This is a genomic window from Streptomyces sp. NPDC054813 (assembly GCF_053611365.1).
The window spans coordinates 1-57671 of record NZ_JBSHAF010000023.1 but is presented as its reverse complement, the minus strand read 5'-3'; the positions used below and the strand labels follow the sequence as shown (position 1 = coordinate 57671).

The window sequence follows — 57671 nt, the reverse complement described above, 5'->3', positions numbered from 1 at the left end:
CCGCGTCACCCGCAGCGTTCGCGTAGTCGACGGTGCAGTCGGCACACAGCGACTTGACCTGCGCCTCGAAGTACGGGTGGTCGAACTTCTCGTAGCGCGCGGTCACGCTGTCGGGGAGCAGCAGACCGATGGTCTTGCCACCGGAGGAGCTGCTGCTGGACGAGTCGCTCTTCTTGTCGTCGCCGGCCTTGCCACAGGCGGCGACGGACAGCGCCATGGAAACCGCGGCGGTGCCGATCACGACTCTACGCATCGTTGCGTTCATTTGGGGGTGCCTCCCTGACAGGGCCGCAACGCTGCGGCCGAGGTGGCTGGAAGTCAACTCGGCCGTGACTTCGACGTCAAGAAGTAAATACTTAACGAGATGGCAACGGCGCCATTCGTTCTCTAAGTGAAGGCAGGTGCAACGGCAGGCAACGAGCCGTCCAAAAGGGTCGAATCGCCCATCTCGCTGAGCGCGAGAGCGAGCGCGCCGAGCACCTCCGCGCGGCCGCCAAGGGCCCCTGGAAGCACCGAGAGCTGCCGGGCGGCGCTGGGGATCGCGTAGCGCCCCACGGACTCCCTGATCGGCGCCAGGACCAGCTCTCCGGCCTCGGCGAGGTCGCCGCCGAGGACCACCCTGCTCGGGTTCAGCAGGTTGCAGAGATTGGCCACACCGCTGCCGATGTGCCGACCGACGTCGGCGATCACCCGACGGCAACCGGGGTCACCGTCCCGGGCCAGCCGTACGACGCCTTCCATGGTCAGGTCGGTGCCGTGACCGGGCTGGAGCAGTGGCAGCACATAGCGGGCTGCCGCGAAGGTCTCCAGGCAGCCGCGGTTGCCGCAGCGGCAGACCGGGCCGGATTCATCGAGTGTAATATGTCCGATTTCGCCTGCCGTGCCGCCGGGGCCCCGGTAGATCTTCCCGTTGATCACCAGACCGGCGCCGACACCGCTCGCGACCTTGATGTAAGCGAGATCACGCACGCCCTTGCCGCTGCCCCAGACCAGCTCGCCCAGGGCTCCGAGGTTGGCGTCGTTGTCCACGTGCACGGGGACGCCGAGACGGAGTCTGAGCTCCTCAGCGGGTCTCGCGCCGATCCAGCCGGGCAGGATGGCACTGGAGCCGAGGGTGCCGGACTCGACGTCGATCGGGCCGGGGACGCCGACGCCCACGCCTGCGATCTTCGAACGGTCCACGCCGGTCGCCGCGATCAGGCGGTTGACCAGCTCTTCCGCCCGGTCGAAGCCCTGGCTGGCCGACGAGTCCACGTCGAGGGGCTCGGACTCCTCGGCCAGCACCTGGTGGGCCAGGTTCCCGATCGCGACGCGCAGGTGGGTGTGGCCGAAGTCGACCCCGATGACGATGCCGGCGTCACCGCTCAGACTCACGCTGCGGGCCCTGCGGCCACCCGCCGACGTGGGCGTGACCTCGACGGTTCCGCCGTCCTTGAGCTCGCGCACGATGTTGGAGACCGTCGCCGCCGACAGGCCGGTCGTACGCGCGATCTCCGCCTGGGTGAGCGATCCGGCCAGACGTACGGCCCGTACGACACGTTCCAGGTTGGCTCGGTGCAGCGACGACTGCGACCCCGGAGTCTCCATCGACCCATCCACTCCCGCCATCGGAGGCGGCCACGGTGCCGCCAACGTGACCCAGGTCACCTCACTGAGACCGGGCCACTTACAAGTTATGAACTCCAAGCTCTGCTGAACGGGTTACCGCCGTCAAGTCCTTGAGAGAAATCGTTGGCGGTTCGGGGGTCGCCTGAGGGACATGCTTTCGACATGTCTAGGCCACTGGTGAGCAGGTGGGAGTGACGGCCGAGAAGTGAGCGCGGGGCGCGTCATGGCTGGTCGCGCAGCTCGTCGCGCCCCTTTGCATGGGCAACCTTGCCGTTACTTCAAAGCGCCGGCCGTGAGCCCCGCCACCACCTGACGCTGGAAGATGATGTACGCCGCCAGGACCGGGAGCATCGCCATCACCAGGCCGGCGAACAGGCCCGACCAGTCGCCCTTGTAGCCCTGGCTGACCGCCAGCTGGACCAGACCCTGGGTGAGGACGTGCTTGTCGGGGTCCGTGTTGAGAACCGTCGGGAGCATGTACTGGTTCCACTGCCCCAGGAAGTTGAAGATCCCCACACTGATCAGGCCGGGCTTCGCCATCGGCAGCATGATCTGGAAGAACGTGCGGGTGTGCGAGGCGCCGTCGACGAAGGCGGCTTCGGCCACTGAGGTGGGCAGGGTGCGGAAGAACGCCGTGAGGAAGAAGACCGTGAACGGCAGCGAATACGCGATGTAGACCAGGATCAGGCCGTGGATGGTGTTCAGCAGGCCCATGTTGTTCACGACGTAGAACAGCGGGACCAGCGCGAGCATGATCGGGAAGCTCATGCCGCCGATGAACAGGAAGTAGATGAAGCGGTTGCCCGGGAAGTCGAAGCGGGCCAGGACGTAGGCCGCCATCGAGCCGAGCACCAGCGTGCCGATCAGCGAACCGCCCACCACCAGGATGGTGTTCAGGAAGTAGTCGCTCATGTTGGCCTGGGTCCAGGCCCGCGCCCAGTTGTCGAAGTGCAGCTTGTCCGGCAGCGCCCACGGCGAGCTGAAGATGGACCGGTCGTCCTTGAAGGAGGTCATCACCGCCCAGACCAGCGGCATGACCACCATGATCGCCCAGAGGATCAGGACGCCATGGGAGAAGACGTTGAGGATGCCGCCCTCGCGCCTGCGCCGGGACGGCTTCGGCGCGGGCGCCTCGGTCTTGGCCACGGGCACGTCGGGGCCCGTCGGCATCGGGGCGTCGGTCTCGGTCGTGGTCATCGCTTCAGTACTCCAGCCGCTCGCGACGGCCCAGCCGCATCACGATCGCCGCGAAGGCGAGTGTGACGACCAGCAGGGCGACGCCGATGGTGGTGGCGTAGGCGGCCTGACCGTCGCGGAACGCCTTCTGGTACACGTACAGGACCATCACGGTCGTCGAGTAGTCGGGACCGCCCGGTCCGGTCGTCATGATCTGTACGACTGCGAACGACTCGGCGCCGAGCGCGAGGATGCCCATGTAGACCCAGCCGGACTGCACGGTGTCCCACAGCAGCGGCAGGGTGAGGCGGAAGAAGGTCGTCGCGCGGCCGGCGCCGTCGAGGAGGGCGGCCTCGTAGAGATCCGTGGGGATGGACGCCATGCCCGCCGAGAAGAGGACCACGAAGAAACCGACCGTGGACCAGACCAGTACGGCCATCACGCACCACAGCGCCAGGCTCGGGTCGCCGAGCCACAGCGGCTGGATATTGTCCAGCCCCATTCCGCGGAGCAGTGAATTGATCGCGCCGCTGTCCGGGTTGTACGCGAAGGCGAACAGCAGCGAGACGATCGCGATCGAAAGCACCTGCGGGAAGAAATAGACGATCTTGTAGAAGGAAGAGCCCCGGACACCGGTGACGACCGGTCCGCCCTTCCTTCTGCGACCGCCCACATTGATCATGAAGGCGAAGAACAGCGCCAGGCTGATCGTCACCAGCGGCAGCACGACCGCGAACATCAAGCTGTGCTGCAAGGACTTCCAGAAGATGTCGTCATGGATCATCCTCTTGTAGTTGTCCAGGCCGACCATCTTGAAATCGGGGCTCAGGCCGGTCCAGTCCGTGAACGAGTAGTAGATGGACTGGATGAACGGCCAGACCACGAAGAGCGCGTACAGTCCGAGGGGCAACGCCAAAAACCCCACAATGAACCGGTACTTGCCGTGCTGCATCGCCACTCCGGTGCCGTGAGGGTGGGTATTACTGGTGCTTGTAGTGCTTGATCGAGGTGTCCTTGGCCGCCTCGTCGGCATAACCCTGGATCTTCTTGATGGCCTCCGCCGGGGTCAGTCGGCCGGCCATCATCTCGCCGAGGCCGGCCACCCCGATCTTCTCCTTCTGAAGCTGCACATACCAGTCCTGGAGCCGCGGGTTGACCACGTTCGACCCGGCCAGCTTCAGGGCGGCGACGCCGGAGGTGAGGCCCGGGGTGAGGGTGATGCCGTCGGTGCCGCCGTTGTACGCGGTCAGCGACTTCACCTTCGACGTGAAGTTCTTGGAGGACGCCTCGCTGAGCATGATGCGCAGCTGCTCCATGCCGCCCTCGGCGTTCGCCGCCTTGGCCGGGACGATGAACGGCTCACCGCCGGAGGCCCAGATGGTGCCGAACGGCATCTTGTCGTTCTTGTCGATGCCGGTGGGCGCGGAGACGGCGAGGTTGAAGTCGGAGGGGATGACGTTCGCCGACTCGTTCTCCACCCAGGAGCCGTTGGGGATGAACAGCGCCTTGCCCTGGGCCCAGGCGGTCTGTGACTGGATGTGGTCCAGGCCGGGGGTGCCCTTGAGGATGTAGCCCTTCTTGTAGAGCTCGTAGTAGGCCTCGAAACACGCCTTGACGGCCGGGTGCTTCCAGGCGTTGGGCTCCAGGTTGTCGATCGCGTTCAGGACCTCGACGCCGCCGACCTTGCCGATCATCGGGTACAGCGAGAAGGGGATGTAGTACGGGTACTTGCCCGCGTAGGTCCAGCCGGCCATGCCCTTCTTCTTGGCCTTCTCGCAGACGGCGAGCATCTGGTCCCAGGTCTGCGGGTACTCCGCGTCGAGCGAGTCCAGGGCCTTCTGCGAGTACCACACGCCGTACACCGTGTAGGCGTAGTACATGATCCAGACCGGGTCGCCGTCGAACTGGCCCATCTCGACGATGCCGGGGCGCAGCGTGTCGCGGACCTTCTTGTTCGGGTCGTCGTACGACGGCGCGTCGAGGAGCGGGGTGAGGTCGGCCAGCTGCTTCTTGCCGACCAGCACGCCCATGTCCATCTGCTCGGCGCCGGAGTTGTCGATGAGGTCCGGCGGGGTGCCCTGGTTGAAGCGGGGCTGCAGGGTCGACTGGATCTTCTGGGTGGCCGAGAACTTGACCTTGGCCTTCGGGTAGTCCTTCTGGTAGATCTTCACCGCGTCCTCGGCGTACTCCTTGCCGAAACCGCCGTCGAAGAGGACGAATTCCATCTTGGCGGTGTCGTTGACGCCGAGCGGGTTCTTGGCCGTCTTCTTGCCGGCCTTGTCCTTGGACTGGCCGCCTCCGCCGCTGCTGGCACAGGCGGAGAGAAATCCGACGGTGGGGACCGAAATCAGGCCGAGTGCGGCTGATCGCTTGATCAGATCGCGGCGGCCGACGCCTTCGGAACCATGACTGGCTGCGGATGTGGATCCCATGCTCAAGTCCTCGCCCTCTCCAGGACTCAGGCGGTGAACCGGATCCTCCCCGGCACCGCGGTCGGGTAGTGCTGGGCCGTGCAGGAAGTCACTCAGGAAACGCCGACAGGTATAGTCCACTTCCCGCCAGTGGGGCAAGATCGAATGCAAGGTTGGCCAAGGGTCTTTTCCTAGTTGAGACCTGTCGGAAATCTGAGCGAGCTGTGTACGGCTTGCCGGAAAAAGAGCCGACATAGACCCCTGAATGCCGCAGCCAACACCCTTGACATCACGGACCACTTGACCACCTACTGGTTCCTGCGCCACGCATCTGACAACGTTGTCTCATGTGGCAGGGAGGGTACCCGTTGTGATGCAGCGGAGAACGCAGCGAAGAACAGGACACAGATCTGGTACGGCGGTCGTGATCGCGGCCGCCGTAGTCATGACCCTGGGCTCCCAGGGGGCCGCGGTCGCCCTGCCGGCCAAGGCACCGGCCGCCGCGACAGAGTTCGCATCCTCGTTCGAGTCTGGCGATCCGTCACCGGACTGGACCGACACGGTCGACACGGACCCCGGTGGCGCCCCGCGCGCCTCGGGTGTCGACGGCGGCTACAGCACCGGCATCCCCGGCAATGTCACCGACCATGTGACCGACATGCGGGCCAGCGGCGAGAACACCGGCGCGGGCGAGGTCAAGGAGAACCTCGTCGACGGTGAGCCGGGCACCAAGTGGCTCACCTTCGAGCCGACCGGCTGGGCGGAGTTCGACTTCGACAAGCCCATCAAGCTGGTGACGTACGCCGTCACCTCCGCGAACGACTACGCAGAGCGCGACCCCGCCGACTGGACCCTCCAGGGCTCGACGGACGGCAAGGACTGGAAGACCGTCGACACCCGCGCCGGCGAAGGCTTCACCGAGCGGTTCCAGACCAGGACGTACGACCTCTCGGCACCCGCCGAGTACCAGCACTTCCGGCTCGACGTAACGAAGAACAACGGCGCCCCGGACATCCTGCAGATCGCCGACGTCCAGTTCTCCACGGGCGGCAGCGGCGGCCCGGTGCCCCAGGACGTGCTCTCGCTGGTCGACAAGGGCCCGAGCGGTTCGCCGACCGCGAAGGCCCGGGCCGGCTTCACCGGGACCCATGCGCTGCGCTACGCGGGCCGGCACACCGCGAGCGGGCGGGCGTACTCGTACAACAAGGTCTTCGACGTGAACGTGAAGGTCCGGCGGGACACCCGGCTCTCGTACCGGATCTTCCCCTCGATGGCCGACGGCGACCTCGACTACGACGCCACCAACGTCTCCGTGGACCTGGCCTTCACCGACGGCACCTACCTGAGCGGACTCGGGGCGGTGGACCAGCACGGGTTCGCGCTGTCCCCGCGCGGCCAGGGCGCGTCGAAGGGGCTGTACGTCAACCAGTGGAACGACATCTCGTCGGTGATCGGCTCGGTCGCGGCCGGCAAGACCGTCGACCGGATCCTGGTGGGCTACGACTCGCCCGCGGGCCCGGCCAAGTTCCGTGGCTGGATCGACGACGTGAACATCGAGCGCGTCGCCCCCGAGAAGCCCAAGGCGCACCTGTCCGACTACGCGCTGACCACCCGCGGCACCAACTCCAGCGGCAGCTTCTCGCGCGGCAACAACTTCCCGGCGACGGCCCTGCCGCACGGCTTCAACTTCTGGACGCCGGTGACCAACGCGTCCTCGGAGAGCTGGCTGTACGAATACGCACGGGCGAACAACGACGACAACCTGCCGACGATCCAGGCGTTCAGCGCCAGCCATGAGCCCAGCCCCTGGATGGGCGACCGGCAGACCTTCCAGATGATGCCCTCCGTCGCCGCCGGCACCCCGGACACCGGCCGGGAGGCACGGGAGCTGGCCTTCCGGCACGAGAACGAGACCGCGCGGCCGTACTACTACGGGGTGCGGTTCGAGAACGGCCTCAAGGCCGAGATAACGCCCACCGACCACGCGGCCGCGCTGCGCTTCACCTACCCGGGCGACGACGCGAGCGTGATCTTCGACAACGTGACCGAGCAGGCGGGCCTGACCCTCGACAAGCAGCACGGAATCGTCACCGGCTACTCCGACGTCAAGTCCGGCCTGTCGACCGGCGCCACCCGCCTGTTCGTCTACGGCGTCTTCGACAAGCCGGTGACCGGCGGCGACTCCGGCGGCGTCAAGGGATATCTGCGCTTCGACGCCGGCTCCGACCACACCGTCACCCTGCGCCTGGCCACCTCTCTGATCAGCGTCGACCAGGCAGAGGACAACCTCCGCCAGGAGATCCCGGACGGCACCTCCTTCGACGCGGTGAAGGCACACGCCCAGAAGGTCTGGGACAGGCTGCTCGGCAAGGTCGAGGTGGAGGGCGCCACGGCGGACCAGCTGACCACGCTCTACTCCAGCATGTACCGGTTGTACCTGTACCCCAACTCCGGCTTCGAGAAAGTCGGGTCGAAGGACCAGTACGCCTCCCCCTTCTCGCCGATGACCAGCCAGGACACCCCGACGCACACCGGCGCGAAGATCGTGGACGGCAAGGTGTACGTCAACAACGGCTTCTGGGACACGTATCGCACGACCTGGCCGGCCTACTCACTCCTGACGCCCGGTCAGGCCGGTGAGATGGTCGACGGGTTCGTGCAGCAGTACAAGGACGGCGGCTGGACCTCGCGCTGGTCCTCCCCCGGCTACGCCGACCTGATGACCGGCACCTCCTCGGACGTGGCGTTCGCCGACGCGTACGTCAAGGGCGTGAACTTCGACGCGAAGGCGGCCTACGAGGCGGCATTGAAGAACGCGACGGTCGTCCCGCCCTCCTCCGGCGTGGGCCGCAAGGGCATGTCGACCTCTCCCTTCCTCGGCTACACCAGCGATGACACCCGCGAGGGCCTGTCCTGGGCGATGGAGGGGTATGTCAACGACTACGGCATCGCCGAGATGGGCCTGGCCCTGTACAAGAAGACCGGCGAGAAGCGCTACAAGGAGGAGTCGGACTACTTCCTCAACCGCGCCCAGGACTATGTGGACCTCTTCGACTCCAAGGCCGGCTTCTTCCAGGGCAAGGACGCCCAGGGCAGGTGGCGGGTGGACTCCTCGTCGTACGACCCGCGGGTGTGGGGTTACGACTACACCGAGACCAACGGCTGGGGCTACGCCTTCACGGCTCCGCAGGACAGCCGGGGCCTGGCCAACCTGTACGGCGGCCGGTCCGGACTCGCCGACAAACTGGACGAGTACTTCGCGACGCCCGAGACGGCCTCCGCCGACTTCGTCGGCTCCTACGGCGGGGTCATCCACGAGATGACCGAGGCCCGGGACGTCCGGATGGGCATGTACGGCCACTCCAACCAGGTCGCCCACCACGTCATCTACATGTACGACGCGGCCGGCGAACCCTGGAAGGCCCAGGCCTACGTCCGCGAGGCGGTCTCCCGGCTCTACCTGGGCAGCGAGATCGGCCAGGGCTACCACGGCGACGAGGACAACGGCGAGCAGTCGGCCTGGTACCTCTTCTCGGCCCTCGGCTTCTACCCGCTGGTGATGGGCAGCGGCGACTACTCGATCGGCTCGCCCCTGTTCAAGAAGGCCACGGTCCACCTGGAGAACGGCCGGGACCTGGTGATCCGGGCGCCGGGCAACAGCGCGACCAACGTCTACGTGCAGGGCGTGCGGGTCAACGGCCGTATCTGGACGTCGACCTCGCTCCCCCACTCGCTCATCTCCAAGGGCGGGATCATCGACTTCACGATGGGCCCGAAGCCGTCGACGTGGGGTACCGGCAAGAACGCCGGCCCGGTCTCGATCGCCAAGGACGACAAGGTCCCGGCTCCGCGCGCGGACGTCCTGAAGGGTGACGGCTCCCTGTTCGACAACACGTCGGCGACGGAGCAGGCGGTGACCTCGGTGGACCTGCCGGTGACCCGGTCGGTCAAGGGGATCCAGTACACGCTCACCTCACCGGCGGACCACACCAGGGCCCCGACGGGCTGGACCCTCCAGGCCTCGACGGACGGCACCCACTGGCGCACCGTGGACCGGCGGTCGGGCGAGACCTTCGCCTGGAACCTGCAGACCCGGGCGTTCACGGTCCGCACGCCCGGGACGTACGCGCACTACCGGCTCGTCCCGGACGGCGCCTCGACGCTGGCGGAGGTGGAGTTGCTGGCCTGAGGCACGGCACGGAGAAGCCAAAAAAAGGGGGGGGCGGCCCCGTTCGGGTCCGCCCCCCCTTTTTTGGTTCTCCGGCTCAGCCGGTGGCGAGGGTGAACACGTGCAGGTCGGTGTTCTCGGGAAGCCGGACGCTCTTGATGCTCTTGCCCGCCGGCGCCTCGAAAGGCCTGGTCGCGAAGACATAGGTGGCCACGGGGTCCTTGTCGGCGCCCGCGACATTGCGGTACGCGGTCCTCGCCACGGTCTCGTTCCCGTACTGGACGGTGCCGCCTCCGCCGCCGACGGTCCAGTCGGTGAAGGCGAGGTCGACCGTGCCGGTGCTGCCGTCGGTGTAGGTGACGGTCGCCCGGGCGGACTGGTTGCCGTTGGTGGCGCTGCCCAGGAAGGACAACTTGTCTGCGGCGGTGGCGAGTTCAACGGTCTGGCCCGCTGCCGTCGCGTTGTCGGGGCGGCCCGCCGGGGCGTTCGGCCAGGTGTAGGCCAGGCCGTCGACGGTGCCCTGGGCACCCGCGGTGAGGCCGGCCGCCACGAGGGCCTGGCGGGAGTAGCTCCAGCCGCCTCCGTCGAAGTCGCCCTCGTCGTGGTCACCGACGTCGTCCGAGACGCCGGTGTTGTCGTAGGCGGCGAGAAGGGTGCCCGGGGCGGCGACGGTCAGGGCGACCGGCTGGGCGTAGGAAGTACCGGTGGAGGTCACCGTGACCTGGACGTCGTAGTAGCCCTGGGGGGTGCCGGAGGTGGTGGACAGGGTTATCTGCTGGGAGCCGTCGGTCACCGTGCCCTCGGCCGGGGTGGCCTTGACGCCGTCCGGGGCCGCCACCCGGAAACGGACCTCCGGGCCGGTGCCGCCGGTGAGGGACAGGGCACGGATGCCGACCTGGGTGCTGTCACCGGGGGCGAGCGTCGCGGTGGTGGGTCCGACGCCGATCTGGTACGGCTGCTCGCCCTGGCGGAAGGACGGCGGTACGGAGGCGCTCCCCCAGGTGCGGTTCGGGGTGGCGGAGAGGGTGTAGTCGAGGCGGCCGCCGTCCCGGACGAAGGAGCTGTCGAGCCAAGCGCGGTCACTGGTACGGCCGTTGACCTTCAGGGACTGGACGTACGGGGCGTCGGCCGCCGCACCCCGGGCGCGGATCGAGATGTCGTCGGCGCCCGGGCGGTCGATCTCGACGCGCTCGAACAGGGGCGAGGCCAGGACGAGTTCGGCACGGGACGGGACCTGGGGGTACATCCCGAGCGCCGAGAAGACGTACCAGGACGACATCGCGCCGAGGTCGTCGTTGCCGGGGATACCGCCCGGACCGGTGGTCCAGAGCGTGGTCATGGCCGCGCGGACGGTCTCCTGGGCCTTGTACGGGGCGCCCGCGTAGTCGTACAGGTAGGGCACGTTGATCGAGGGCTCGTTGTCCAGCTCGGACTTGTCGCCGCCGCTGCCGGTGAGGGCCCAGCTGCCGTCGCTGCTGTGGAAGAAGGCGTCGAGGCGGGCGAGGGCCTTGTCCGTGCCGCCCATCGCGGCGAACAGCCCGGCCGGGTTGTGCTGGACCATCCAGGTGTACTGGGCGGCCGTGCCCTCCACGAACCCGTTGCCGGTGGCCGGGGTGAAGCCGGTGACCCAGCTGCCGTCGGCCTTGCGGTTGGCGATGTAGCCGCCGCTGGGGTCGGCGGCGATGTTGTAGTTGTTCTGCCACCACTGGGAGCGGTCGGCGAAGGTGGCCGCTGTGTTCTTCTCCCCGGCGGCTGCGGCGAGTTGGGAGAGGGAGAAGTCGGCGGTGGACATCTCCAGGGTCTCGGCGGCGCCGCCCCAGGCGTTGGAGACGGACGGCATGTAGTGGTTGTCCAGGTACTTGTCGAGGGACGGGCGTTGGCCGACCGACAGCACCGGTTTGCCCGCCGCCGACAGGTCCTGGGCCGTCGGGACCGTCGCCGCCTTCACCAGGGAGTGCAGCGCGCCCTTCAGGTCGAAGTCGGTGCCGCCGAAGGCGCGGATACCGGCGAGAGCGGTGGGCGAGGGGTCGCCGTTCATGACGTGGGTGCCGCTCGCGCCGTGCAGCCAGCGGTCCCAGATCCCGCCGTTCTGCCGGGCGAGTTCGTAGAGCGACTGGGCGATGTCCGAGCCGGTCCCGGGGTCCAGCAGGGTGAGGAGCTGGACCTGGTCCCGGTAGACGTCCCAGCCGGAGAAGGTGCCGTACTGCGCCCGGTGGCCGCGCCCGACGCCGTGCACCTGGTCGTCGCTGCCCCGGTAGCGGCCATCGGCGTCACTGATGACGTTCGGGTGGAAGAGCGAGTGGTAGAGGGCGGTGTAGAAGGTGGTGCGGTCGGCGTCCGTACCGCCCCCGACGCGGATGGCACCGAGGCGGTCGCGCCAGGCGCGGTGGGCCGCGGCACGGACGGCGTCGAAGGAGCGCTGCGGCGGGTTCTCCGCCCTCAGATTCGCCTCGGCGGCGGCCTGGCTGACGTACGAGATACCGACCTTGACGTTCACCGGGCCGGTACCGGGCGCGAACTCGACGTATCCGCCGGCCCCCTTGCCCGCGACCGGCCGCCCGCCGGTCGAGAAGCCGCCGGTGCCGCCGGACGCGGCCGTGGACCCCGGGCTGAGCCTGTCGTCCTGCCAGGTGCCGGTGGTGGTGAAGGCGCGGTCGAAGTGGGCGGTGAAGTACAGCTTGTAGTAGGCGCGTTGGCCCTCCGGGTCAAGGTAGCCGCAGAAGTCGCCGGAGGTGACCGAGCCGGAGACGGTACGGGTGGCCGGGTCGATGGTGACCGTCGAATCGGCCGATCCCACCTCGGAGTTGGCGGTGCGGATCAGCAACGAGGCGGGTTTGCCGGCCGGATAGGTGAACCGGGCCGACCCGGTGCGGGTGGTCGCGGTGAGGTCGGCGGTGACGCCGGAGGCGAGGCCGACCTTGTAGTGGCCGGGCTCGGCGCTCTCGTCGGAGTGGCTGAAGTCCGAGGCGTAGACGGCGTCCTTGGTGTCGCTCGCCGGGGACGAGGTGACCTCACCGGCGTACGGGAAGAAGGGGATGTCGCCGCTGCCGCCGGCGCAGCCGGTGCCGGACATGTGGGTGAGGCTGAAGCCCCGGATACGGGTGGCGTCGTACTGGTAGCCGCCGGGCGCGGCCGTTCTGGTCGCGTCGCCTCTGGTGTTCTCCGGGCTCCAGGAGAGCATGCCGAACGGCACGACGGCGCCCGGGAAGGTGTCGCCGCCGTTCTTGGTGCCGATCAGCGGATCCACGTACGCCGTGGGGTCCTTGACCAGTTCGGGGACTCGTTCGGGTGCCCCGCTCGCGGTCGCCGCGAGGGCGGGGGTGGCACCGCCGGTCGCGAGCACCGCGGCCAGCAGCAGGGACATGGGACGGAAACGCATGACGCGGCCCCTCCTCCTTCGGACGGGTCGCGCACCACAGGTCGCACAAGCCGCAGGGACAGTAACGTGCGCCACCCGTAACACGGAAGACCGCATCCCCCCGACAGGCACCGACATGGTTCACCCGGTCGGGCTACCCGAATCGGGTTGACATCGTTGTCGGTTGAGGCGGTAGAGTCATGTACAGACCATCAGACAACGTTGTCGTGTTCCATAGCGTCGACACAAGCCGAACAGCACGGCACGCAAGAGGCAGTTCGAGCCACTTCCCCCGGGCAGGTACCCCACCCCCCTCCCTGCCCGGCTCGCGGACCCGGTGTGCACCGACACCGGGTCCGCCCAGAGCGGACCCCGGTGACGTCAACCGACCTGGCACGGCAGGGCGGTTGCGGTGTCTCCGCCGTCGCCCTGGACCACGTAGCCGAAGGTCGTGCTCTGCCCGGGGCTGAGCGAGCCGTTCCAGTCGACGTTGTGGACCATCACGTCCTGTCCGGTGTAGGTGGCGTTGCCGTTCCAGAGGCTGGCCACCGACTGGCCGCCGGGGAGCGTCCAGCCGAGCATCGGGACGTCACCCAGGAGTAGTTGGCCTCGACCGTGCCCGGGGTGCCGTTGAGCGGCGGGTGGTCGACGGTCAGGAACGGCGTGCCCTCCATGTCGTCCCAGGTGAGCAGCCGAGTGGGGTCGTAGCCGTCCTTGATGACGTAGACGTAGAACCAACCCGGGTGCGCCGCCCAGGCGTTGTACGAGAAGTCGACGGTCGCCCCGGAGGTGAGGTGGGTGACCGGCCAGTCGTCGCGGGGCAGGTCGAAGCCCGTGAAGTTGGGGTTGCCGCCGCTGCACAGCCGGCCGTCGGGGACGAAGCCGCCATGGCAGAACTACCTCTGTGTGGGGTGACCGGCCGTACGCGGGTCATGGAGACGAACGCGGGGCGGAAGCGGACCCGGCGCCTCGGCGGGTTCCGGTCCGCCGAAGCCGTTGGGAGCGCTCCCACCCCACACTCCTGTGAAGTTAGCGCGGACGGGGGCGGCTGTAAACGGTAGGGAGGGGTCCACCGTTCCGGAGGTGACACCGGCGCCCGGACTCGCGCTCGACGTCCTGCGGGCGGCCGTCCCAGCGACATCCCAGCAACTCCGTGATGTCGCAGTTCAACACGCCATCGCCATCCCGGCATCCCAAGGCACCCGGAACTCCTTGGCACACACCCGGCCTCGCCGACAGCCTGCTGCCGCCAGGCGGGAGAGGACACCTCGCACCGAGCACACGACCGAACAACGCTCGAAAACACGGGAGGAATCATGAAGAAGCGTGGCATCGCCGCCATCGCCGCCGGCCTCGCGGCCACGGCCCTGGGGCTCACGCCGGGCACGGCCAACGCGGCGGACAACGAGCCGCTCAGCGCCAGCACCACGGGCGCCTCCGTCTCGCTCACCGTCGACTGGACCGGTTCGGAATCGTTCACCCTGCGCAACGTGAAACTCAGTGACACCTCCTGCGACGCCCACCCGGTGTTCTTCTACGTCACCGTGCCGGGTTTCCAGTACCCGAACCACTGGAACACCAGCGGGTGCGGCACCACCACCACCTGGGGCAGCCTGTCGGGCAGCCTGGACGGCGGCATCCACAGCCTCTGGGTGACGGTCTGCCGCGACACGACCTTCGACAACTGCAGCTCGTCCGGCGGATCGATCAACCCCTACGACTGATCCCCTGACGGCAGGCGCCGTCCACCGTAGTCTCGACGGGGTGTGCACCATGATGTCCGACGAGACGGCCGGCCGTCCGGCATGACCGTCCGCGACGCCACCCCCTCGGACTCCGACGCCGTCCACCGTCTGCTGAGCGGGTTCGTGACGAGCTATCGGCCCGACCGGGCGGTCTTCGACGCCGTCACGTTCCCCCGGATCATCGCGGCCGCCGCGGACGGCACGGCCGAGTTCCTGGTCGCGGAGGCGGACTCGGGTGTGGTCGGGTACGCGCTCGCACTGCGCATGCCCACCCTTTTCGCGGGCGGAACCATCCTCGAACTGCTCGAACTCACCGTGGAAGCGCCCTCGCGTGGCCGCGGTACGGGTACCGCGCTGATCCAGGCCGTTCAGGCACGGGCCCGGGAGGCGAAGGACGTCGAGGTGACCGTGCCGACCCGCAGGGCGGCCGGCTTCTATCGCGCCCTGGGGTTCCACGAGACCGCCGTCCACCTCAAGTGGTCCACTGCGTGACCGAAGGGACCACGGGCCTCCGAGCGGCGAGGCGGTCAGACGGTGAGGGACGGCCAGCGGTCGGCGGCCCACTCGGGCCAGGTCGGCCATCCCGGAGGCGGGGCACCGATGTCGTGGCCGGCGAGTTCCGCGGCATCGGGCTCCTCGAAGCGAGCCCTCCAGCGCGAGAGGTCCGTCTCGGTCATCGGGAAGGTCTGTTCCGGGGCCGACGCCTGACGGTGAGCGATCCGGGCACGTTGGGTTTCCCGGTCCACCGGCAGATACACGAGTCGGCAGGACGCGTTCGCGGACTGCGCCAGCCGGCGGATGGCGGACCTCTCGTCACGGGACCAGCAGCCGAAGTCGAGGACCACGTCGGTGCCGAGCCTCAGCACCTCCAAGGCGATCGAGAGCAGCCGCCCTTCCAGGACGTCGCGCTTCCCGTCCTCCCCCGACTCGCCGAACAGCGGAATCATCCACTCGTCGGGGGTCAGCCGGAGCGCGTTGTGCTCCTTCGCCAGGTGCCGGGCCTTCGTGGTCTTTCCGGCACCCGGCAGTCCGACGGTCAGGAACAACGTGGTCATCCCCGGATCGTTCACAAAAGGCCCAGCGAGAGCAACTGCTTTGAGTCCGGCCCGCCCGGATGGCGCGCCCCGACGATCAGCGCGTGATCGCGGTCGCCGTCATGGTCGCCCGGGTCGACCGGCAGTTCGGCGATCTCCATCGGGCCGCCCCGCGACTGGTCACGGGGCGTGCCGGCCCGGGGGTTCGGCCGGCCGGCGGCTCGGCGATCGCCGGTCCGCCCGTTACTCGTACCGGTACTTCAGCGAGTCCGCCTCCGTCTGCTCGATGTCGGCGATCGTCAGCTCCGGCATCCGCAGCTGGGCCAGCGTCACCTCGGCCGAGGTCGGCTGGGCGTCCGCCGGCAGCCACTGCTCCGGTTTCCAGGCCCCGCTGCGCAGAAGCGACTTGGGGCAGTGCGGGTAGACCTCCTCGATCCCCAGCACCAGCGCGCTGGCCGGCGGCTTGCCCACGGCGGTCAGCTGCGACAGCAGCTCCGGGCGGGTGGAGACGCAGGCCCGGCCGTTCACCCTGAGGGTCGTGGTGCGCCCCGGGATGACGAACAGCAGCCCGGCCCGTCCGGTGGCGACGACGTTCTGCAGGGTGTCCAGACGCTTGTTGCCGGTCGCGTCCGGTATCGCCACCGTGCGTGCGTCCAGGACGGCGACGAACCCGGCGGGGCCGCCGCGCGGGGAGACGTCACAGTTGCCCTCGGCGTCCGCGCTGGCGACCAGGACCAGCGACGAGCAGCCGATCAACCGCCGAGTCTGTTCGGTGAGTTCGGTCATCTGCTTGCGCACGGCCGCGCCGTTGGGGAGTTCGTAGACGCGGCGCAGCGCCTCCTGGTCGGGCACGGCGTCGAGGCGGAGCGAATCGAAGACACTGCTGGCAAGGGGCGTCGTCATGCCTCCGACCCTAATGGGCCGACCCGCGATTGATCCCGGTCGGTGAACGCGGGGACATGAGCACGGCCTGCCGTGCCGGCATCCGGGCGAGTCGGCCGCCGGACTCGCCCCCGCCGGTGGCGCGCTGCGAGTCCGGGCGTCATGGCGGACGATCAGCGACGGCCATGACCACGCCCTGTGGTCGGGGGCCGTCGCGGTTGCCGGGCAGTGCCACAGTGAGCCCACAGACTTGACTCTTTTTTGGCCAAGCGCACCGGTGGTGACTGGCGTTCGGTCATGTTCACTTGTCGCGCCCACAAAGTTGGTTCTTGGCGTTTTCTGAGTCGGTCAGGTGGGTCGTGCGAGCAGCCGTCCCGGCCGGATCCCGACCCTCCGATACCGACCGTCGCGCTGTCAGGGCGCTGCGATGGAGGAACAACTCATGAGAAGACACATACGCGGGACGCTGGCCGCGTTCACCGGAGCGCTGCTGCTCACGATGGGGATCACCGCGACCGGCGGCCAGCCGGCGCAAGCCGATGACAACGGTGTCGGACTCAAACCCGCCCTCGGGTGGAGCAGCTGGAGCTTCGTCCGCCGCAATCCGACCGCACAGACCATCGAGTCGCAGGCCAAGGCGCTCAAGACGAGCGGTCTGGCGAAGAACGGGTTCGTGTACGCCAATGTCGACGACTTCTGGTACCAGTGCCCGGGCAGCCAGGGTCCGGACGTCGACCAGTACGGCCGCTGGGTCACCGACCCCGCCAAGTTCCCGCCCCGCGGTGGCGAGAACGGCATCCAGGTCGTGGCCGACTATGTCCACTCCCTCGGGCTGAAGTTCGGGCTTTATGTCACTCCGGGCATCTCCCGGCAGGCGGTCGCGCAGAACACCGCGATCCAGGGAACGCCGTACCACGCCCAGGACATCGCCACCACGACGACGGAGAACAACTACAACTGCGGCGGCATGGTCGGCATCGACTACAGCAAGCCCGGCGCACAGGCGTTCATCGACTCCTGGGCCGGCCAGTTCGCCGGCTGGGGCATCGACTATCTCAAGATCGACGGCGTCGGCACCCCCGACGAACAGGACGTCCAGGCCTGGTCGGACGCCCTGCGGGGGACCGGCCGGCCCATCCACCTGGAGCTGTCCAACAACCTCGACATCAACAAGGCCGCCACCTGGAAGAAACTCTCCAACGGCTGGCGCACCGGCGGCGACATCGAGTGCTACTGCGGACCGGACGGCAGCAGCTACCCGCTGACCACCTGGGCCTCCGTCGCCTCCCGGTTCGACCAGGTCGCCGCGTGGGCACCGTACGGCGGCCCCGGCGGCTACAACGACTACGACTCCCTCGAAATCGGGAACGGCGACAACAACGGCCTCACCCCCGACGAACGCAGGACCCAGCTGAGTCTGTGGTCGCTGGCCGCCTCCCCGCTCATGCTCGGCACCGATCTGACCCACCTCGACCCGGCCGACCTGGCCCTGCTGAAGAACACCGACGTCCTCGCGGTCGACCAGGACGGCATCGACGCCCGGCGGATCTCCGGGGACGGCGACTCCCAGGTGTTCGCCAAGACCGAGCCCGACGGGGACGCCGTCGTCGGCCTGTTCAACACCGGTTCGGCTCCCCGGGAGGTCGCCACGACGGCGGCCGCGCTGGGCCTGCCCGCGGCGCACGACTACGCCCTGCGGGACCTGTGGAGCCACCGGCTGACCGAGTCCGCGGGCCGGATCGCCGCAAATGTGCCGCCGCACGGCGTGGTCCTGTACCGGGTCCACGGCACCCACCACACGGTGGCCGGCGCGGCTCCGGACGTCTCGCTGGCACTCAACTGGGCCCCCGCGCCGAGCGACAGCACCACGCGTACCGTGACCGCGGTCCTGTCCGACAACGGATCGCGGCCGATCACCGACGCGGGCCTGACCCTCACCGGGCCGTCCGGCACGAAGATCACCACGCATTCCGCGACGCGAGCCCGGACGATCCGCGGCGGCCACGCGCTGAAGGCCACCTACTCCGTGTCCATCCCGCCCTCGGCCGAGCTCTTCGCCTCCAGCGACTTCCAGGGGACGGCGACCTACCGCTTCCGGTCGGCGGAGAAGACCCGGCTGACCGCCGGTGACACGATCACCGTCAACCACCAGGTGACGGCCCCGTACCGCACGTTCGCCTCCACCACGGCGAGCTTCAGCGAGTCCGGCTCCAGGCTCGGCATCCGCGCCCAGGGCGCCGACCTGTACAACGGGACGAACGAGTACGGGACGGTCTATCTGCCGGGGGCCGAGCACGACGGTTCCACGACCACCGTGAAGATCGACTCCCAGTCGGACACGGACGTCTGGGCGAAGGCCGGGATCATGGTCCGCAACGACATCACCCGGCCGGACACCTCCCCCGGTTACCTGGCCCTGGTCGTGACCCCCGGCAACGGCTACCTCCTCGACTGGGACAGCGACGGTGACGGACGGCTGGACTCCCAGGACTCCACCGGGACCGCCACCTACCCCTCGTGGCTGAAGCTGGTCCGGCACGGCACCACGTACAGCGGCTACTACTCCACCGACGACTCCACCTGGAACCTGGTGGGCACGGTCACGGTCCCGACCGCCGCGGCCACCCAGGACGTCGGTCTCACCCAGACCTCGCACGCCTCGGGCACCACCGGCGAGGCCGACTTCGACACGTTCACCACAACCCCCTAGGGGGTGTCGTCCGCGCGGCGCCCGGTGCTTTCTCAGACCGGCGCCGTGCGGGCGCGCAGCGCCGTTCCGGCGGCCGGGAGTTCGGCCACCGGGAGTTCCAGAGTGAACTCCGTGCGGCCCGGCCGGCTCTCCACGTCGATCCGGCCGCCGTGGGCCGTGGTGATGGCTGCGGCGATGGCCAGGCCCAGGCCCGAGCCGCCCGTCAGGACACCGGCGCGGGTCCGGGAGGAGTCGGCCCGGGTGAAGCGTTCGAAGACGGCGGGCAGGAGTTCCGGCGGGATGCCCGGTCCGTCGTCGTGGACGCGGATCACGCAGGTGGCGGCGGTGGCCGCGACCGTGGCGGTCACCGTCGTACCCGCGGGCGTGTGCACCCGCGCGTTGGCCAGCAGGTTGGCCACCACCTGGTGCAGCCGGGCCTCGTCGCCCAGGACCAGCGCCGGGCCGTCCAGGTCGAGTTCGAGCCGCCAGACGTGTGCGGCGCCCGCCGCCCGCGCGTCCCACACCGCCTCCGCGACCAGCGCGGCCATGTCGACCTCGGCGGACTGCAGCGGGCGTCCCTCGTCGAGGCGGGCGAGCAGCAGCAGGTCCTCGACCAGGCTGCGCATCCGGGCCGACTCGGCGTTGACCCGGCGCCAGGCCAGGCCCGGTTCGATGCGGTCGGTGCCGCGGTTCATCAGCTCCGCGTACCCGGCGATCGAGGCGAGCGGGGTGCGCAGTTCGTGGCTGGCGTCGGCCAGGAAGCGGCGCATGCGCTCCTCGCTGCGGCGCACCTGTTCCTCGCTGTGCTGGCGTTCCGCGAGCGAGGCCTCGACATGGTCGATCATGCGGTTGAGGGCGGCGCCGACCTGGCCGGCCTCGCTGCCGGGGTCGGTGTCCCGTTCCGGTACCCGGGTCAGGCCGGTGACCTGGCCGTGGCCGAGGGGCGCGTGGGAGACCTCGACGGCGGTGGCGGCGACCCGGCCGAGGGGGCGCAGCTGTCGTCGTATCACCACCGCGCACACGCAGCCGGCGACCGTGAGACCGACCGCGGCGACCGCGACCTCGACCTCCACCAGGTCTCCGATCATGTCCAGTACGTCGTCCATCGGCAGGCCGGTCACGACGCGGACCCCGCTGGCATCCAGGGCGGCTACCCGGTAGGTGCCGAGGCCGGGAACCGTGCGGGTGTCCGGCGAGCCGTTCGGCACGATGCCCCTGAGCGCGTCGGTCTGGGCGGCGGTGAGCGAGCGCGGGGGCGCGTCCTGGGTGACCACGGCCGCGCTGAGGACGTCGCCCTTGGTGTCGATGCGGGCGGCGAGCATGCCGGCCGGCTGGCCGCCCTCGTTGAGGAAGGTCAGGTCGCGGGTCAGCTCCGGATGCAGCGCGGCGCCGCCCGCGTTGCGCTCGACCGCGTCGCTCACCCGGTCGTCCAGGTTGCCCATCAGATAGGCGCGTTGGGCGAAGGCGGTGGTCAGGGCCAGCACGGCGCAGACGCAGACCAGGACGGCGGTGATGAAGACGAGCAGTCGCGTGCGCAGCGACCGGCTCCGCAGCAGGGCTGTCATCTCCCGTCCTCCACGGCCCGTACGACGTAGCCCATGCCGCGCACGGTGTGGATCATCGGCTTCCGGCCCCGGTCGATCTTGCGGCGCAGACTGGAGATGTAGACCTCGACCAGATTGCCGCCGCCGTCGAAGGACGTGCTCCAGACGTGGTCGAGGATCTGGGCCTTGCTCAGTACTTGGCGTGGATGGTCCAGGAGCAGGCTGAGCAGGTCGAACTCCTTGGCGGTGAGCCTGATCGGGGTGCCGGCCCGCTGTACCTCGCGGGACTCCCCGGTCAGCACCAGGTCGCCGAGGACGCGTACGGAGTCGTCGGCGGGGTGCCGTTCGGTGCCGGCCCGGCGCAGCAGTCCGCGCAGCCGCAGCATCACCTCCGCCACGGAGAAGGGCTTGGTGACGTAGTCGTCGGCCCCCGCCTCCAGGCCGTCGATACGGTGTTCGACGGCGTCGCGGGCGGTGAGCATCAGGACGGGCAGCCTCGGCATCTCGTAGCGCAGTCTGCGCAGTACCTGGAGGCCGTCGAGGTCGGGCAGCATCCCGTCGAGCACCACCGCGTGCGGGGTGCAGCCGCGGGCCAGCCGCAGGGCCGTCTGTCCGTCGAGCGCGGGGTAGGGGCGCCAGCCCGCGTCCGCGACGGCGGCGGACAGCAGCTCGGTGAGACCGGGCTCGTCGTCGACGATCAGGACGCGGACTCGGCCGGTTCGGGACCCTGCGGTGGCAGACATGTATCAAGTCTGTGCCGGTCCGCTGGGGGAACGCTGTGTTCCGCCTGAGCCCTGGCGATGTTCCGCGGCGGCCGCGCACAGGTACGGCGAAGGGCCGCGCCCCCGGCTGACCGGGGACGCGGCCCTCACAGGCCCCTTGCGGCTACTTGCGGCTACTTGCGGAGCAGGCTGCGCAGCACGTACTGCATGATGCCGCCGTTGCGGTAGTAGTCGGCCTCACCGGGGGTGTCGATCCGGACGACCGCGTCGAACTCGACGCCCGTGTCGGTGGTGACCTTGACCGTGCGCGGCGTGGTGCCGTTGTTGAGCTCCTCGACGCCGGTGAAGGAGAAGGTCTCCTCGCCGGTCAGACCGAGGGACTCGGCGGTGGCGCCCTCCGGGAACTGCAGCGGGAGCACGCCCATGCCGATCAGGTTCGAGCGGTGGATGCGCTCGTACGACTCGGCGATGACGGCCTTGACGCCGAGCAGCGCGGTGCCCTTGGCGGCCCAGTCGCGGGACGAGCCGGAGCCGTACTCCTTGCCGGCCAGGACGACCAGCGGGATGCCCTGCTCGATGTAGTTGCGGGAGGCGTCGTAGATGAACGCCACCGGCGCGTCCGCCTGGGTGAAGTCGCGGGTGTAACCGCCCTCCGTGCCCGGCGCGATCTGGTTGCGCAGGCGGATGTTGGCGAACGTACCGCGGATCATGACCTCGTGGTTGCCTCGGCGGGAGCCGTAGGAGTTGAAGTCACGACGCTCCACACCGTGCTCGGTGAGGTACTTGCCGGCCGGGGTGTCGGCCTTGATGGCGCCGGCCGGGGAGATGTGGTCGGTGGTGACCGAGTCGCCCAGCTTGGCCAGCACGCGGGCACCGGCGATGTCGGTGACCGGGGACGGCTCGTGCGCCATGCCCTCGAAGTACGGGGGCTTACGCACGTAGGTCGACTGCGGGTCCCACTCGAAGGTGTTGCCGGTCGGGATCGGCAGCGACTGCCACTGGGCGTCGCCGGCGAAGACGTCGGCGTAGGACTTGTTGAACATGTCCTCGCCGATGGCGCTCGCCACGACCTCGTTGACCTCGGCCTCGGTGGGCCAGATGTCCTGGAGGTACACCGGCTTGCCGTCGGTGTCGGTGCCCAGGGCGTCCTTGGTGATGTCGACCTTCATCGAGCCGGCGAGCGCGTAGGCGACGACCAGCGGCGGGGAGGCCAGGTAGTTCATCTTGACGTCGGGGTTGATCCGGCCCTCGAAGTTCCGGTTGCCGGAGAGGACCGAGGTGACCGCGAGGTCGTGGTCGTTGACGGCCTTGGAGACCTCCTCCGGCAGCGGGCCGGAGTTGCCGATGCAGGTGGTGCAGCCGTAACCGACCAGGTTGAAGCCGACCTTGTCGAGGTACGGGGTCAGGCCCGCCTTCTCGAAGTAGTCGGTGACGACCTTGGAACCCGGGGCGAGGGTGGTCTTGACCCAGGGCTTGCGGGTCAGGCCCTTCTCGACCGCCTTCTTGGCCACCAGCGCGGCGGCGACCATGACGTACGGGTTGGAGGTGTTGGTGCAGGAGGTGATGGCCGCGACGGTGACCGCGCCGTGGTCGATCTCGTAGGTCGAGCCGTCGGGGGCGGTGACGGTGACCGGGTTGGTCGGCACGCCGTTGGCGGTGGCCGGGGAGTCGGAGGCCGGGAAGGATTCCTTGCCCGCCTCGTCGTCGTCGGCGACGTAGTTGCGGACGTCGCTCTTGAACTGCTCGGCGGCGTTGGCGAGGACGATACGGTCCTGCGGGCGCTTCGGGCCGGCGATCGAGGGGACGACCGTGGCGAGGTCCAGCTCCAGCTTCTCGGAGAAGTCGGGCTCGGCCTTCGGGTCCAGCCAGAGGCCCTGCTCCTTGGCGTACGCCTCGACTAGCGCGACCTGCTGGTCGCTGCGGCCGGTCAGACGCAGGTAGCTGAGGGTCTCGTCGTCGATCGGGAAGATCGCGGCGGTGGAGCCGAACTCCGGCGACATGTTGCCGATGGTGGCGCGGTTGGCGAGGCTCGTCGCCGCCACACCCTCGCCGTAGAACTCGACGAACTTGCCGACCACACCGTGCTTGCGGAGCATCTCGGTGATGGTGAGCACCAGGTCGGTGGCGGTGGTGCCGGGCTTGAGCTCACCGGTCAGCTTGAAGCCGACGACGCGCGGGATGAGCATGGAGACCGGCTGGCCGAGCATGGCGGCCTCGGCCTCGATGCCGCCGACGCCCCAGCCCAGCACACCGAGGCCGTTGACCATGGTGGTGTGCGAGTCGGTGCCGACCAGGGTGTCGGGGTAGGCCTGGCCGCCCCGGACCATGACCGTGCGGGCCAGGTGCTCGATGTTGACCTGGTGGACGATGCCGGTGCCCGGGGGGACGACCTTGAACTCGTCGAAGGCGGTCTGGCCCCAGCGCAGGAACTGGTAGCGCTCGCGGTTGCGGCCGTACTCCAGCTCGACGTTCTGGGCGAAGGCCTCGTGGGTGCCGAACTTGTCGGCGATGACGGAGTGGTCGATGACCAGCTCGGCCGGGGCCAGCGGGTTGATCTTCGCCGGGTCGCCGCCGAGCTCCTTCACGGCCTCGCGCATGGTGGCGAGGTCCACGACACAGGGCACGCCGGTGAAGTCCTGCATGATCACGCGGGCCGGCGTGAACTGGATCTCCTGGCTGGGCTGGGCCTGCGAGTCCCAGCCGCCGAGGGCGCGGATGTGGTCGGCGGTGATGTTCGCGCCGTCCTCCGTGCGGAGCAGGTTCTCCAGCAGCACCTTCAGGCTGTACGGAAGGCGAGCCGAGCCTTCCACCTTGTCCAGCCGGAAGATCTCGTACGACTCGTCGCCCACCTGCAGCGTGCTGCGGGCGTCGAAGCTGTTCGCCGACACGACAGTCTCCTTCATTGATGTGCGCGTACCACCGTCAATCGTGCCGCCACGCCGACTTGGCCGATCCAGTAAGGTCAGACTAAGTTAGGCAAGCCTTACTAGAGGTGGCGGCTACGGTGCGCCTAGGCAGATATCTCGATGTCGAGATAACTCTAGTACACGGGCGCCGGATGGTCATGCCCGGACCCGTTCTCCGCTGCCCCCGCGGCGTGTCCGAGGCCGGTCGCCGAGGGGCGAATCACCACATCCCGAACGGGCACGCGGGAGCGAACCACCGGGCCCCGAACGAGCACCCGTGAGTCAATCCGGGTTTCACACCCATCAGTTCGCCGAGCGGGGGTAGCCGACGACGGGACGAGAGGAGTCGCAGTCATGCCGCTCACCTTCCGGAAGAGCTTCCGGATCCTGCCCGGAGTACGCCTCAACATCAATCGGCACTCCTGGTCCATCACCACCGGGGGCAAGCACGGGCCCCGGCACACGCACAGCAGTACGGGACGCCGGACGACGTCGATGGATCTGCCCGGACCGTTCGGGTGGCGGCGCACCTCCAGGGAGCGCCGCCGGTGACGTCCGCGGGCGGACCGGAGACCCGAGCGGTCCGCCCGCGGCGTCGTCCGGGCCCGGACGGAGGAGCGGGGAACCCACAAGGCGGATCGTCGGCGTGTCGCACAATATGCCAGATCAGGACAAGCCGGGCTATCCGCACGATGAAGTCGAAGTGCGTACCGACCAGATCGTTGCCCACCCCCGGACGGACGCCCACCGCACCCTCGCTGAGCAGGCAGTTCGGGCTCCGGTCCACCCGGTCGGCGGACGGCACGCCGGCGCCGACGGCGACCTCGGCCGCCGCGCCCCGGTCCTCCGGACCGCTCGTCGCGTGGCTGCCGTCGACGAAGGGGCCGAACCCGTCGACGAACCGGTTGCCCCGGATCACCACCTGGAGCGGACAGGATTTCCGCAGCGCCTCCGTGATCTCGGCTGCCCCTAATCGGTCGGCGCGGCGCGCCCTTGAGTTCACGGTGTCCGGCGACGAGTACGGAATCTGTTCTCAATGTTCCGGAAACCGTGCGGACGGTGTCGACACGACCGGACAGATCGATCGGCGACATGCCGACCTCGAAGTGGTTTCCGTTGACGGAGTGTCCGTCCGGGAGAAGTTCCGGGCGCGCACGACTGGAGAGCTGGAGTTGTTCCGGGAGGCGGATGACGAGATCCGTCCCGGGGCCGGTCATACGTACTTCTTCGCGGGCCGGGAGGAGTTGGGCGATGATCCTGCAATACGCCGCGATACGGCCCGGGATGTCGGTCTCGGAGAACCTTTCCAGACCGTGTCCGGCGACCCGCGGATCAGCCGGGAAAGAGGCCGCAGGAAAGAGTCCGGCGGAATCCACCGCACGCTGCTCCCGGGAGACGACGGCGTCCGCCGCCGGGCACCCCCGCCCACGTCCGCGCCGGGCTCCGGTTCACCGTCCGGCGCCCTCAGGGCGCGGCGGTACATGTCACCGTCGCCCGCCGCGCTTTCCACCATCCAAATCCTTCGGGACATGTGCGATCCCATTGTGTGCGGTGCGAGTGCGGGAATTTCCGTGGCCACCGTAGGCGGGCATCCGAGGAGGGCACCGGCGGCGGCGCGCAGCGCAACGAACCGTGTATCGGATCCCGTTGTGGGTGATCGCCGGGAAATGCTTGGGAATCTCGCCCTCGGAGGTCAGGATGGTCGTTCCCTGATCGGCGTCGAGGGACCCGAGCCGGGCGATGTGCGGGGCTTCCGGAGTTCCGACGAAGAAGGTTGCCTCGATGGCTTCCTGGGGCATTTCCCGTACCTCCGGATTGAGCCTGACGACATGCCGGTTGCGCGCACCGGGCACCACACCAACGCACGGAGGAAATGCCTCCGGCCGACGCCCGAAGGAATTCACCACCAAACGCCGGGAATCGCCTTGAGTTCTCCGACCCTGCCCTTGTGCGCTTCGCAACGATGGTCGACGGGCCGAACGGCCACCCTCGCTGACAAGGCATCACCCGAACGGGCCCCCCAACGGGCACCATCTCATATCTGAGATAGCCTCAACCTCATGGCAGACGACTACCTCGTACGCATCGGCAAGCTCATCCGTGACGCCCGGCAACACCGCGGCTGGACACAGGCACAGCTCGCGGAGGCGCTCGGCACCAGTCAGAGCGCTGTCAACCGCATCGAGCGCGGGAACCAGAACATCAGCCTTGAGATGATCGCCCGCATCGGTGAAGCCCTGGACAGCGAGATCGTCTCACTGGGCTACGCGGGCCCGATGCATCTGCGGGTGGTGGGCGGCCGCCGGCTGTCCGGCGCGATCGACGTGAAGACCAGCAAGAACGCGTGCGTGGCCCTGCTGTGCGCCTCACTGCTCAACAAGGGGCGCACCGTACTGCGCCGGGTGGCCCGGATCGAGGAGGTGTACCGCCTCCTGGAGGTGCTCAACTCCATCGGCGTGCGCACCCGCTGGATCAACGAGGGCGTCGACCTGGAGCTGGTACCGCCGGCCGACCTCGACATGGCGGCGATCGACGCCGAGGCCGCCGTACGCACCCGCTCGATCATCATGTTCTTCGGGCCGCTGCTGCACCGCATGGACCACTTCAAGCTGCCGTACGCCGGCGGCTGCGACCTCGGCACGCGGACCATCGAACCGCACATGATCGCGCTGCGCCGGTTCGGGCTGGACATCGCGGCGACCGAGGGGCAGTACCACGCGCAGGTCGACCGCTCGATCCGGCCGGACCGCCCGATCGTGCTGACCGAACGCGGGGACACGGTCACCGAGAACGCGCTGCTGGCCGCCGCCCGGCACGACGGCGTCACCGTCATCCGCAACGCCTCCTCCAACTACATGGTCCAGGACCTCTGCTTCTTCCTGGAGGCGCTCGGCGTCAGGGTCGAGGGCATCGGCACCACCACTTTGACCGTGCACGGCGTCCCGAACATCGACGTGGACGTGGACTACTCCCCCTCCGAGGACCCGGTCGAGGCGATGAGCCTGCTGGCGGCGGCGGTGGTGACGGAGTCCGAGCTGACCGTGCGCCGGGTGCCGATCGAGTTCCTCGAGATCGAACTCGCCGTCCTGGAGGAGATGGGCCTCGACCACGACCGCACGGCCGAGTACGTCGCCGACAACGGCCGTACCCGCCTGGTCGACCTCACCGTCCGGCCCTCCAAGCTGGAGGCGCCGATCGACAAGATCCACCCGATGCCGTTCCCGGGCCTGAACATCGACAACGTCCCCTTCTTCGCTGCCATCGCGGCGGTCGCACAGGGCAAGACCCTGATCCACGACTGGGTCTACGACAACCGCGCGATCTACCTCACCGACCTGAACCGCCTCGGCGGCCGGCTCCAGTTGCTGGACCCGCACCGGGTGCTGGTGGAGGGCCCGACCCGCTGGCGCGCCGCCGAGATGATGTGCCCGCCGGCGCTGCGCCCCGCCGTGGTCGTCCTGCTGGCCATGATGGCGGCCGAGGGCACGTCCGTGCTGCGCAACGTGTACGTCATCAACCGCGGCTACGAGGACCTCGCTGAGCGCCTCAACACGATCGGGGCGCAGATCGAGATCTTCCGGGACATCTGAACGGCGCAGTGTCGGCCCCCTCGGAGGCAAGGGGCACGACACCTCAACATGCCATCTGACCTGCGGATACCCACCTTCACGGCCCTCCACTGATCACTGTTGTTCTTCAGCACCTTGTGCAACGCACGCGCAAGACGATCTTGAGTGGTTGACGACACGTCAGACATGCCTGAGTATCCGTAAACCTTCACGGAGGGTTGTCGCCGAAGTGGCCTCGCAACGTCCGATGTCCCTCGTGTCTCGCCGACCGCGTCTGGTCGACCATCGGCACCCAGGTCGAAGTCCCGGCAAGCCACCCCGGTAAGTGCTGGCTCTCGCACCGCCGCGAGTACCGCAAATCGACTCACGCAGCAGCCCTCCGCCCCCCAGTCTGAGACGGCCAAGCTGCCGCTGAGATGCACGGTCGTTCCGCGTGACCTGAGGCCGTGCACATCGGGTGCACACCGGCCGGAACAGGGCTCGGCTTCGAGACAGGTACGGCAGTCCACCGGATCCGCGATCAAGGACGCGCGGCCGAGGAGCTCATCGAGAAAGCCGGGCTCGGTGCGGCTTGCAGGGGTCAAGTCCTCGGCCGGGCCACGCAAACCCGGTCAACCAGGGTCAACCTGTTCGAATGCCGCTCGGTCGCGTCCAGCCGCTCCGGCCCGCCGGCCGGTCCGTGTCCCCGCACGCCGTTCGCCGCCTCGCCCCTGCACGCCGGTCGCTGCCTCGAAGTCCCGCAGGCCGCTGCGACCTGTCTGGAACCACTGGCCTGACACCGCGAAGCCCTCGCGTCGGTACCCACGCGTCCGCCGGGTCCTCGAGACCTTACGGCCCCGGCCGCTCGGGGAGATCTCGACGGACGCGCGTGCGGACCCCGTTTCCCGAAATCGCCCCGCTCCGTGCGACGGACCCGCCGCCCTGCCCCGTAGAGCAGACGACATCAGCTCACAGGGAAGGGAGCGCGACGTGGCAGGGCACAGAGTCAGAGGTGCCAGGGGTACGGCGATCGCGGCGGTGGCCATGGCGGCGCTGACCGCGTCACAGGCGCCGGGGGCGGTCCCGGCACGGGCCTCCGTACCCCCGCGGCAGGCGCACGCCGAGCAGGGGCCGAGCGTGTCGGGCGACACCCGGTACCGCACCGACCTCCCGCTGCCGCGGACCCGGGAACGCAAGGGCGAGGCGTCGGTGGCGGGCGCCGCGCTGCCGGCGAGCGTGTTCGCCGCCTACCGGCACGCCGAGGCGGAACTCGCACGCACCGCGCCCGGCTGCCGGCTGCGGTGGCAGTTGCTGGCCGCGATCGGCCAGGTGGAGTCCGGGCAGGCGCACGGCGGTCGGGTGACGGCGGACGGTACGACCGTGGCGCCCATCCTCGGGCCGCGGCTGGACGGCGGCGCCTTCGCGGTCATGCGGGACACCGACGGCGGCGCGTACGACGGGGACGCGGCCTACGACCGGGCGGTCGGACCGATGCAGTTCATCCCGTCGACCTGGGCCCGCTGGGGCACGGACGGCAACGGCGACGGGCGGGCCGACCCGGACAACGTCTTCGACGCGGCGCTCGCCGCCGGGCGCTACCTGTGCGCGGGATGGGGGCACCTCCCGCTCGAGCGAAGCCGAGAGTGGGGGAGAGACCTCTCCGACCCGGTCGAGCTTGACCGGGCGGTCCTCGGCTACAACCACTCGGAGGCGTATCTGCGCACGGTCAGGGCCTGGTACGCGTACTTCCTGGAAGAGTGCCGGGTGGTGCCGGACAGCTCCGCGAAGTCCTCGGCGCACCCGGAGCCGTCGCGGCCGCCGTCCACGCCGAAGCCCTCGCCGACACCGTCCGCCCGTCCGAGCGCCGTCCCCTCCCCGACACCGTCCGTACGTCCCTCGCCAGCCCCCGGCACGTCCCGTCCGGCGGGCGGGGCCGCTCCGACGGAGGAGCCCCAACTCCCCTCACCGGGCGTGGATATCGAACTGCCCGGCGACGACCTGCTGCCCAGCGGCGGTCCGCTGACCAGTAACAGCGGGGACTCGACGACCTCCGCCCCCTCCACAACCGCGACTACCGGGCGGTAATGTCACCACCCGCCGGACGGCACAGGACCGGCGGGTGAGCGCAAAGGGGCCCTCATGGCGACGGACATGCCGGACATGCCTGCGGAGATACAGGCGGCCCACGACCGTTGGCAGCGCATGTGGAGCCACCGCGAGCAACTGCTCAAGGTGGCCCGGCGCAGGTCGATGAGCCCGGAGGACGCCGAGGACGCGGTGCACGAGGCCATGCTGCGCGCCGCGGAGCGCCCCGACCTGGACGACGAGCGCCTCGGCGGCTGGCTGACGACCGTGACCATGCGGCTGTGCGTCGATCGGCATCGCCAGGTCAACCGTGAGGCCGAGGTACACCGCAGCCCCACGCTCGCCGCGCCGGGTCCGGTGCCCGTCGAGGAGGCGGTGTGCGACCGGGCCGAGGCCAGGTGGCTGGCCGTGCGCAGCGGGGAGCTGCCGGCGCGCCAGTCCGAGGCGCTCCGGCTGAAGTCCGAGGGCCTCGACGTCGGCCAGGTCGCCGTGCGCATGGGGCTGAGCTATCGCACCGTCGAGTCGCTGCTCGCCCGGGCCCGGCGCACCCTGCGCAACTCGCTGGCCGGAACGCTGGGCCTGGCCCTGTTCCTGTGGGGGCGCGGCAAGCTGCGCGCGGGCGGACACGCGCAGGCCGTGGCGGTGACCTCGACGGCCGCGACCCTGGTGGTGGCGGGGTTCGTGTTGCCGTACGTCCACGACGGGGACAGGCAGGGCACGGCTCCCCGACCCTCCGTGTCCCGCATGGCCCAGGCGACCACGCAGACCGGCCGGCCCGACGGCGTCGGCCGGGTGGCCGCCCCGAACGCCCGTGATCTGTCGGCCGCCTCGGCGTCCCACGCAGCGACGCCGACGGTGCCGCCCGGCGATGACGACCGGTCGTTGCTGCCTCTGTCGGTGCCACCGCTGCCGGACGCCTCGCGGTCACCAGTGCCGTCCGTCCCCGACGTCCCCGGCGTGTCCGGCCTGCCGAGCGTGCCCGGCCTCCCCGATCTGCCGGCCACGGTCCCGACGACGCCTCCGGCCCTCCCGGAGGCTCCCGCCACGTCCTCCGCCCCGGTCGACGTACCGACCCCGACCGCGCTGCCGTAGAACCGCCGGACAAAGGACTGCCGTAGAACCAGCGGAAAGCGCGGCCGTCGAGCCGCCGGAAACCCGCCCGCAAGACCCCCGAAAAAAATCCGCCTCCGTCGCGACGGACGCCCGGCCCCTCCCCGTAGAGCAGATGTCGGAGCTGCTCCACGGCCGAAGGGTGGACCGGATGGGTGTCGAGATCTGTGTGGAAGGGCTGACCAAGTCCTTCGGTCACCAGGTCATCTGGCAGGACGTCTCGCTGACGCTGCCCGCCGGGGAGGTCTCGGTCATGCTCGGCCCCTCGGGCACGGGCAAGTCGGTGTTCCTCAAGACGCTCGTCGGACTGCTGAAGCCGGACCGGGGTTCCGTGAAGGTCGCGGGCCGGGACGTCACCAAGCTGCGCGAGCACGAGCTGTACGAGGTGCGGAAGCTGTTCGGGGTGTTGTTCCAGGACGGCGCGCTGTTCGGCTCGATGAGCCTGTACGACAACATCGCTTTCCCGCTGCGCGAGCACACCCGTAAGTCCGAGAGCCAGATCCGGCGCATCGTGCTGGAGAAGATGGACATGGTCGGGCTGATCGGTTCCGAGGGGAAGCTGCCCGGCGAGATCTCCGGCGGCATGCGCAAGCGAGCCGGTCTCGCCCGAGCCCTGGTCCTCGACCCCGAGGTCATCCTCTTCGACGAACCCGACTCCGGCCTCGACCCCGTACGCGTCGCCTATCTCAACCAGCTGATCGTCGACCTCAACGCGCAGATCAACGCGACGTTCCTGATCGTCACGCACGACATCGCCTCGGCCCGCCAGGTGCCGGACAACATCGGGCTGTTGTTCCGCCGTGAGCTGGTCATGTTCGGGCCCCGTGAGGAGCTGCTGACCAGCGACGAGCCCGTCGTACGGCAGTTTCTGAACGGCCGGATGCAGGGGCCGATCGGGATGGCGGAGGAGAAGGACGCCGCGCAGGTCGAGCAGGAGCTGGCGCGGCTCGGCGACGCGGACCGCAAACCCCGCCACGTCGGCAACGACATGACGCCGCGCCTGATGCCGGGCCCCGGCATCGCCCGTCCGTCCCGCTGGGAGGCGATCGCGAGACGCGAGGCCGAGCTGCACCGGAAGGCGGTGACCGGCGCATGAGGCTGTCACCCACCGGGGCGCTGAGGCACTCGGGGAACCTCTTCGCGATGGCGCTGGACGTCGTCCGGACCATCCCCCGACGGCCGTTCCAGGCACGGGAGTTCATCCAGCAGGCCTGGTTCGTCGCGAGCGTCACCATCCTGCCGACGGCCCTGGTGTCCATCCCCTTCGGCGCGGTCATCGCCCTGCAGATCGGCAGCCTGACCCGGCAGCTCGGCGCCCAGTCCTTCTCCGGGGCCGCCTCGGTCCTCGCGGTGCTGCGGGAGGCCTCGCCGATCGTCACCGCGCTGCTGATCGCGGGCGCCGGCGGCACGGCGATCTGCGCGGATCTCGGGGCGCGGAAGATCCGCGAGGAGATCGACGCGATGCAGGTGCTGGGCATCGACCCCATCCACCGGCTGGTCGTCCCGCGGGTCCTGGCGTCGATGGTGGTGGCAGTGCTGCTCAACGGCCTGGTGTCGGTGGTGGGCGTCGCGGGCGGCTACTTCTTCAACGTCGTCCTGCAGAACGGCACGCCGGGCGCGTATCTCGCTTCCTTCACGACGCTCGCCCAGCTCTCCGACCTGTGGGCGGCGGAGATCAAGGCGCTGGTGTTCGGCGCGATCGCCGCGATCGTCGCCTCGTACAAGGGACTCACCGCGAAGGGCGGCCCGAAGGGTGTGGGCGACGCGGTGAACCAGTCGGTGGTGATCACCTTCATGTTGCTGTTCGTGACGAACTTCGTGATGACCGCCGTGTACTTCCAAGTCGTTCCGCAGAGGGGCTGAGTCATGGCGCTGCTGAATCGTCTGGAGGAACTGGGCAGCCAGCTGTCCTTCTACGGCCGCTCGTTGGCGTGGACGGGCCGCACCGTACGCCGGTACAAGAAGGAGATCCTGCGGCTGCTCGCCGAGGTGAGCTTCGGACGCGGCGCCCTCGCCGTCGTGGGCGGCACGGTCGGCGTCATCGCCTTCCTGTCGTTCTTCACCGGCACGGAGGTGGGCCTCCAGGGCTACGCCGCGCTCAACCAGCTCGGCACCTCGAACTTCGTGGCGTTCCTCTCGGCGTACTTCAACACCCGGGAGATCGCGCCGCTGGTGGCGGGGCTCGCGCTGTCCGCGACGGTGGGCGCCGGGTTCACGGCGCAGCTGGGCGCGATGCGGATCAGCGAGGAGACGGACGCCCTCGAAGTCATGGGCGTGCCCTCGCTGCCGTTCCTGGTGACCACCCGGATGATCGCCGGTTTCGTCGCGGTGATCCCGCTGTACGTGGTCGGGCTGCTGTCCTCTTACTTTGCCGCCCTCACCATCACCACCGGCTACTACGGGCAGTCGGCGGGCACCTACGACCACTACTTCCAGCAGTACCTGCCGCCGGTCGACGTGCTGTGGTCCTTCGGGAAGGTGCTCGTCTTCGCCGTCCTGATCATCCTGGTGCATTGCTACTACGGCTACTACGCGAGCGGCGGCCCCGCGGGCGTCGGCGTCGCCGTGGGCCGCGCCGTGCGCACCTCGATCGTGGCGATCAACGTCCTGGACTTCTTCCTGTCGCTCGCGATCTGGGGCGCCAACACGACCGTACGGATTGCGGGGTGAGCCGTATGAGAGTGCTGAGACTGCGGTTGTACGGCGTCGTGTTCCTCGCCGTGCTCGCGCTGCTGCTGTCCCTGTCCGTCGCCGTGTACCAACAGGTGTTCACCCCGGCCGTACGGATCGAGCTGGAGGCCGACAGCATCGGCAACCAACTCGATCCCCGCGCCGACGTCAAGCTGCGCGGGCTGCTGGTCGGCGAGGTGCGCGCGGTCCACGCCGACGGGACGAAGGCGACGCTCGGCATCGCGCTCAAGCCGGAGTACGTCGCGTCCATCCCGTCCGACGTGCACGCACGCCTGCTGCCCAAGACCCTGTTCGGCGAGAAGTACGTCGACCTGGTCGCGCCCGCGCGCTCCTCGGCCAGGCCCATCCGCGCGGGGGACGTCATCACCCAGGACCGCACCCGCGTCGGCATCGAGCTCCAGCAGCTGATGAACGACCTGCTGCCGCTGCTGCGGACCGTGCAGCCCGGCAAGCTCAACGCCACGCTCTCCGCGTTCGCCACCGCCCTCGAGGGGCGCGGCGACCGGATCGGCGACAACCTCACGCGTGTGGAGGACTATCTGCACCGGCTCAATCCGCACCTGCCGTCCCTCACCGAGGACTTCGCCCGCTTGGCCGACGTCGCCGAGGTGTACGGCGACGCGGCCCCCGACCTGATGGAGATCCTGCGCAACACCGTCACCACCAGCCGCACCCTGGTCGAGCAGCGGGACCGGCTCGCGTCCGCGCTCACCACGACGGCCACTGCCGCGGGCACCGCGGACGACTTCCTCGACGCGAACGGCGACCGGCTGATCACCCTGGGCCGGGTCTCCCGCCCCACGCTCGATCTCTTCGCCCGCTACTCGCCCGAGTACCCGTGCCTCTTTGCCGGCCTGGTGCGCGAGGAGCAGGCATCCGAGCAGGCTTTCCGGGGCGGCAGGATGCACATCACGCTCGAAGTCGTCCGCCAGCAGGGGGCGTACGAACCCGGCGAGTATCCGCGCTACGACGATCGGTCGGGGCCCAACTGCCGCGACCTGCCCCATCCGCCGGTGCCCGCGCCCGGGGTCCACCTCAACGACGGTTCGGCGAAGGGCAGTTCGTCCGGTCCGGGCGGCGTCTCCGCCACCTGGACCGAGCAGCGCGCCGTCGGCTCGCTCGTCGCGCCCGTCATGGGCGTGCCCGCCGACGAGGTACCGCCGGTCGCGACGCTGCTGTTCGGACCGATGGCGCGCGGGACGGCGGTGAGCGTCGCATGAGGATCACGAGGATCATGAAGACCGCGAGGACTACGAGGTCCACGAGGACGTCAGGAGCCCGGCAGGCCGCCGCCCCGCTGATCAAGTTCAGCCTCTTCGCCCTGGTGACGATGGTGGCGACGGCCCTGCTCGCCGCCACCATCGTCAACATCTCCTTCACCCCCGAGCACACGTACCGCGCGGTGTTCAGCGACGTGACGGGCCTGGAGAAGGGCGACGACATCCGGGTGGCCGGGGTGCGGGTCGGCGAGGTCGAGGGCATCCGGATCAAGGACCGGACGCTGGCGGAGGTCACCTTCACTGTCGGTGAGGACCGGCCGCTGCTGAACAGCACCGGCGCGGTCATCCGCTACCGGAACCTGGTCGGACAGCGTTACGTCGCCCTGACCGAGGGCGCGGGAGACGGCACCCGGCTGAAGCCCGGCGCCACGATCCCGCTGTCGCGCACCCAGCCCGCGCTGGACCTCAACGCGCTGCTGAACGGCTTCAAGCCACTGTTCGCGGCGCTCAGCCCGCAGGACGTCAACCAGCTGGCCACCGAGATCATCCGGACCCTCCAGGGCGAGGGCGGCACCGTCAACAGCCTGCTCGCGCACACGGCTTCGCTCACCACGACGCTGGCCGGCCGCGACAAGCTGATCGGCTCGGTGATCGACAACCTGAACACCGTGCTGGAGACGCTGGACAAGCGCGGCACCCGTTTCTCCGGGCTGCTCAAGCAGCTGCGTCGGGTGATCTCGGGGCTGTCCGCCGACCGCAAGCCCATCGGGCAGTCCCTGGTGGGCATCGGCGATCTGACGCACGCCACCTCGGGGCTGCTCAAGGACGCGCGTCCGCCCCTGAAGGACGACATCGCCGAGCTGACCGATCTCACCGGAACGCTGAACAAGAACGAGAACACCGTGGAGGGCGTGCTGAAGCGGCTGCCGAACAAGCTGGGCGAGCTGACGGGGACGGCGTCCTACGGCTCGTGGTTCAACTTCTACCTCTGCGACTTCGACGGCCGGATCGTGCTGCCGAAGACGAAGCAGGTGCTCACTCCCGAGCTGCATGTGGCGAGGGCGAGGTGCGGCGCATGACAAAGCACTTCCTTCCGCGCAGGACCCGTAAGCGCCGCCCGGAGCCGCTGGTCAAGGTCCGCATCGACCCGCCGAAGCTGCCGAAAATACGGCTGCTTCCGCGCCGGGCACCCCGCCCCCGCCGCCCCGAACCCCTGGTGAAAGTCCGCATCGACCCGCCTCGGATACGGCTTCCACGGATCCGCCGTCCGCGCCTCACCCCGTTCCGTGAGCGAAACCCCGTGGTGATCGGAGCCGTCGGTCTCACCTTCCTCGCGCTGCTGACCGTGGCCGCGTTCAACGCCGACAGCCTGCCGCTGATCGGCGGCGGCGAGACGTACAGCGCGGCCTTCTCGGAGGCGGGCGGCCTCAAGCCCGGCGACGAGGTGCGGATCGCCGGCGTCAAGGTCGGCAAGGTCAAGGACGTCGATCTGGACGGTGACCACGTCAAGGTCACCTTCAAGATCAAGGGCGGTCCGGGGTTCGGCACCGAGACCGGCGCCTCGATCCGGGTCAAGACGATCCTCGGCGCGAAGTACCTCGCGCTGCATCCCAAGGGACCGGGACAGCTGAAGCCCGGCAGCGAGATACCGCTGAAGAGGACGGTTCCGGCGTACGACGTCGTGCAGGCGTTCAGCGATCTCACCACGACGACGGAGAAGGTCGACACCGACCAGTTGGCGAAGGCCCTGGACACCATCTCCACCACGTTCCAGGACTCGCCCACCGAGGTGCGGGCATCCATCAAGGGCCTGTCGAAGATCTCCCGGACGGTCGCCTCGCGCGACAAGGCGCTGGGCGAACTCCTCGACCACGCCAACGGTGTCACGGGCGTACTGGCCGAGCACTCCGAGGACTTCACCGCGCTGGTCAAGGACGGCGACCAGCTGTTCAAGGAGATCAGCAAGCGGCGCAACGCGATCCACAAGCTGCTGAAGACCTCCGCCGCGCTCGGCATCGAGCTCTCCGGCCTGGTCGAGGACAACGACAAGGAGATCGGGCCCGCGCTCAAGGGCCTGAACACCGTGGTGCGGATGCTCGAACGGAACCAATCCAGCCTCGACCGGAGCGTCAAGCTGCTCGCGCCCTACGTCCGGGTCTTCAGCAACGCCCTCGGCAACGGCCGCTGGTTCGACAGCTACGTCCAGAACCTGGTCGCCGCTCCAGTGGTGCCGCGCACGGGAGGCACCCGGTGAAGAACCTGAAGAGGCGCGTGGCCGTGGTCACCGCACTCGCCCTCGTCGCCGCGCTCACCTACGTGCTGTGGCCGCGCTCCGAGTCCGTGCACGTCACCGCGTACTTCCCGCGCACCGTCGGCATCTACCCCGGCTCGGACGTCCGCGTCCTCGGCGTCCGGATCGGCGAGGTCGAGAAGATCACGCCGGAGGGCGACCGGGTGCGGGTGGAGCTGAAGTACGACGAAGGCCGCAAGGTGCCGGCGGACGCCAAGGCCGCCATCATCAACTCCTCGGTGGTCAGCGACCGTTACGTACAACTGCTGCCGGTGTACCGAAAGGGCCCGGTTCTGCGGAACGGCGCCGTCATCCCCGAGACACGGACGGCCGTACCGGTCGAACTGGACCGCGTCTTCGACAGCCTGCACACGACGGCCGACGCGCTCGGCCCCCAGGGCGCCAACAAGGACGGCTCGCTGTCGCGGCTGCTCGGGGTGAGCGCGGACAACCTCGCCGGCCAGGGCGAGAACCTCAACCAGACGGTCGAGGACCTCTCGCAGGCCGTCACCACGCTGTCCGACGGCCGCACGGACCTGTTCGGCACGGTGCGGAACCTGCAGGTGTTCACGGCCGCGCTGGCCGCCGACGACAAGAGCGTGCGGTCCTTCAACACCAGCCTCGCCGAGGTCGCCGGACAGCTCGCGGGCGAGCGCAAGGACCTCGCGGACGCACTCAAGAACCTGGGGACGGCGCTCGGCGACGTGTCCGCCTTCGTGAAGAACAACAAGAAGTCGCTGACCTCGAACGTGCAGGGCCTCAGCAAGGTGACCAAGGTGCTCGTCACCCAACGGGCCGCACTGGCCGAGCTGTTGGAGGTCGCTCCCACGGGTCTGTCGAACCTGAACAACGCCTACAACCCGTCCTCGGGCACCCTCGACACCCGCAACAACGCGCAGCAGGCACAGGATCCGGCCTCACTGCTGTGCTCCGTACTGAAGACGACCGGCGACGAAGGCGGCAAGAGCCCCGACTGCAAGGAGCTAAAAGACCTCTTCGACTCCCTGCCGAAGGTGCCTCGGGGCTCCGCGGTGACGGGCACGGTCGACCGGACGCTCGGCGGAATTCTGGGGGCGAGCGCATGAGCGCACTGCGCAAGGTCGGGGTGGTCGCGTGGGCCGCGGTCGGCTCGCTGCTGCTGTCCGGCTGCGAGTTCAACGGCTGGTACGACGTCCAGCTGCCCGGCGGAGCCGCCGCCGACGGCCACGCGTACCACGTCACCGTCGAGTTCCGCGACGTCCTCGACCTGGTGCCGCAGTCGGCGGTGAAGGTCAACAACGTCACCGTGGGCGCGGTCGAGAAGGTCGAACTGGACGGCTGGCACGCGCGCGTACGGCTGCGGGTCGCCGACTCGGTGAAGCTGCCCGCCAACGCGGTCGCCGAGCTGCGGCAGACCAGCATGCTCGGCGAGAAGTACGTCGCGCTCTCCGCCCCGACCGGCACGGCCCCCATCGGCCGGCTCGGCGACGGCGACCGCATCCCGCTGTCCCGCAGCGGCCGCAACCCGGAGATCGAGGAGGTGCTGTCCGCGCTCTCCGCGCTGCTCAACGGCGGCGGGGTGGCCCAGCTCAAGACGATCACCGTGGAGCTGAACAAAGCCCTCGACGGCCGGGAGAGCCGGGTCAGATCGCTGCTCAAGGAGCTGAACACCTTCATCGGCGGCCTGGACGACCAACGGAAGGACATCGTCCACGCCCTTGAGGCCGTCGACCGGCTCGCGGGGCGGCTCGGCAAGGAGAAGAAGACGATCGCCCAGGCCGTCGACACGATGCCACCTGCCCTGAAGGTCCTGGCCGACCAGCGCCGTGATCTGACGAGGATGCTCACCGCCCTGTCGAAGCTGGGCAAGACGGGTACCAAGGTGGTCAACGCCTCGCACGACGACACGGTCGCGAACCTCAAACAGCTGCGGCCCATCCTGCAACAGCTGAACAAGGCGGGCAACGATCTGCCCAACTCCCTTGAGCTGCTGACCACTTACCCGTTCCCGCGCAATGCGGTGGACGCCGTCAAGGGCGACTACGTCAACCTCGACATCACGGCCGACCTCGATCTGTCCGACCTCTACGGAAACCTGACGGACGGCAACTCCGGCCGGGGCAAGGGCGATTCCCAGAAGCCCGGCACTCCCGACGTACCGGATCTTCCCGATCTCCCCGATCTCCCCGATCTCCCCGATCTCCCCGATCTGCCGAGCGTGCCGACACCCACCGCGCTGCCGAGCACACCGAGCCTGCCGACGTCACCCTCGGTGCCGTCGGCCCCCTCGGGCGGGGGCGGGCCGCTGTGCCCGCCGGTGTGCACCAGCAGCTACACCACCCGAGGCGGGCTGCCCGAGGGGATGGACCTCGCGCTCGCGGAGCTGATGCTGAAGGGGGTTCAGCCGTGATCACCCGTACGGTCAAGGCCCAGCTCCTGGCCTTCGCCACCGTCACCGCCGTCGGGGTGTCGTACGTCGGCGCCGAGTACACCGGTCTGGTGGACGACGTCCTGGGCCGCGGCTACACCGTGCAAGCGGACTTCGCCGACTCCGGGGGCATCTTCCCCGGCGCCGAGGTCACCTACCGCGGGGTGCCGGTGGGTCGCGTCGGCGCGCTGCGGCTGACCGGCTCCGACGGCGTCTCGGTCGCTCTCGACATCAGGGACGGCACGCCACGCATCCCGGCGGACACCCTCGCCGTGGTGGCGAACCGTTCGGCGGTGGGCGAGCAATACGTGGATCTACAGCCACGTACTTCGCATGGCCCATACCTCCTCGACGGCAGCGCCATCCCGCGCGGCAGCACGCGCGTGCCACTGCCCACGACGGACCTGGTGCTGAGCCTGGACCGGCTGGTGAACTCGGTCGGCAAGGACGATCTACGAGTCACCGTGGACGAGTTGGGCAAGGCCTTCTCGGGCACCGGCCCGAATCTGAGCCGACTGGTGGACTCGGGCAACGCGCTCGTGGAGTCGGCCTCCGAGTCACTCCCCCAGACGATCTCGCTGATCGAGGACTCGCGAAAGGTCCTCAAGACGCAGTCCGACCAGGGCTCGTCCATCAAGTCGTTCGCGCACGACCTGGCGGCTCTCACGGCACAGCTGAAGTCGAGCGACGGAGACCTGCGCAAGCTGATCGGCAACGCGACACCGGCCGCGCAGCAGGTGAACTCGCTGCTGAAGAACATCTCACCGCGACTGTCGGTCCTGCTGGCCAATCTGATCAGCGGCGGCCAGGTCACGCTGGCCAACCTGCCCGGCGTGGAACAGTCCCTGGTCACCTTCCCGGCACTGGTCGCGGGCAGCTACACGGTCGTCCCGGGCGACGGCACCACCCACTTCGGCCTGGTGGTGAACGCCGACGACCCGCCGCCGTGCACCCAGGGGTACGGCACGGCACGGCGCGACCCCTCGGACACCAGCCCGCGCGAGGCGAACACCGACGCGCGCTGCACGGCCCCGCGCGGAAGCAAGACGTCGGTACGGGGCGCGCAGAACGCCCCCGGCGCGTCGGCCGCTTCCGGCGATGCGAACCAGGCGGCGTACGTGACGCCGTACATCACGCCTTACGACCCGGAGACCGGCACCACGACCGGCCCGGACGGAAGTCCGGTCGAGATCGGCTCGACGGGTGGCCAACAGGCGGTGTTCGGAAAGGAGTCGTGGCAATGGCTGCTAGTAGGGCCGATGGCATGAGCGGGACCATGAACAGGACCATGAGCGTGACCGTGTCGGGCAAGACCCTGTCGAGCAGAGCGTGGTCGGGCAGGGCGTGGTCGGTGGCGCTCGCCGTGGCGACCGTCCTCACGACGGCGCTGACGATCTGGCTGATCCTTGGGCTCTACGACCAGCACGACAGGGCGCAACGGCGCCAGGACATCCTGGTCGCGGCCCGCCAGTCGGCGCTGAACTTCACCTCGCTCGACTACCGGCACTACGACCGGGACAGCGCGAACGTCCTCCGGGGCGCCACCGGCGACTTCAAGAAGCAGTTCGCCGCGCAGACCGAGCAGCTGACCAAGCTCGTCGCCGCGAACGAGTCCGTGTCCGAGGGCCAGGTCCTCGACGCGGGCATCGTCCGATCCGACGAGCACTCGGCCCGCGTCCTGGTGGTCGCCGACAGCAAGGTGACCAACACCGCCGCCCCCAAGGGCGAGGCGCGCACCTACCGCCTACAGCTCGACCTGGTGCACCGAAACGGCCGCTGGCTGACCTCCGACGTCGAGTTCGTCGGCTGACCGCGCCCTCCCCGCCATACGACCCATGAGGACATGAGGAGTAAGACCGTGGCGAAGACGACCACCCGCAGCCGCGGCTCCGGATCCGGCACCCGGCACACCATGACCGCGGCCGCCCGCGCGGCGGCCAAGCGCGCGGAGCGCGGCCACCTCGAACCGGACCCGGCGTCCACCGACGAAGAGGCCCCGGGACGGCACGAGGCACCGACCGCCGGCCGCACCGTGCTCATCGAGGCCCCCGATGAGGACGGCTGGGACGACCCGCCCGAGCCCTCGCCGGAGTGCTTCGAGGAGGACCCACCGCAGGAGGAGGGCGAGCCCGGCCCCGGTACGGCTACGCGGCACGGTCGGCGCCCGCTGCTCACCGCCGCCCTGTGTGTCCTGCTCCTGGCGGGCCTGGTCGCGGCCACCGTTCTCGGGTGGCGCTACCGGGAGGGCGTGCGGGCCGAACAGGCACGCGGTCAGGCACTCGCGGCCGCACGCCAGGCGGCGCCGGTCGTGCTGTCGTACGACTACAGGCACCTGGACCGCGACTTCGCCGCGGCCCGCGCCCGGCTCACCGGGCACTTCCGCGACGAGTACCGGAAGACCACCACGACGGTGGTCGGGCCGACGGCCAGCAAGTACCACGGGGTGGTGAAGGCCACGGTGGCGCAGCCCACCGGCGGCTCCCCGGCGGCCTCCGTGATCTCGGCCTCGGCCGACCGGGCCGTGGTCCTCCTCTTCGTCAACCAGGTGACCACGAGCACCCAGGTCTCGGGCTCCCGCGTGGACCTGAACCGGGTGCGGATGACAGTGGCCCTTACGTCCGACGGCTGGAGGGTGAGCGGGGTCGACGCGCTCTGACATCTGCTTCTTCCGGGGGCTGAAGGTCGCCGCCCTTGGGGAAGAAGCTGTCGGTGATGAGCTCGTCCCCGGCCTGCGCCTGGCACTTGACGTCGTTGAGGAAGAGGCCCTTGGAGCTGACGAACGTCTCCGGCAGGCCGGCGACGGCCCGGATGTCGGCGTGCCGGATCGCCCCGTCACTGACTTTCGCGTTCTGGTTCAGCAGGCAGTGGGACACCAACGCGATCGGCATGGCCTGTCTCTCCATGGGTGCGCCTTGTCGGTTGTGGTGCGCGAGCGATGGCGTCCGCCGCTCAACGGCCTGACGGCGGACGCCGGTTCAGCCGGACCGGGACCTCGATCGGTCCCTGTACTCCGGATGGCGGGCCCCAGCGCACGGCGCCCGTCGGCTCCGGGGTACGGAATCGCGCCGCCAGGGCCCTGAGTACGGCCGTCAGTTGGCGCTCGGAGGCCGTGGCGCCCATGCAGTAGTGGAGACCCGCGCCGAAGCTGAGGTGCGGGCGGGTCGGTTCGCGCAGGGGGTGGTAGGAGTCGCCGTCGGGTTCGGCGTCGCGGTTGGCCTGCACCGCGCACAGGAGTACCGGCCGGCCGGGTTCCAGGGTGCGGTCGGCCAGCGTCAACGGCACTTCGGTGAAGCGGATCTGGATCGGCGCCGTCGGCATCCCGCGCAGCAGCTCCCCGTACGGCCGCCCTGGCGATCGTCTCGTCGTCGGCCGCCGCCGACCAGGTCCGCGGATGGTCGGCGAGTGTGGCCACCAGCTGGCCGAGCGCGAGGCGATACGGCTCGAACCCGATGAGGAGCGACATCCTGGAGCGCGTCCAGTCCGTGCGCCCGGCTGCCGTGACGCCCTCCCGGCGGGCCAGCCGGCCGAGGAAGTCCTGCACCTGCTCGACCGCCGACTTCGCCTGCGCGAGGGTCTGCGCCGGCGTCAGCCGGTGGATGAGCGCCAGGTCCCGCACCGGCTGTGCGATCTCGCGATACGTCCCCTTGTCGATGTCGAGCAGCCGTGCCGCCTGGGCGTGCGCGATCGAGTCGGCGACGTCCGCCACGAACTCGCACTCACCGTCGAGTTCGGCGGTGGCGGCGAGTGCCTCCGCGGCGGCGAAGGACGGGTCGAAGACCAGGCCGCGGAGGAGGGGACGCATGCTCTGCCGCAGCGCGTCGTGGTCCTCGGCCCGGGAGGAGATGAGCAGCGAGGCTCACCAGGCCCCGATCGCGTGGTCCGTCACCCCGGAGTGCCGAAGCTGCCGCCAGGGGTCGTGCACCAGGGTCGGCTGCCGCAACAGCCGACCGACCGTCGCGTGAGCGCAGACGACGGGACCGTACATGCTGTCCAGGAGCCGGCCCTCGGTGCGAGCCAGACACAAACGGTGGTCGTCGAAACGGAAGGAGGGGGAGTCGACTTCGATGAACGAGCAGGGAATTTCGTTTCTCTCTGCCACTTGCGACGTCATCTTGTGGTCTCACTCGTGCGGTGCCCGCATACGCGAGCCATTGTGCGCACGGCGTCCGGCCGTCAGCGACGTCCCCGAACGGGCGTCCCTCACCCCCGTGAGAGGGGGCCGTCCTCCTCGCGGCTCACCTCGTGGTGGCGGCCGTCGGGGCGGGGCAGCGGCTTGAGGTCGACCTGGATGCGGTGCGTGGAGTCATGGCTCACCGAGCCGCCCAGCCGGGCCTCGACCACACCCAGGCGCAGCCCCGCACCGCCCTCGCCGGCCCGGTGGAACTGCACCGAGAACTCCAGGCTGACCTGCTCCACACTGAACCGCCAGTCGCTCTCGGCGCCCTCGGCCTGGGCCCGGGCCAGTTCCGCACGTACCGTGCCGATGGCCTCCGCGAGACCGATCGGATCCGGATCCCCCATGGCAACACACCGCCGCCTTCCGTTGATTGACCGATCCAACCTGGTCACAAGTCTAGGGACGGGCGATGCCCCGCGCGTAGTGTGAGACAGCATGGGGGAACTGCGTGCGGACTGGAGACTCAGGCTGCGACGCGAGGACGCGCACGGCCTCGTCTGCGGGGCCGGTGTACTCGTCGACCAGCACACGGCGCTGACCTGTGCACACGTGGTGCGCCACCCGGATGCCGTGATGTGGCTGGAGTTCGCCGAGAACAGCGCGCTGGAACCGGTGGCCGCCCGGGTGATGGCGGGCGGCTGGCTCCGGGAGGGCGGACACGGCGAGGACGTCGCCGTGTTACGGCTCGACAGTCCGCGCCCGCAGGCGCGCCCCGCTCCGCTGGAACCCGTGCTCAGGGCCGGTACGGAGGTGTACACGACCGGGTACGCGGAGGGCTTCGACGACGGTATGAGCCTGTGGGGCCGGATCAGCGGCGCCAGCGGCGAGCGGGTACAGCTCGACGCCGTCACCAAGGCCGAGGTGGTGCGCGCCGGGTTCAGCGGCGCAGCCGTGTGCACCCGGCCGCTGGAGGGTCGTCCGGCCCGGGTGGTCGGCCTCGTCGTCAGCTGGCGCGGGGACATGGGCGAGCTGCTGTCCGAGGACAACCGGCTCGCCTTCTCGTATCTGGTGCCGGTCGACCGCATCGCCGAACTCTCGCCCATAGTGGAGGAGTTGAGCAGCCCGGACGCCTGGGATCACGGCTTCGAGGAGCGACTGGGCCGGTGGTACGACGACCCGGACGAGGACCCGGTGAAGATCACCGTGGTGCCCCCGGGCAGCGGCAAGGACCGCTCGCTGCGCCATCTGCTGCACCGTGCCGACATCGTCCATCGCGGCGGCGACAGCAGACCGCACCTCGCCGACCAGGCCCTGGGCCGGATCTCCTTCCCGGTCGGCGAGTACCTCGCGTACTGGGACTGGCTGCTCGGCACCGCGCGCCACCCGACGGGCACGGCCGCCACCCCCGTCCGGCCCGTGACGGTCGTCGTCGACGGCCTCGACGAGGAGCCCCGGCCCGGCCCGCTGCTCGAACTCCTCGTGCGGCTGAGGGTGTTGGGCTTCCGGCTGCTGCTCGTCTTCCGCCACGAGGGCGGCATCGGCTGGAACACGGCCCGTGACGACCTGCTGCGGCCCGCGCTCCTCGGCCACGCGGACGCGCTGCTCGGCCGGCTACGACTCGCCGAGTTCGGCAATGCGATCCGCCGCGACGTCGTCGGCAGCGCCTCCCTCGACTCCGTCACCGAGACCGCCGACCTGCGCCGGGCCGAACTCCGCCGGATCGGCGCGTTACCGGACCCGCAGCGGCAACTGCCCCGGCTGCGCGCACTGCTCAGAACCCTGCGCGCCGACCTGGACCGCCAGGGAGGCCGGTGATGCGGGGGCACCGCCCGGACCGGGCCGGGAGGCAGGACGAGGGGAGCATGACCGGCTGCCCGCACCGGAACTTCGACGGCTCCCGCTGCCAGGGCTCCGTACTGCCCACCGGCTGGTGCGACCAGTGCGGCCGCGCGGAGCGGGGCCCCGCACTGCCCGCCCTGCCCGAGGACCCGCGGGACCTCGGCCCCCGCGACCTCCTCACGCTCCCCGACCGCGCACCGCGCCCCGCCGAGGCACGCCTCGTCGGTACGGAGACACCACTGCGTATCCGGATGGGCTGCTCGGCCGCCGACTGCGGGATCACCTTCGCCCCGCCCTACACCGAGGGCCCCGTGCCCATCACGGGGTACTGCCCGGCGTGCGGCGAGCGGTACTCGTACGAACCCGAGCTCACCGAGGGCGAGTTGCTGCGCGACCAGTACCGGATCATGGGGCCCATCGCACACGGCGGCCAGGGCTGGGTCTACCTCGCCGAGGACACCCATCTCGGGGACATCGTGGCCGTCAAGGGGCTGCTCAACCGGTACGAGCACGACGGCGCCCGGCTCGCCGACGTCGAGCGCCGCAACCTGGTCGCCATGCGCCACCCCCGGATCGTCCAGATCCGCGACTTCGTCGCCCGCGGCGACGGCACCGGGGAGATCACCGGCGGCTACATCGTCATGGACGACGTCGGCGACGGCACCCTGGAGAAGGTCGTCGAGGAGACCCGGCGGGGCGAGTCGGTGCTCGACATCGAGCACGTGGCGGCGTACGGCTGCCAGATCCTCGAAGCCCTGGTGCATCTGCACGCCGGCGGTGAACGGGTCTTCGTCTACGGGGACATGAAGCCCTCGAACGTCGTGCACCACGGGGACGGCGTCAAGGTCATCGACCTCGGCGGCATGCGCGAGGAGGGCCAGAGCCGGCCGCCCGCCCATGTCACCAACGACTACATGGCGCCGGAGACCGCGTTCTCGGGCCTGCCCACCGTCGCCCACGACCTGCACACCGTCGGCGTCACCCTGCGGGAACTCGCCCACTGGGCCGTCGACGAGGTGCCCGGCCTCGGCACCGGCTCCTTCTGGCAGGTCGTCGAGCGCGCCGTGCGGACCGACCCCGGCCGGCGCTTCGCCGACGCCCGCGAGATGGCCGGCCAACTGCGGGGCGCGCTGCGGGAGATCCGGGCCCTGCGCGGCAAGAGCGACCCGCCCGAGCCCTCCGACTACTTCCGTCCGTCCCCGCAGCTGCTCGGCGCCCGGCTCGGTACGGTGCCGGGCATCGAACACTGGCTGGAGCGGCCCCGCCGCGACCGGTACGCGCCGCCGGTGGCCCCCGCCCTCGACCTCGGCGCCCCCACGCCCACCGAGATCGCCGGCTGTCTGCCGGTGCCGCGACGCTATCCGGGCGACCCGCAGACCGCGCGGTTCGAGGTGAGCAGCGGTTACGACCCCGGGCTGCTCCTCGACCAGGAGGACGAGAAACCGGCCTCGGTGGAGATCTGCCTGCACAACGTGCGTGTCCTGCTGGGCCGGAACACCCGGCGCGACCTGGAGCTGGCCCAGGCGGAACTCGACACCGCCGACTCCGTCCCCGGGCCGTCCGCGGTGCGCCGATGGCGTCTGGAGTGGCACCGCGCGCTGCTCGCGCTGCGTCACGCCGGTCTCCACGACACCCCGCAGCAAGTCGCGGACGCCCAGGGCCATTTCCTGCGGGTCCACCTCGAACTGCCCGGCGAGTACGCCCCCAAGCTGGCCCTCGCCTACTGCGGGGAGCGGCTCGGCGACCACGGCAACGGACCCACCGCCAGGGAGCTGTACGAGGCGGTGTTCGCCCGCAACCCCGCGCACGGCGGCGCCGCGCTGGGGCTGGCCAGGCTGGCGCTGCGCGCGGGCGACCGGCGGGCGGCCCTCGACGTGCTCGGCCGGGTGGGGCCCGGCACCCTGGACCACACCGTGGCCCGGATCGCGTCCCTGCGGATCCGCGCGGCCCGGCTGCCCGGGGACGTCGGTCCGCCGTCGAAGAACTTCGCTCCGCTGCCCGCGCCCGCCGAGGTCGACGCGGCGCTGGCCGAACTCCCCGGTCTGGTGGGCCGCGGACCGGGCGCGGGAGAGCCGAGCCTGTCCGAGGAGGAGGCGCTGCGGCTGAGCACCGAGCTGCACGAATGGAAACTGGACGCGCTGCACCACCAGAGCGACCGGACCGGCGCTCCGGGCGCGGGCGCCGGCCGGCTCGACGCCCGCCGGCTCAGACGTCTGACCCCGCCGGAGCGCGAGCAGCGCAGGCGGTTGGAGTCGCTCTACCGGCAACTGGCCGCCCGGCATCGGCAGTCGGCCGCCACCCACGAACACCTCGTGGACCTCCTGCACGCGGTACGACCACAGACCCGAATCTGACCACACGGCCCGACCGAAGCGAACGACGCAGCCGCACGGCAGCACACGAGCACCGCACGACACGACAGCACACGGCACGACAGCCCGCGGCACGACAGCGCACGGCACGACAGAGCCGGGCGGCACCACGCAGTAGCGCAGCGCCGCAGACGCGGTGTCCTCGGTGACGAAGGGAAGGAGCGGTGACGGAGGACATGAGCAGCCACACCCGGCCGTCGCAGCCGGGCATCCGACTCCACGTCGACCTCGACGGTGACCTGCGCCCGCACCGCAGCGCGAAGATCGAGGCCCATCTGCGGGTCGACGTGGCCGCCGACGGCGCCCCCACCGACCTGCCCGCGGTCGAACTCGCCGTGATCATCGGCGTGGACGTCGCCGAGTCAAACCGGGCGGCCGTACGCCAGGCTCTGCCGGCCGCGCTGCGCGCCCTGCCCGACCGGATCTCCTTCGCCGTGCTCGGCAGCGGCCCCGAGCCGGTCCGGTGTTATCCGCGGGGCGACGACACGTGGGCCGTCGCCGACCAGAACCAGCGGCGCCGGGCCGCGTTCGCCGTGGGCTCGCTGCCGCTGCACCGGGACGGTCCGCGTCCCGCCGGGTACGCCACCTGGGCGGCCGAGGCGCGGGCCCTGCTCGCCGACCGCCCGCTGTCCGTACCGCATCTGGTGCTGATCACCGACGGCAGCAGCGCCGCCGGCGAGACGCGTCTCGAGGAGGAACTGGACGCCTGCGCCGGGAAGTTCACCTGTGACGTGTTCGCGGTGGGCGTCGACTGGAACCCTGATCCGCTGCTGGCCATCGCCGAACGGCTGCACGGCACCGCCCAGTTCGTGGACGAGGGTCTCGGCCGGGCGGTCACCGACGCCGTCGCCCGGCTGCGCCGGGTGGGCACGTCCCAGCTGGCGATCGAGGTGACCGTGTGCCCCTCGGTGCGCCAGGTCTCGCTCAGCGAGAAGGCGCCCCGGCCGCACCGCCTCGTCGGGTTGCCCCGGTCCGGCCGGCCGCGCGGCTGGAGCTTCTCCACCCACCAGTGGGAACAGGGCACCCGCGACTACCTGCTCACCCTGGTCGCCAACGCCGACGACGACCCGCTGGAGACCGAGCTGCAGTTCGCCATGGTCTCCGTCGCCGACGTCCATGTGCCGGTCGTCGCCCGCTGGCACCTGCCCCGGCAGTCCGCGCCGCCCGGTCCGGCGGGCGGCGGCAGTGTGCGCAGCCTCAACGCCACCGCCCGGATGCGCGGCGCCCTGCGCGAGGGGCTCACCGCGCTCCAGGGACACCGGCCCGACACCGCCCGGGAGTGCCTGGCGCAGGCGGCCCAGCTGGCGGTGCGGTTCGGCACGGACTGGGTGCTGGACGAGATCCGTACGGTCGCCGACATCGAGGACGCGGCCGCGGGGCGGATCCGGCTGCGCGCCGTGGACGCGGGTGCCCTCGGCCCGATGATCCTGCGGGCCGGCTCCCGTCCGGGCGGACCCATGGCCGACCTCGTCGACGCACCGCCCGGCCCACGCTGCGGCACCTGCCGGAGCCGGGCCGGGGGCGAGGCCCGTTACTGCATCGTCTGCGGGGAGAAGCTGCTGTGACGACCGTACGGACGACCCTCTTACGGCGGTACTCCCCCGCCGCGTTCTGGCGCGGGCGGCTGAGCCACTGGCGGACCCGCCGGCTGCTGGAGACGCATCTGCTGGTGCTGTTCCTGTGTGCCGCCGTGGCCTCGACCTCCCTGTTCTTCTCCTACCGGCAGACCCAGCGCGGCGCCGCGGCCCTCGCCGCCCGTGAGGCGCCGGCCGTGCAGGGGCTCGCCGCCACCCGGCTGGCGGCGCTGCGGGCCGACCAGGAGGCCCACGCCCTGGTGACGACACACCTCGTCGACGTGGCGGGCTCGGGCGAGACCTACCGGTCCCAGCTGTCCGCCGCCGACCAGGGCCTGTCCCGGATCGCCGACCGCACGGACCAGGACCTCGGCACGGTCAACGGTCTGCTCGCCACCTACGGGAACTCGCTCAACCTGGGTACGTCCATGTACCGCGACCAGCCGCTGATGCGGGAGCAGAAACTCGACGAGGCACACTCGCTGCTCACCCGCAGCACGGTCGGGCTCGCGCCCCGCCTCGACGCACTGCAGCGGATCCAGCTGCGGCACGCCGAGGCCACGGCCACCATGGGGCAGCGGCAGCGGGCCGGCTGGTGGCTCGCCGAACTCGCACTGGCCGCGCTGGCGTTGACCCTGCTTTCGGCGCTGTTCGTGCTGCGCGACCGGTGCGGCCGCGACTGGAACCCGTATCTGCTCGCGGCCTTCGTCCTCACCGTCCTGCTCGCGGTGTTCCCGCTACTGACGACGTCGGCCACCGAGGACCGCCTGGACAGAGCGCTCGCCGACCTCGGGCAGATCACCGAGGTGTCCCGGTCCCGGCACACCGGCCCGGGGCCGGCCGGGGCGCAGCAGAGCGTCGCGCAGAAGTCGGAGGAGGTCCGGCAGGAACTCACCGACGGCGGCTGGACCGACCGGATGTACCGGGGCACGGTCGTCGGCGGCCTGCTGGTCGTCGTCCTGCCCGCGCTGGGCCTCGGGCTCCGGCTCGACAGCGACTACTGGAGGCGGCGGTGACCCGGCGGTTCAAGGTGCTGGTCGTGCTCGTGGTCATGCTGCTGATCGCGGCCGGCGGGCTGGTGGTGGTCTGGGCACGGCACGACGACCGGGAGCCGGTGACCATCCTGGGGACCTGGACCGGGGAGCAGGCGGAGCAGTTCGAGGCCGTGCTGCGGGACTTCGGCATCCCCTTCCGCTACCAGGGCACCGCCGCCCAGCGCGAGGTGCTGCTCTCCAAGGTGCAGTCGGGAGAGCCCCCGGACATCGTGATCATGCCGGGCATCGGTGAACTCGCCGAGTACGCCGACCAGAACCGTCTCAAGCCACTGAACAGGCTCTACGACCCGCGGCAGTACGGCGCCCCCTGGAACGCGACCGGCACGGCCTCCGCGTCCGTGTACTGGGTCCCGGTCAAGGCGGACCTGAAGAGCATCGTCTGGTACCGGCGGGGCGAGAGGCCCGCCGACTCACCCGCGCCGTTGCGGAGTTGGTGCATCGGCATGGGGGACGACGGTGCCTCCGGCTGGCCCGGCACCGACTGGGTCGAGGACCTCGTGCTGCAACGGGCGGGGCCGGCCGTGTACGAGAAGTGGGCGCTGGGCGCCGGCGACGCGCAGTGGTGGCGGAGCGCCGCGGTGCGCTCCGCCTGGCAGGCCTGGGCCGGTCTGCTCGGGCAGGACCGGGCCGGGGCCCGGCACGCCCTGCTCACCGACCACCGCGGCGCCCCGGACAGCGACGGGCTGCTGTTCGGCGGCTGGGGCGGATGCGATCTGGAGCACCAGGGATCGTTCGCGAGTTCCTTCTACAAGACCGAGGCGCCGCACGCGGACCTGACGGACTCCGCTCCGCTGCTGCCCGGCGGCGGCCAGGTCCGGGCCCACGAGGTCACCGGGGACTTCGCGGCACTGTTCAGCGACCGTTCCGAGGCCCGTGAGCTGGTCCGGCGGCTGGCTTCCAAGGAGGGCCAGCAGGAGTGGGCCGACTCGGCGGACTTCTTCTCGGCGAACCGGCAGGTGAAGCCGCAGAACCACACGGTGGAACGCGAGATCGCCGAGCGGCTCCGGGCGGGCCCGCGCTGCCTGGACGCCTCGGACGTCATGGCGCCCGCCGTACGGGACGCCTTCTACGAGGCCGTCCTGCAGACCATCGCCCGGGTCGCCGCCGGCCAGGACCCCGGCATCGCGGTCCTGCTGCGGGACCTTCAGCGGGTGCAGGACGCACAGGGCACCCCCGGCAGAGCGGCGCCGCGGACGGTGTGCAGTTCCCGGTGACGGGTCCGTCGCCGGCCGCCTAGGGCAGAGCTTTCTCGATCGCCGCCAGCCAGGTGTCGACCGGTCCGGCCGTCACCAACCCGCTGCCCGCGCCCGCGAGTTGGCCGGCGGCCGGGCGCAGCCCGTCCTGGCAGCGGCGCAGGGCCCCGCGATCGCCGACCGCCAGGGCGACGGCCGCCACGACACACCACAGCGCCTCCTGCACGAGGTCGGCAGGAGGCTCGGGCAACCCGTGCAGCGCTTCGCGGGCCGCCCCCTCGCCGTCGGCGGCAAGAGCGAGCCCCGGCCGGATCCAGGGGAGATACGGCCCCCAGTCGGCGTCCGGGTCGAGGGCCGCACGGATGCCGTAGGGCCGCCCGGCCAGGCGCAGGCAGAGCAACGCGAGCGGAAGCAGCCCGGCGCGCACTCCGGGCATGCCCGGCCCGTCCAGCAGCCGGTCGACCTCGCGGTAGGCGGCCTCGGCGCGCTCCGGATGCCCGGTCGCGGCCAGCCGCAGCGCCCGGTACCCGTCCGTGAACACCCGGACCAGCGGCAGTTCATGGCGGTCGGCCAGCCGGTCGGCCGCCTCGGCGTGTGCGTCGGCGGTGGTGAGGTCGGCGAGGCCCGCGCGGGCCTGCACCCGGATCAGATGGCCGAGCACCTCGTAGGTGACGAGGCCGTGCCGGGTGGCCAGGGCGATCAGTTCGGTGCCGAGGGCGTCACGGCGCGGGGCGAGGCCGGCCCGGGTGCAGGACTGCATGAAGACGCCGTTGAGGGCGAAGGCGAGCAGCGCCGGATCGTCCAGGCCGCGGGCCAGCCGTTCCGCTTCGACGGCGGCCTCGGCGGCACGGGCCGCCCGGGTGCCGCGCGACTCCAGGGCGACCGTGGCGAGCAGTCGGCAGCGGGCGGTGTCCCGGGCCGGGGTCACGGGCAGCCGGGCCAGTGCGCGTTCGGCGGCCTCGACCACGCGGCGGGCGGCCGCCGGGTCGTCCGAGCGGGTCCAGATCGCCGGGACGTCATAGGCGCCGATGATCCTCGCCGCCAGCTCCGGGTCGCCGGACTCCTCGGCCGCGGTGATCGCCGCGGGGCGGTGTTCACGGGCGGCGGCCAGCCCGCCGGAGCCGGTCACCGCGAGGGTGCGCAGCAGGCCGACGGTCGATTCGAGCCGGGCCCGGGCGTCCGCGGCGACGGTACGGTCGTACGCCTCGGCCGCCCGGGACCACACCCGTGCCGCGACGGCCTCCCGCTCCGCGTCCAGGGCGGGGTCCTGCGCGAGGATCCCGGCCTCCAGCCGCCGCAGCGCCGGGCCGGGGTCGAGTCCCAGCTGGTCGGCGAGGGTCGCGCGGGCCCGGCGCAGCACCGCCAGGGCGTCGCCCTGGCGGCCGGTCCGGTAGAGGGCGAGCGCCAGCAGCCGCCATCCCTCCTCGCGCCACGGGTGCCCGGTGAGGTGGGCGTCCAGATCGGGCACCGCCTCGGCCGCCCGGCCCCCGTCGAGCAGCGCCTCGGCCCGCTGCTCGACGGCCCGGAGCCGCAGCTCGGCCAGCCGGGCCCGCTCGCCCCCGCACCACTCCTCGTCGGCGAACTCGGCGTAGGCAGGCCCCCGCCACAGCTCCAGCGCCTGCCGGAGCCGCCGGGCGGCCCGCGCGGGCTCCTCCTGTACGGCGGTCTCCACGGCCGTCTCGAACCGCCAGGCGTCCACCGCCGCCGTTTCCGCACGCAGGGCGTAGCCGGGTCCGTCGGTGACGAGCAGCCGGGCCGGGGTGCGGGGCGGGCGGTCGGGTTCGAGAGCGCGGCGCAGGTCGCCGACGAAGGTACGGACGGCGCCGACGGCGGTGGGGGGCGGCTCGTCCCAGAGGTCGGCGACCAGGCGGCCCACCGGCACGACCCTTCTGCGGGCCACGATCAGCCGGGCCAGTACGGCGCGGTGCCGGGGGCCCTTCAGAGCGAGCGGAACACCGACGCGCTCGGCCGTCACGGGTCCGAGCACCCCGAAGGCGACCTGCTCCATCCTCACCCGCCCCACGGTATATCCCGGCCCACGCCGGACCCCGGCCCACGGCAGCTCCCGGACCCGCCGGATCCCACCTCACGCCGAACGCCCCACGCCGGACCCCGGACCCGCCGGATCCCGGCCCACGCCGGACGCCGGACCCGCCGGACCCCGGACCCGCCGGACCTCGCCCCACGCCGGACCCCGGACCCCGGACCCGCCGGATCCCACCCCACGCCGGACCCCGCCCCACGGCAGGTGCTGATCCACCGCTGATCCGGGCGCGGGAGTCTCGGGGCATGAACATCCCCGGTTTCACAGCGCACCATGTCCCGGTCGCCGACGGCGTCTCCCTGCACGCGTCCGTCGGTGGCACCGGCCGCCCGGTCGTCCTGCTGCACGGTTTCCCGCAGACCCACCTGATGTGGCGGCAGGTGGCCGCCGACCTCGCCGCCGACCACACGGTGATCTGTCCCGACCTGCGCGGCTACGGCGCCAGTGACAAGCCGGCCGACGCGGACGGGCTGACGTACGCGAAGCGGACCATGGCCGCCGACGTGGTGGCGCTGGCCCGCGCCCTCGGCCACGAGAGCTTCGCGCTGGCCGGGCACGACCGGGGTGCGCTGGTGGCGTTCCGGGCCGGCCTGGACCATCCGGACAACGTCACGCACCTCGCCCTCCTCGACGTACTGCCCACCCTGGACATGTGGGAGGTGCTGCACGGCAGCACCGCCGCCGTGGCCTTCCACCTCTACCTGATGGCCCAACCCCCTGGTCTGCCCGAGCAGTTGATCGGCGCCGCCCCGGACCTGTTCTTCGGTCACTTCCTCGACCTGTGGACCCGGGACCCCTCGGCGATCCCCGCCGACGTCCGCGCCGCCTATCTCGCGGCCTGCCGGGCGGCGGTGCCCTCGATCGTGGCCGACTACCGGGCCTCGGCCGGCATCGACGCCGAGCACGACCGGGCCGACCGGGCCGCCGGGACCGTGCTGGGCATGCCGGTGGCCGTGCTCCAGCAGGACTGGGGCGCGGCCCTCGGCTACGACGCGGCCGCGCTGTGGCGGGCCTGGGCACCGGACCTGGACCACCGCACGGTGAACTGCGGGCACTTCATGGCGGAGGAGGCACCGGACGAGGTCACGTCCGCGCTGCGGAAGCTGCTGACCCGGTGATCCGGGTGGTGATCCGGACCCGGCACCGCCGGGGTGCCGGGCCGCCCGGGACCGCGCCTCAGCCCTTGCCGAGGGTGACGTCCTGCTGCTGGACGGCATGGAAGGAAGGCAACGGCAGGCCGCCTTGGGGGCGCAGCTCCATGATCGTGGCCTCCACATGGGCCGCACCGCGCTTCAGCTTCTCCGAGGTCACCTTGCCGGTGTTCTCCCAGTGGTGCTTGTGGCCGTCGCACACGGCCCGGGTGCCGCCGACGCCGTGGCGGTAGTTCGGCGATTCCTGGCTGACCGACGAGCTGACGAACACCGGGCCCGAGGCATCGGTGCAGGTGTAGGTGCCGGAGAGGGTGACCGTGCCGTCGTCGGCTAGACGGCCGGTGTGATCGACGGTGACGGACTCGGCGGGGGCGGGGGCGGCGGTCGCGGGGGCGACGGCGGCGCAGAGCAGCGCGGCGGAACCGAGGCCCGCGGCGAGGACGGGGCGTAGGGGCATGACATCCTTCCCTGGTCGTGGTGTGGGGCATGCCCTGGATACCGGGCGGCCGGCCCGGGAAGCGTGACCATCACCCCTTCGGTGGCGCGTCCCACCACACGGAAGCCACGAACCGCACCGCGGAGGCGCGGCGCCACCGTGTGCTGTCCCGGGCGCGCGGCGACCGTCGTGGGAGCGTCCGGGAGTTGTCCGTGTGTTGTCACAGGTCGCGGCAGGAGGTTCCGTGGCGTTCACGGCGGGAGCATGGTCTGGTCATGCCGGTGGGCGACCGCGCCGGAGGCAGACCCGTGGAGGTGCGCCATGTGTTCCCATCAGTTCCCGAGCGCGACGGCCGACCGCGGCCTCCCGCACATCGTCGCCGCCCACCCCGAGCAGGGCTGGACCCTGCTGTGCGACGGCGCGATCGTCTTCGACGACACCGGCGAGCTGCACCCCGACGGCAGCGTGACCGAGCCGCACCGCGGCCCGGCCGGCCGGCTCGCCATCGCCGCCTGACCCGCCGCGGGGAGGGCGCGAACAGAGCTCCGGCGGCTCCGCGGACACCCCGTCGGTCCCCTCCCCGGAATCCTGACTCATGTTCAGGCGCGTACCGGAGGTGACCAGCAGCGATGCCGGGGACCTAAAATGATCAACGTGTCCGAGCAACACGCCCCGAGGTCCCTCATCGTCACGCTCTACGGCGCGTACGGCCGTTTCCTGCCCGGCCCGGTGCCCGTCGCCGAGCTGATCCGGCTGCTGGCCGCCGTCGGCGTGGACGCCCCTTCCGTACGGTCGTCGGTGTCCCGGCTGAAACGGCGCGGCCTGCTGGCGCCTGCCCGTACCGCGCAGGGCGCCGCCGGCTACGAACTCTCCGCCGAGGCCCGCCAGTTGCTGGACGACGGCGACCGCCGGGTGTACGCGGCGGCGCCGCCGGAGGACGCGGGCTGGGTGCTCGCGGTGTTCTCGGTGCCGGAATCGGAACGGCAGAAGCGGCACGTGCTGCGCTCCCGGCTCGCCGGACTCGGCTTCGGCACGGCCGCCCCCGGCGTGTGGATCGCCCCGGCCCGGTTGTTCGAGGAGACCCGGCACACCCTGCGCCGGCTCGGCCTCGACCCGTACGTGGACTTCTTCCGCGGCGACCATCTCGGGTTCGCGCCCACCACCGAGGCGGTCGCCCGTTGGTGGGACCTGACAGCGATCGCCAAGGCGCACGAGCAGTTCCTCGACGACCACGAGCCGGTGCTGCGCGGCTGGGAACACCGGACGGACACCCCGCCCGAGGGTGCCTACCGCGACTATCTGCTCGCCCTGGACTCCTGGCGCCATCTGCCGTACACGGACCCCGGGCTGCCGACGAGCCTGCTGCCCGCCGACTGGCCGGGCACCCGTTCGGCCGCCGTCTTCCGGGCGTTGCACCAGCGGCTGCGGGACCCGGGCGGTGCCTTCGCCGGCCTGTGAACGGACCGGTGAGCAGATCGCCGATTGTGAAATGTCCATGGCACGACCCCGTGACCTCTTGCGTACCACGAGTCACTCAGCTAAACCTCAGCTTCCTTGACCACTCCTCTCAGACTTCTTACCTACTCTTCGACGGGTCGTACGCGAGCTTGACGAGACGGTAAGGAAGAGGTCTGTTGCGCATGACCACCACGCCAAGGGCTCAGGGGGCCACGGTCTGGCTGACGGGGTTGCCGAGCGCGGGCAAGACGACGATCGCCCGGCTCCTGGGGGATCGGCTCAAGGCCCAGGGACATCGCGTGGAGGTCCTCGACGGCGACGAGATACGCCGCTTCCTCTCGGCCGGCCTCGGCTTCTCCCGGGCGGACCGCAACACCAACGTGCAGCGCATCGGACTGGTCTCGGAGGTGCTGGCGCGCAACGGCGTGCTCTCCGTCGTCCCGGTCATCGCCCCCTACGCCGACAGCCGCGAGGCGGTCCGCAACCGGCACGAGAAGAGCGGCACGCCGTACCTGGAGGTGCATGTCGCGACCCCGGTCGAGGTGTGCAGCGAGCGGGACGTGAAGGGCCTGTACGCCAGGCAGGCCGCGGGCGAACTGTCCGGGCTGACCGGTGTCGACGACCCGTACGAGCCGCCCACCGACCCGGCGCTGGTGCTGCACACCCAGGACCAGACACCGCAGGAGTCGGCGCACGCGGTGCACGCGCTGCTGGTGCAGCGAGGGCTGGCATGAGCACCTTCACCCTGTCCCACCTGGACGCGCTGGAGTCCGAGGCGGTCCACATCTTCCGTGAGGTGGCGGGCGAGTTCGAACGGCCGGTGATCCTGTTCTCCGGC

General features: G+C 70.5%; 47 protein-coding genes and 2 pseudogenes (1 of these 49 running past the window's edge). 30 read left to right on the top strand and 19 right to left on the bottom strand.

Features of this window, described 5'->3' with window-relative positions:
- The 5 genes from ACWGJB_RS36390 to ngcE form a co-directional block, all read right to left on the bottom strand.
- A protein-coding gene (locus ACWGJB_RS36390; protein ID WP_453384317.1) for a sugar ABC transporter substrate-binding protein crosses the window boundary here: on the bottom strand, positions 1-253 show its start. 839 nt of this gene lie to the left of the window's left edge; only the first 253 of its 1092 coding nucleotides appear in the window; its start codon is at positions 251-253; the stop codon falls past the left edge of the window.
- 134 nt (positions 254-387) lie between these two features.
- Complete coding sequence (locus ACWGJB_RS36385) at positions 388-1587, bottom strand: ROK family transcriptional regulator (protein WP_453384316.1); 1200 nt, start codon at positions 1585-1587, stop codon at positions 388-390.
- Positions 1588-1881: 294 nt separating this feature from the next.
- Positions 1882-2805, bottom strand: coding sequence for a carbohydrate ABC transporter permease (locus ACWGJB_RS36380; protein ID WP_453384315.1), 924 nt, complete (start codon positions 2803-2805; stop codon positions 1882-1884).
- 4 nt (positions 2806-2809) lie between these two features.
- Positions 2810-3736 carry a carbohydrate ABC transporter permease gene (locus ACWGJB_RS36375; RefSeq protein WP_453384314.1) on the bottom strand — a complete coding sequence of 309 codons (927 nt, stop codon included), beginning with the start codon at positions 3734-3736 and terminating at the stop codon, positions 2810-2812.
- A 28-nt stretch (positions 3737-3764) separates the two neighbouring features.
- Positions 3765-5216, bottom strand: a complete 1452-nt coding sequence (gene ngcE / locus ACWGJB_RS36370) for an N-acetylglucosamine/diacetylchitobiose ABC transporter substrate-binding protein (protein WP_453384313.1) — start codon at positions 5214-5216, stop codon at positions 3765-3767.
- A 424-nt stretch (positions 5217-5640) separates the two neighbouring features.
- Here ngcE and ACWGJB_RS36365 point away from each other — a divergent pair, with 424 nt between their 5' ends.
- Positions 5641-9384: a GH92 family glycosyl hydrolase gene (locus tag ACWGJB_RS36365; protein ID WP_453384420.1), complete on the top strand. Its 3744-nt coding sequence runs from the start codon at positions 5641-5643 to the stop codon at positions 9382-9384.
- Positions 9385-9460: 76 nt separating this feature from the next.
- Here the strand turns inward: ACWGJB_RS36365 and ACWGJB_RS36360 are convergent, their stop codons facing one another.
- Together ACWGJB_RS36360 and ACWGJB_RS36355 are read right to left on the bottom strand one after the other, a co-directional pair.
- Complete coding sequence (locus ACWGJB_RS36360) at positions 9461-12742, bottom strand: GH92 family glycosyl hydrolase (protein ID WP_453384312.1); 3282 nt, start codon at positions 12740-12742, stop codon at positions 9461-9463.
- 360 nt (positions 12743-13102) lie between these two features.
- Positions 13103-13605 (bottom strand): annotated as a pseudogene (locus ACWGJB_RS36355) (lytic polysaccharide monooxygenase); the annotation flags it as partial.
- 432 nt (positions 13606-14037) lie between these two features.
- On the opposite strand from ACWGJB_RS36355, the gene ACWGJB_RS36350 reads away from it, so the two are divergent.
- Positions 14038-14445 (top strand): hypothetical protein, encoded by a 408-nt coding sequence (locus tag ACWGJB_RS36350; protein WP_360488965.1) that lies wholly within the window; start codon positions 14038-14040, stop codon positions 14443-14445.
- 81 nt (positions 14446-14526) lie between these two features.
- Entirely contained in the window at positions 14527-14958 is a 432-nt protein-coding gene (locus ACWGJB_RS36345) for a GNAT family N-acetyltransferase (protein WP_453384311.1), read from the top strand.
- Between the two features lie 35 nt (positions 14959-14993).
- Here the strand turns inward: ACWGJB_RS36345 and ACWGJB_RS36340 are convergent, their stop codons facing one another.
- The 3 genes from ACWGJB_RS36340 to ACWGJB_RS36330 form a co-directional block, all read right to left on the bottom strand.
- Positions 14994-15521 carry an AAA family ATPase gene (locus ACWGJB_RS36340; protein ID WP_453384310.1) on the bottom strand — a complete coding sequence of 176 codons (528 nt, stop codon included), beginning with the start codon at positions 15519-15521 and terminating at the stop codon, positions 14994-14996.
- Positions 15522-15532: 11 nt separating this feature from the next.
- Positions 15533-15661: a hypothetical protein gene (locus ACWGJB_RS36335; protein ID WP_453384309.1), complete on the bottom strand. Its 129-nt coding sequence runs from the start codon at positions 15659-15661 to the stop codon at positions 15533-15535.
- An 82-nt stretch (positions 15662-15743) separates the two neighbouring features.
- Complete coding sequence (locus tag ACWGJB_RS36330) at positions 15744-16403, bottom strand: MSMEG_1061 family FMN-dependent PPOX-type flavoprotein (protein ID WP_453384308.1); 660 nt, start codon at positions 16401-16403, stop codon at positions 15744-15746.
- 421 nt (positions 16404-16824) lie between these two features.
- Between ACWGJB_RS36330 and ACWGJB_RS36325 the strand changes: the two genes are divergently transcribed.
- Positions 16825-19092, top strand: coding sequence for an NEW3 domain-containing protein (locus ACWGJB_RS36325; RefSeq protein ID WP_453384307.1), 2268 nt, complete (start codon positions 16825-16827; stop codon positions 19090-19092).
- 32 nt (positions 19093-19124) lie between these two features.
- On the opposite strand, the gene ACWGJB_RS36320 is transcribed toward ACWGJB_RS36325, so the two are convergent.
- The 3 genes from ACWGJB_RS36320 to acnA all read right to left on the bottom strand — a co-directional run bounded on the left by ACWGJB_RS36320 (position 19125) and on the right by acnA (position 24225).
- Positions 19125-20636, bottom strand: a complete 1512-nt coding sequence (locus ACWGJB_RS36320) for a HAMP domain-containing sensor histidine kinase (protein WP_453384306.1) — start codon at positions 20634-20636, stop codon at positions 19125-19127.
- Positions 20633-21358 (bottom strand): response regulator transcription factor, encoded by a 726-nt coding sequence (locus ACWGJB_RS36315; protein ID WP_453384305.1) that lies wholly within the window; start codon positions 21356-21358, stop codon positions 20633-20635. Before ACWGJB_RS36315 ends, ACWGJB_RS36320 begins: the two co-directional genes overlap by 4 nt.
- 152 nt (positions 21359-21510) lie before the next feature.
- Positions 21511-24225, bottom strand: coding sequence for an aconitate hydratase AcnA (gene acnA, locus ACWGJB_RS36310; RefSeq protein ID WP_453384304.1), 2715 nt, complete (start codon positions 24223-24225; stop codon positions 21511-21513).
- 372 nt (positions 24226-24597) lie between these two features.
- On the opposite strand from acnA, the gene ACWGJB_RS36305 reads away from it, so the two are divergent.
- The 16 genes from ACWGJB_RS36305 (at position 24598) to ACWGJB_RS36230 (ending at position 42250) form a co-directional block, all read left to right on the top strand.
- Positions 24598-24795 carry a DUF4236 domain-containing protein gene (locus tag ACWGJB_RS36305; protein WP_351728923.1) on the top strand — a complete coding sequence of 66 codons (198 nt, stop codon included), beginning with the start codon at positions 24598-24600 and terminating at the stop codon, positions 24793-24795.
- A 151-nt stretch (positions 24796-24946) separates the two neighbouring features.
- The gene (locus tag ACWGJB_RS36300) at positions 24947-25216 is read left to right on the top strand and encodes a hypothetical protein (protein WP_453384303.1); all 270 of its coding nucleotides are present in this window, start codon (positions 24947-24949) and stop codon (positions 25214-25216) included.
- 1087 nt (positions 25217-26303) lie between these two features.
- Entirely contained in the window at positions 26304-27833 is a 1530-nt protein-coding gene (locus tag ACWGJB_RS36295; protein WP_453384302.1) for a helix-turn-helix domain-containing protein, read from the top strand.
- Between the two features lie 948 nt (positions 27834-28781).
- Positions 28782-29876, top strand: coding sequence for a lytic transglycosylase domain-containing protein (locus ACWGJB_RS36290; RefSeq protein WP_453384301.1), 1095 nt, complete (start codon positions 28782-28784; stop codon positions 29874-29876).
- A 54-nt stretch (positions 29877-29930) separates the two neighbouring features.
- Positions 29931-30968, top strand: coding sequence for a sigma-70 family RNA polymerase sigma factor (locus tag ACWGJB_RS36285; RefSeq protein ID WP_453384300.1), 1038 nt, complete (start codon positions 29931-29933; stop codon positions 30966-30968).
- A 169-nt stretch (positions 30969-31137) separates the two neighbouring features.
- Positions 31138-32082: an ABC transporter ATP-binding protein gene (locus tag ACWGJB_RS36280; RefSeq protein WP_453384419.1), complete on the top strand. Its 945-nt coding sequence runs from the start codon at positions 31138-31140 to the stop codon at positions 32080-32082.
- Positions 32079-32849 carry an MlaE family ABC transporter permease gene (locus ACWGJB_RS36275; RefSeq protein ID WP_099941049.1) on the top strand — a complete coding sequence of 257 codons (771 nt, stop codon included), beginning with the start codon at positions 32079-32081 and terminating at the stop codon, positions 32847-32849. Before ACWGJB_RS36280 ends, ACWGJB_RS36275 begins: the two co-directional genes overlap by 4 nt.
- Before the next feature lie 3 nt (positions 32850-32852).
- Positions 32853-33656: an MlaE family ABC transporter permease gene (locus ACWGJB_RS36270; RefSeq protein ID WP_453384299.1), complete on the top strand. Its 804-nt coding sequence runs from the start codon at positions 32853-32855 to the stop codon at positions 33654-33656.
- A 5-nt stretch (positions 33657-33661) separates the two neighbouring features.
- Entirely contained in the window at positions 33662-34897 is a 1236-nt protein-coding gene (locus tag ACWGJB_RS36265; protein WP_453384298.1) for an MCE family protein, read from the top strand.
- A gap of 14 nt (positions 34898-34911) precedes the next feature.
- A complete protein-coding gene (locus tag ACWGJB_RS36260; protein ID WP_453384297.1) occupies positions 34912-35976 on the top strand; it encodes an MCE family protein in 1065 nt (354 codons plus the stop codon).
- Positions 35973-37151, top strand: a complete 1179-nt coding sequence (locus ACWGJB_RS36255) for an MCE family protein (RefSeq protein ID WP_453384296.1) — start codon at positions 35973-35975, stop codon at positions 37149-37151. The genes ACWGJB_RS36260 and ACWGJB_RS36255 overlap by 4 nt, the downstream gene beginning before the upstream one ends.
- Entirely contained in the window at positions 37148-38272 is a 1125-nt protein-coding gene (locus ACWGJB_RS36250) for an MCE family protein (protein ID WP_453384295.1), read from the top strand. Before ACWGJB_RS36255 ends, ACWGJB_RS36250 begins: the two co-directional genes overlap by 4 nt.
- Positions 38269-39576, top strand: coding sequence for an MCE family protein (locus ACWGJB_RS36245; RefSeq protein ID WP_453384294.1), 1308 nt, complete (start codon positions 38269-38271; stop codon positions 39574-39576). Before ACWGJB_RS36250 ends, ACWGJB_RS36245 begins: the two co-directional genes overlap by 4 nt.
- A complete protein-coding gene (locus ACWGJB_RS36240) occupies positions 39573-40862 on the top strand; it encodes an MCE family protein (RefSeq protein ID WP_453384293.1) in 1290 nt (429 codons plus the stop codon). The genes ACWGJB_RS36245 and ACWGJB_RS36240 overlap by 4 nt, the downstream gene beginning before the upstream one ends.
- A 20-nt stretch (positions 40863-40882) precedes the next feature.
- A complete protein-coding gene (locus tag ACWGJB_RS36235) occupies positions 40883-41404 on the top strand; it encodes a hypothetical protein (protein ID WP_453384292.1) in 522 nt (173 codons plus the stop codon).
- A 48-nt stretch (positions 41405-41452) separates the two neighbouring features.
- Positions 41453-42250: a hypothetical protein gene (locus ACWGJB_RS36230; RefSeq protein WP_453384291.1), complete on the top strand. Its 798-nt coding sequence runs from the start codon at positions 41453-41455 to the stop codon at positions 42248-42250.
- On the opposite strand, the gene ACWGJB_RS36225 is transcribed toward ACWGJB_RS36230, so the two are convergent.
- The 4 genes from ACWGJB_RS36225 to ACWGJB_RS36210 all read right to left on the bottom strand — a co-directional run bounded on the left by ACWGJB_RS36225 (position 42207) and on the right by ACWGJB_RS36210 (position 44115).
- Positions 42207-42497, bottom strand: coding sequence for a hypothetical protein (locus ACWGJB_RS36225; protein ID WP_453384290.1), 291 nt, complete (start codon positions 42495-42497; stop codon positions 42207-42209). The genes ACWGJB_RS36230 and ACWGJB_RS36225 overlap by 44 nt on opposite strands.
- A 46-nt stretch (positions 42498-42543) precedes the next feature.
- The gene (locus ACWGJB_RS36220; RefSeq protein WP_453384289.1) at positions 42544-42912 is read right to left on the bottom strand and encodes a hypothetical protein; all 369 of its coding nucleotides are present in this window, start codon (positions 42910-42912) and stop codon (positions 42544-42546) included.
- Positions 42913-43450: 538 nt separating this feature from the next.
- Positions 43451-43693, bottom strand: coding sequence for a hypothetical protein (locus ACWGJB_RS36215; RefSeq protein ID WP_453384288.1), 243 nt, complete (start codon positions 43691-43693; stop codon positions 43451-43453).
- A gap of 101 nt (positions 43694-43794) precedes the next feature.
- Positions 43795-44115, bottom strand: a complete 321-nt coding sequence (locus tag ACWGJB_RS36210; RefSeq protein ID WP_453384287.1) for a trypco2 family protein — start codon at positions 44113-44115, stop codon at positions 43795-43797.
- Between the two features lie 91 nt (positions 44116-44206).
- On the opposite strand from ACWGJB_RS36210, the gene ACWGJB_RS36205 reads away from it, so the two are divergent.
- The 5 genes from ACWGJB_RS36205 to ACWGJB_RS36185 all read left to right on the top strand — a co-directional run bounded on the left by ACWGJB_RS36205 (position 44207) and on the right by ACWGJB_RS36185 (position 51765).
- Entirely contained in the window at positions 44207-45526 is a 1320-nt protein-coding gene (locus tag ACWGJB_RS36205) for a S1 family peptidase (protein WP_453384286.1), read from the top strand.
- A complete protein-coding gene (locus ACWGJB_RS36200; protein WP_453384285.1) occupies positions 45526-47904 on the top strand; it encodes a tetratricopeptide repeat protein in 2379 nt (792 codons plus the stop codon). Before ACWGJB_RS36205 ends, ACWGJB_RS36200 begins: the two co-directional genes overlap by 1 nt.
- A 194-nt stretch (positions 47905-48098) precedes the next feature.
- Positions 48099-49487, top strand: coding sequence for a vWA domain-containing protein (locus ACWGJB_RS36195; RefSeq protein WP_453384284.1), 1389 nt, complete (start codon positions 48099-48101; stop codon positions 49485-49487).
- Complete coding sequence (locus ACWGJB_RS36190; RefSeq protein WP_453384283.1) at positions 49484-50512, top strand: hypothetical protein; 1029 nt, start codon at positions 49484-49486, stop codon at positions 50510-50512. Before ACWGJB_RS36195 ends, ACWGJB_RS36190 begins: the two co-directional genes overlap by 4 nt.
- A complete protein-coding gene (locus ACWGJB_RS36185; RefSeq protein ID WP_453384282.1) occupies positions 50509-51765 on the top strand; it encodes a carbohydrate ABC transporter substrate-binding protein in 1257 nt (418 codons plus the stop codon). The genes ACWGJB_RS36190 and ACWGJB_RS36185 overlap by 4 nt, the downstream gene beginning before the upstream one ends.
- A gap of 19 nt (positions 51766-51784) precedes the next feature.
- Here ACWGJB_RS36185 and ACWGJB_RS36180 read toward each other — a convergent pair whose 3' ends face one another.
- On the bottom strand, positions 51785-53752 hold the full coding sequence (locus ACWGJB_RS36180; RefSeq protein ID WP_453384418.1) for a BTAD domain-containing putative transcriptional regulator: 1968 nt from the start codon (positions 53750-53752) through the stop codon (positions 51785-51787).
- Positions 53753-54033: 281 nt separating this feature from the next.
- Here ACWGJB_RS36180 and ACWGJB_RS36175 point away from each other — a divergent pair, with 281 nt between their 5' ends.
- Positions 54034-54906: an alpha/beta fold hydrolase gene (locus ACWGJB_RS36175; RefSeq protein ID WP_453384281.1), complete on the top strand. Its 873-nt coding sequence runs from the start codon at positions 54034-54036 to the stop codon at positions 54904-54906.
- Positions 54907-54964: 58 nt separating this feature from the next.
- Here the strand turns inward: ACWGJB_RS36175 and ACWGJB_RS36170 are convergent, their stop codons facing one another.
- Complete coding sequence (locus ACWGJB_RS36170; RefSeq protein WP_453384280.1) at positions 54965-55396, bottom strand: DUF6299 family protein; 432 nt, start codon at positions 55394-55396, stop codon at positions 54965-54967.
- 300 nt (positions 55397-55696) lie between these two features.
- Between ACWGJB_RS36170 and ACWGJB_RS36165 the strand changes: the two genes are divergently transcribed.
- The 4 genes and pseudogenes from ACWGJB_RS36165 to ACWGJB_RS36150 all read left to right on the top strand — a co-directional run.
- The gene (locus ACWGJB_RS36165; protein WP_453384279.1) at positions 55697-55891 is read left to right on the top strand and encodes a DUF5999 family protein; all 195 of its coding nucleotides are present in this window, start codon (positions 55697-55699) and stop codon (positions 55889-55891) included.
- A gap of 129 nt (positions 55892-56020) precedes the next feature.
- Positions 56021-56833, top strand: coding sequence for a PaaX family transcriptional regulator (locus ACWGJB_RS36160; RefSeq protein WP_453384278.1), 813 nt, complete (start codon positions 56021-56023; stop codon positions 56831-56833).
- Between the two features lie 182 nt (positions 56834-57015).
- Positions 57016-57567 (top strand): adenylyl-sulfate kinase, encoded by a 552-nt coding sequence (gene cysC, locus ACWGJB_RS36155; protein ID WP_453384277.1) that lies wholly within the window; start codon positions 57016-57018, stop codon positions 57565-57567.
- Positions 57564-57671 (top strand): annotated as a pseudogene (locus ACWGJB_RS36150) (sulfate adenylyltransferase subunit CysD); the annotation flags it as partial. The gene cysC and the pseudogene ACWGJB_RS36150, both read left to right, overlap by 4 nt.

What these genes read in the sequence shown, in the direction of transcription:
- ACWGJB_RS36385 (WP_453384316.1), bottom strand. Translation starts at nt 1,587, where the DNA reads ATGGAGACTCCGGGGTCGCAGTCGTCGCTGCACCGAGCCAACCTGGAA.
- ACWGJB_RS36380 (WP_453384315.1), bottom strand. Translation starts at nt 2,805, where the DNA reads ATGACCACGACCGAGACCGACGCCCCGATGCCGACGGGCCCCGACGTG.
- ACWGJB_RS36375 (WP_453384314.1), bottom strand. Translation starts at nt 3,736, where the DNA reads ATGCAGCACGGCAAGTACCGGTTCATTGTGGGGTTTTTGGCGTTGCCC.
- ngcE (WP_453384313.1), bottom strand. Translation starts at nt 5,216, where the DNA reads ATGGGATCCACATCCGCAGCCAGTCATGGTTCCGAAGGCGTCGGCCGC.
- ACWGJB_RS36365 (WP_453384420.1), top strand. Translation starts at nt 5,641, where the DNA reads ATGACCCTGGGCTCCCAGGGGGCCGCGGTCGCCCTGCCGGCCAAGGCA.
- ACWGJB_RS36360 (WP_453384312.1), bottom strand. Translation starts at nt 12,742, where the DNA reads ATGCGTTTCCGTCCCATGTCCCTGCTGCTGGCCGCGGTGCTCGCGACC.
- ACWGJB_RS36350 (WP_360488965.1), top strand. Translation starts at nt 14,038, where the DNA reads ATGAAGAAGCGTGGCATCGCCGCCATCGCCGCCGGCCTCGCGGCCACG.
- ACWGJB_RS36345 (WP_453384311.1), top strand. Translation starts at nt 14,527, where the DNA reads ATGACCGTCCGCGACGCCACCCCCTCGGACTCCGACGCCGTCCACCGT.
- ACWGJB_RS36340 (WP_453384310.1), bottom strand. Translation starts at nt 15,521, where the DNA reads ATGACCACGTTGTTCCTGACCGTCGGACTGCCGGGTGCCGGAAAGACC.
- ACWGJB_RS36335 (WP_453384309.1), bottom strand. Translation starts at nt 15,661, where the DNA reads ATGGAGATCGCCGAACTGCCGGTCGACCCGGGCGACCATGACGGCGAC.
- ACWGJB_RS36330 (WP_453384308.1), bottom strand. Translation starts at nt 16,403, where the DNA reads ATGACGACGCCCCTTGCCAGCAGTGTCTTCGATTCGCTCCGCCTCGAC.
- ACWGJB_RS36325 (WP_453384307.1), top strand. Translation starts at nt 16,825, where the DNA reads ATGAGAAGACACATACGCGGGACGCTGGCCGCGTTCACCGGAGCGCTG.
- ACWGJB_RS36320 (WP_453384306.1), bottom strand. Translation starts at nt 20,636, where the DNA reads ATGACAGCCCTGCTGCGGAGCCGGTCGCTGCGCACGCGACTGCTCGTC.
- ACWGJB_RS36315 (WP_453384305.1), bottom strand. Translation starts at nt 21,358, where the DNA reads ATGTCTGCCACCGCAGGGTCCCGAACCGGCCGAGTCCGCGTCCTGATC.
- ACWGJB_RS36305 (WP_351728923.1), top strand. Translation starts at nt 24,598, where the DNA reads ATGCCGCTCACCTTCCGGAAGAGCTTCCGGATCCTGCCCGGAGTACGC.
- ACWGJB_RS36295 (WP_453384302.1), top strand. Translation starts at nt 26,304, where the DNA reads ATGGCAGACGACTACCTCGTACGCATCGGCAAGCTCATCCGTGACGCC.
- ACWGJB_RS36285 (WP_453384300.1), top strand. Translation starts at nt 29,931, where the DNA reads ATGGCGACGGACATGCCGGACATGCCTGCGGAGATACAGGCGGCCCAC.
- ACWGJB_RS36280 (WP_453384419.1), top strand. Translation starts at nt 31,138, where the DNA reads ATGGGTGTCGAGATCTGTGTGGAAGGGCTGACCAAGTCCTTCGGTCAC.
- ACWGJB_RS36275 (WP_099941049.1), top strand. Translation starts at nt 32,079, where the DNA reads ATGAGGCTGTCACCCACCGGGGCGCTGAGGCACTCGGGGAACCTCTTC.
- ACWGJB_RS36270 (WP_453384299.1), top strand. Translation starts at nt 32,853, where the DNA reads ATGGCGCTGCTGAATCGTCTGGAGGAACTGGGCAGCCAGCTGTCCTTC.
- ACWGJB_RS36265 (WP_453384298.1), top strand. Translation starts at nt 33,662, where the DNA reads ATGAGAGTGCTGAGACTGCGGTTGTACGGCGTCGTGTTCCTCGCCGTG.
- ACWGJB_RS36260 (WP_453384297.1), top strand. Translation starts at nt 34,912, where the DNA reads ATGAAGACCGCGAGGACTACGAGGTCCACGAGGACGTCAGGAGCCCGG.
- ACWGJB_RS36255 (WP_453384296.1), top strand. Translation starts at nt 35,973, where the DNA reads ATGACAAAGCACTTCCTTCCGCGCAGGACCCGTAAGCGCCGCCCGGAG.
- ACWGJB_RS36245 (WP_453384294.1), top strand. Translation starts at nt 38,269, where the DNA reads ATGAGCGCACTGCGCAAGGTCGGGGTGGTCGCGTGGGCCGCGGTCGGC.
- ACWGJB_RS36235 (WP_453384292.1), top strand. Translation starts at nt 40,883, where the DNA reads ATGAGCGTGACCGTGTCGGGCAAGACCCTGTCGAGCAGAGCGTGGTCG.
- ACWGJB_RS36225 (WP_453384290.1), bottom strand. Translation starts at nt 42,497, where the DNA reads ATGGAGAGACAGGCCATGCCGATCGCGTTGGTGTCCCACTGCCTGCTG.
- ACWGJB_RS36220 (WP_453384289.1), bottom strand. Translation starts at nt 42,912, where the DNA reads ATGCCGACGGCGCCGATCCAGATCCGCTTCACCGAAGTGCCGTTGACG.
- ACWGJB_RS36210 (WP_453384287.1), bottom strand. Translation starts at nt 44,115, where the DNA reads ATGGGGGATCCGGATCCGATCGGTCTCGCGGAGGCCATCGGCACGGTA.
- ACWGJB_RS36205 (WP_453384286.1), top strand. Translation starts at nt 44,207, where the DNA reads ATGGGGGAACTGCGTGCGGACTGGAGACTCAGGCTGCGACGCGAGGAC.
- ACWGJB_RS36200 (WP_453384285.1), top strand. Translation starts at nt 45,526, where the DNA reads ATGCGGGGGCACCGCCCGGACCGGGCCGGGAGGCAGGACGAGGGGAGC.
- ACWGJB_RS36195 (WP_453384284.1), top strand. Translation starts at nt 48,099, where the DNA reads ATGAGCAGCCACACCCGGCCGTCGCAGCCGGGCATCCGACTCCACGTC.
- ACWGJB_RS36180 (WP_453384418.1), bottom strand. Translation starts at nt 53,752, where the DNA reads ATGGAGCAGGTCGCCTTCGGGGTGCTCGGACCCGTGACGGCCGAGCGC.
- ACWGJB_RS36175 (WP_453384281.1), top strand. Translation starts at nt 54,034, where the DNA reads ATGAACATCCCCGGTTTCACAGCGCACCATGTCCCGGTCGCCGACGGC.
- ACWGJB_RS36170 (WP_453384280.1), bottom strand. Translation starts at nt 55,396, where the DNA reads ATGCCCCTACGCCCCGTCCTCGCCGCGGGCCTCGGTTCCGCCGCGCTG.
- ACWGJB_RS36165 (WP_453384279.1), top strand. Translation starts at nt 55,697, where the DNA reads ATGTGTTCCCATCAGTTCCCGAGCGCGACGGCCGACCGCGGCCTCCCG.
- ACWGJB_RS36160 (WP_453384278.1), top strand. Translation starts at nt 56,021, where the DNA reads ATGATCAACGTGTCCGAGCAACACGCCCCGAGGTCCCTCATCGTCACG.
- cysC (WP_453384277.1), top strand. Translation starts at nt 57,016, where the DNA reads ATGACCACCACGCCAAGGGCTCAGGGGGCCACGGTCTGGCTGACGGGG.